This is a genomic window from Bacillus sp. S2(2019) (assembly GCF_005144805.1).
Lineage (GTDB): Bacteria > Bacillota > Bacilli > Bacillales > Bacillaceae > Bacillus > Bacillus altitudinis.
Genome location: NZ_SWFL01000003.1, coordinates 172,156 through 229,826, shown reverse-complemented (window position 1 = coordinate 229,826; position 57,671 = coordinate 172,156). Strand labels below are relative to the sequence as shown.

At 42.1% G+C, this 57,671-nt stretch carries 55 protein-coding genes, 1 riboswitch and 2 other annotated features (2 of these 58 only partly in view); of the genes, 7 read left to right on the top strand and 48 right to left on the bottom strand.

All coding sequences use genetic code 11. From position 1 onward, the window contains the following. From gerE to FBF75_RS11290, 3 genes are all read right to left on the bottom strand, one after another. Positions 1–100, bottom strand: partial view of a spore germination transcription factor GerE gene (gene gerE / locus FBF75_RS11300; RefSeq protein WP_003184172.1) — the beginning only. 125 nt of this gene lie to the left of the window's left edge; only the first 100 of its 225 coding nucleotides appear in the window; its start codon is at positions 98–100; the stop codon falls past the left edge of the window. A gap of 206 nt (positions 101–306) precedes the next feature. Continuing rightward, positions 307–1,623 (bottom strand): CitMHS family transporter, encoded by a 1,317-nt coding sequence (locus FBF75_RS11295; protein WP_025207747.1) that lies wholly within the window; start codon positions 1,621–1,623, stop codon positions 307–309. A gap of 155 nt (positions 1,624–1,778) precedes the next feature. After that, positions 1,779–2,639, bottom strand: coding sequence for a LysR family transcriptional regulator (locus tag FBF75_RS11290; protein WP_007501609.1), 861 nt, complete (start codon positions 2,637–2,639; stop codon positions 1,779–1,781). Between the two features lie 135 nt (positions 2,640–2,774). Here FBF75_RS11290 and FBF75_RS11285 point away from each other — a divergent pair, with 135 nt between their 5' ends. Then, complete coding sequence (locus FBF75_RS11285; protein WP_017358237.1) at positions 2,775–3,905, top strand: 2-methylaconitate cis-trans isomerase PrpF family protein; 1,131 nt, start codon at positions 2,775–2,777, stop codon at positions 3,903–3,905. A gap of 141 nt (positions 3,906–4,046) precedes the next feature. On the opposite strand, the gene FBF75_RS11280 is transcribed toward FBF75_RS11285, so the two are convergent. The 5 genes from FBF75_RS11280 to FBF75_RS11260 all read right to left on the bottom strand — a co-directional run bounded on the left by FBF75_RS11280 (position 4,047) and on the right by FBF75_RS11260 (position 8,588). Beyond that, a complete protein-coding gene (locus FBF75_RS11280) occupies positions 4,047–4,763 on the bottom strand; it encodes a biotin--[acetyl-CoA-carboxylase] ligase (protein WP_136944753.1) in 717 nt (238 codons plus the stop codon). A gap of 71 nt (positions 4,764–4,834) precedes the next feature. Continuing rightward, a complete protein-coding gene (locus FBF75_RS11275) occupies positions 4,835–5,293 on the bottom strand; it encodes an acyl-CoA thioesterase (protein ID WP_007501614.1) in 459 nt (152 codons plus the stop codon). Between the two features lie 122 nt (positions 5,294–5,415). After that, entirely contained in the window at positions 5,416–6,180 is a 765-nt protein-coding gene (gene sdhB, locus FBF75_RS11270) for a succinate dehydrogenase iron-sulfur subunit (RefSeq protein WP_008345969.1), read from the bottom strand. A 1-nt stretch (position 6,181) separates the two neighbouring features. Next, positions 6,182–7,942 carry a succinate dehydrogenase flavoprotein subunit gene (sdhA, locus tag FBF75_RS11265; protein WP_008345971.1) on the bottom strand — a complete coding sequence of 587 codons (1,761 nt, stop codon included), beginning with the start codon at positions 7,940–7,942 and terminating at the stop codon, positions 6,182–6,184. A gap of 37 nt (positions 7,943–7,979) precedes the next feature. Next, a complete protein-coding gene (locus FBF75_RS11260) occupies positions 7,980–8,588 on the bottom strand; it encodes a succinate dehydrogenase cytochrome b558 subunit (protein ID WP_007501622.1) in 609 nt (202 codons plus the stop codon). A 283-nt stretch (positions 8,589–8,871) separates the two neighbouring features. Between FBF75_RS11260 and FBF75_RS11255 the strand changes: the two genes are divergently transcribed. Beyond that, positions 8,872–9,315: a YslB family protein gene (locus FBF75_RS11255; RefSeq protein ID WP_008345974.1), complete on the top strand. Its 444-nt coding sequence runs from the start codon at positions 8,872–8,874 to the stop codon at positions 9,313–9,315. Between the two features lie 168 nt (positions 9,316–9,483). Here FBF75_RS11255 and FBF75_RS11250 read toward each other — a convergent pair whose 3' ends face one another. The 15 genes from FBF75_RS11250 to zapA all read right to left on the bottom strand — a co-directional run bounded on the left by FBF75_RS11250 (position 9,484) and on the right by zapA (position 26,360). Next, positions 9,484–10,719: an aspartate kinase gene (locus FBF75_RS11250; RefSeq protein WP_047945317.1), complete on the bottom strand. Its 1,236-nt coding sequence runs from the start codon at positions 10,717–10,719 to the stop codon at positions 9,484–9,486. 131 nt (positions 10,720–10,850) lie between these two features. After that, positions 10,851–11,028, bottom strand: a riboswitch (Lysine riboswitch). Positions 11,029–11,089: 61 nt separating this feature from the next. Beyond that, the gene (gene uvrC, locus FBF75_RS11245; RefSeq protein ID WP_007501627.1) at positions 11,090–12,862 is read right to left on the bottom strand and encodes an excinuclease ABC subunit UvrC; all 1,773 of its coding nucleotides are present in this window, start codon (positions 12,860–12,862) and stop codon (positions 11,090–11,092) included. A gap of 140 nt (positions 12,863–13,002) precedes the next feature. Then, complete coding sequence (gene trxA, locus FBF75_RS11240; RefSeq protein ID WP_007501629.1) at positions 13,003–13,317, bottom strand: thioredoxin; 315 nt, start codon at positions 13,315–13,317, stop codon at positions 13,003–13,005. 246 nt (positions 13,318–13,563) lie between these two features. Continuing rightward, a complete protein-coding gene (locus tag FBF75_RS11235) occupies positions 13,564–15,042 on the bottom strand; it encodes an alpha-N-arabinofuranosidase (RefSeq protein WP_035391190.1) in 1,479 nt (492 codons plus the stop codon). A gap of 75 nt (positions 15,043–15,117) precedes the next feature. Continuing rightward, on the bottom strand, positions 15,118–16,095 hold the full coding sequence (locus tag FBF75_RS11230) for an electron transfer flavoprotein subunit alpha/FixB family protein (protein ID WP_007501631.1): 978 nt from the start codon (positions 16,093–16,095) through the stop codon (positions 15,118–15,120). Between the two features lie 44 nt (positions 16,096–16,139). Next, the gene (locus FBF75_RS11225) at positions 16,140–16,913 is read right to left on the bottom strand and encodes an electron transfer flavoprotein subunit beta/FixA family protein (RefSeq protein WP_035391188.1); all 774 of its coding nucleotides are present in this window, start codon (positions 16,911–16,913) and stop codon (positions 16,140–16,142) included. A gap of 31 nt (positions 16,914–16,944) precedes the next feature. Beyond that, positions 16,945–17,724 (bottom strand): enoyl-CoA hydratase, encoded by a 780-nt coding sequence (locus FBF75_RS11220; protein ID WP_017358245.1) that lies wholly within the window; start codon positions 17,722–17,724, stop codon positions 16,945–16,947. 25 nt (positions 17,725–17,749) lie between these two features. Continuing rightward, complete coding sequence (locus tag FBF75_RS11215; protein WP_017367816.1) at positions 17,750–18,334, bottom strand: TetR/AcrR family transcriptional regulator; 585 nt, start codon at positions 18,332–18,334, stop codon at positions 17,750–17,752. Positions 18,335–18,508: 174 nt separating this feature from the next. Next, the gene (locus FBF75_RS11210; RefSeq protein WP_136944752.1) at positions 18,509–20,218 is read right to left on the bottom strand and encodes an AMP-binding protein; all 1,710 of its coding nucleotides are present in this window, start codon (positions 20,216–20,218) and stop codon (positions 18,509–18,511) included. Between the two features lie 100 nt (positions 20,219–20,318). Beyond that, complete coding sequence (locus FBF75_RS11205) at positions 20,319–20,774, bottom strand: Imm63 family immunity protein (RefSeq protein WP_136944751.1); 456 nt, start codon at positions 20,772–20,774, stop codon at positions 20,319–20,321. Positions 20,775–20,936: 162 nt separating this feature from the next. Next, a complete protein-coding gene (locus tag FBF75_RS11200) occupies positions 20,937–21,341 on the bottom strand; it encodes a DUF350 domain-containing protein (protein WP_007501637.1) in 405 nt (134 codons plus the stop codon). Between the two features lie 14 nt (positions 21,342–21,355). After that, positions 21,356–23,713 (bottom strand): endonuclease MutS2, encoded by a 2,358-nt coding sequence (locus FBF75_RS11195; protein WP_024718639.1) that lies wholly within the window; start codon positions 23,711–23,713, stop codon positions 21,356–21,358. Positions 23,714–23,734: 21 nt separating this feature from the next. Next, the gene (gene polX, locus FBF75_RS11190) at positions 23,735–25,447 is read right to left on the bottom strand and encodes a DNA polymerase/3'-5' exonuclease PolX (RefSeq protein ID WP_035391182.1); all 1,713 of its coding nucleotides are present in this window, start codon (positions 25,445–25,447) and stop codon (positions 23,735–23,737) included. Between the two features lie 114 nt (positions 25,448–25,561). Next, the gene (locus tag FBF75_RS11185; protein WP_025207758.1) at positions 25,562–26,095 is read right to left on the bottom strand and encodes a CvpA family protein; all 534 of its coding nucleotides are present in this window, start codon (positions 26,093–26,095) and stop codon (positions 25,562–25,564) included. Positions 26,096–26,102: 7 nt separating this feature from the next. Further along, positions 26,103–26,360, bottom strand: coding sequence for a cell division protein ZapA (zapA, locus tag FBF75_RS11180; RefSeq protein ID WP_008345998.1), 258 nt, complete (start codon positions 26,358–26,360; stop codon positions 26,103–26,105). A gap of 134 nt (positions 26,361–26,494) precedes the next feature. Here zapA and rnhC point away from each other — a divergent pair, with 134 nt between their 5' ends. Beyond that, positions 26,495–27,418, top strand: a complete 924-nt coding sequence (gene rnhC / locus FBF75_RS11175) for a ribonuclease HIII (RefSeq protein ID WP_035391180.1) — start codon at positions 26,495–26,497, stop codon at positions 27,416–27,418. A gap of 41 nt (positions 27,419–27,459) precedes the next feature. Here the strand turns inward: rnhC and pheT are convergent, their stop codons facing one another. From pheT to FBF75_RS11160, 3 genes are all read right to left on the bottom strand, one after another. Next, complete coding sequence (pheT, locus tag FBF75_RS11170; RefSeq protein ID WP_116307251.1) at positions 27,460–29,874, bottom strand: phenylalanine--tRNA ligase subunit beta; 2,415 nt, start codon at positions 29,872–29,874, stop codon at positions 27,460–27,462. Between the two features lie 15 nt (positions 29,875–29,889). After that, positions 29,890–30,924, bottom strand: coding sequence for a phenylalanine--tRNA ligase subunit alpha (gene pheS / locus FBF75_RS11165; RefSeq protein WP_008346004.1), 1,035 nt, complete (start codon positions 30,922–30,924; stop codon positions 29,890–29,892). Positions 30,925–31,299: 375 nt separating this feature from the next. Continuing rightward, complete coding sequence (locus FBF75_RS11160) at positions 31,300–32,043, bottom strand: TrmH family RNA methyltransferase (RefSeq protein ID WP_136944750.1); 744 nt, start codon at positions 32,041–32,043, stop codon at positions 31,300–31,302. A 113-nt stretch (positions 32,044–32,156) separates the two neighbouring features. On the opposite strand from FBF75_RS11160, the gene sspI reads away from it, so the two are divergent. Then, on the top strand, positions 32,157–32,378 hold the full coding sequence (gene sspI / locus FBF75_RS11155; RefSeq protein WP_008346010.1) for a small acid-soluble spore protein SspI: 222 nt from the start codon (positions 32,157–32,159) through the stop codon (positions 32,376–32,378). Between the two features lie 45 nt (positions 32,379–32,423). Here the strand turns inward: sspI and cstA are convergent, their stop codons facing one another. Both cstA and FBF75_RS11145 read right to left on the bottom strand, forming a co-directional pair. Beyond that, positions 32,424–34,220, bottom strand: coding sequence for a carbon starvation protein CstA (gene cstA / locus FBF75_RS11150; RefSeq protein ID WP_039168858.1), 1,797 nt, complete (start codon positions 34,218–34,220; stop codon positions 32,424–32,426). 350 nt (positions 34,221–34,570) lie between these two features. Continuing rightward, a complete protein-coding gene (locus FBF75_RS11145; RefSeq protein WP_048001861.1) occupies positions 34,571–35,659 on the bottom strand; it encodes a M42 family metallopeptidase in 1,089 nt (362 codons plus the stop codon). Positions 35,660–35,837: 178 nt separating this feature from the next. Between FBF75_RS11145 and FBF75_RS11140 the strand changes: the two genes are divergently transcribed. Further along, on the top strand, positions 35,838–36,242 hold the full coding sequence (locus FBF75_RS11140) for a hypothetical protein (protein WP_046527305.1): 405 nt from the start codon (positions 35,838–35,840) through the stop codon (positions 36,240–36,242). A 17-nt stretch (positions 36,243–36,259) separates the two neighbouring features. Here FBF75_RS11140 and FBF75_RS11135 read toward each other — a convergent pair whose 3' ends face one another. The 4 genes from FBF75_RS11135 to infC form a co-directional block, all read right to left on the bottom strand. Continuing rightward, on the bottom strand, positions 36,260–36,526 hold the full coding sequence (locus tag FBF75_RS11135) for a DUF1294 domain-containing protein (RefSeq protein WP_008346019.1): 267 nt from the start codon (positions 36,524–36,526) through the stop codon (positions 36,260–36,262). 63 nt (positions 36,527–36,589) lie between these two features. Further along, positions 36,590–36,949 (bottom strand): 50S ribosomal protein L20, encoded by a 360-nt coding sequence (rplT, locus tag FBF75_RS11130; RefSeq protein ID WP_007501659.1) that lies wholly within the window; start codon positions 36,947–36,949, stop codon positions 36,590–36,592. 31 nt (positions 36,950–36,980) lie between these two features. After that, a complete protein-coding gene (rpmI, locus tag FBF75_RS11125) occupies positions 36,981–37,181 on the bottom strand; it encodes a 50S ribosomal protein L35 (protein ID WP_003216324.1) in 201 nt (66 codons plus the stop codon). A 25-nt stretch (positions 37,182–37,206) separates the two neighbouring features. Next, positions 37,207–37,722, bottom strand: a complete 516-nt coding sequence (gene infC / locus FBF75_RS11120; protein WP_024718649.1) for a translation initiation factor IF-3 — start codon at positions 37,720–37,722, stop codon at positions 37,207–37,209. 71 nt (positions 37,723–37,793) lie between these two features. Next, positions 37,794–37,925 (bottom strand) — a sequence feature (ribosomal protein L20 leader region). A gap of 336 nt (positions 37,926–38,261) precedes the next feature. Between infC and FBF75_RS11115 the strand changes: the two genes are divergently transcribed. Beyond that, positions 38,262–38,837, top strand: a complete 576-nt coding sequence (locus FBF75_RS11115; protein ID WP_008346024.1) for a DUF4352 domain-containing protein — start codon at positions 38,262–38,264, stop codon at positions 38,835–38,837. 136 nt (positions 38,838–38,973) lie between these two features. Continuing rightward, complete coding sequence (locus FBF75_RS11110) at positions 38,974–39,753, top strand: HAD family hydrolase (RefSeq protein ID WP_035701960.1); 780 nt, start codon at positions 38,974–38,976, stop codon at positions 39,751–39,753. A gap of 55 nt (positions 39,754–39,808) precedes the next feature. On the opposite strand, the gene FBF75_RS11105 is transcribed toward FBF75_RS11110, so the two are convergent. From FBF75_RS11105 to FBF75_RS11025, 16 genes are all read right to left on the bottom strand, one after another. Then, entirely contained in the window at positions 39,809–40,729 is a 921-nt protein-coding gene (locus tag FBF75_RS11105; protein WP_053215831.1) for a methyl-accepting chemotaxis protein, read from the bottom strand. A 169-nt stretch (positions 40,730–40,898) separates the two neighbouring features. Continuing rightward, positions 40,899–42,839, bottom strand: coding sequence for a threonine--tRNA ligase (thrS, locus tag FBF75_RS11100; protein WP_007501674.1), 1,941 nt, complete (start codon positions 42,837–42,839; stop codon positions 40,899–40,901). Positions 42,840–42,884: 45 nt separating this feature from the next. After that, positions 42,885–43,132, bottom strand: a binding site (T-box leader). A 43-nt stretch (positions 43,133–43,175) separates the two neighbouring features. After that, on the bottom strand, positions 43,176–44,045 hold the full coding sequence (gene ytxC / locus FBF75_RS11090; RefSeq protein ID WP_008346029.1) for a putative sporulation protein YtxC: 870 nt from the start codon (positions 44,043–44,045) through the stop codon (positions 43,176–43,178). Positions 44,046–44,105: 60 nt separating this feature from the next. Beyond that, the gene (locus tag FBF75_RS11085; RefSeq protein ID WP_060832552.1) at positions 44,106–44,744 is read right to left on the bottom strand and encodes a TVP38/TMEM64 family protein; all 639 of its coding nucleotides are present in this window, start codon (positions 44,742–44,744) and stop codon (positions 44,106–44,108) included. 32 nt (positions 44,745–44,776) lie between these two features. Continuing rightward, positions 44,777–45,706, bottom strand: a complete 930-nt coding sequence (gene dnaI / locus FBF75_RS11080) for a primosomal protein DnaI (RefSeq protein WP_008346034.1) — start codon at positions 45,704–45,706, stop codon at positions 44,777–44,779. Between the two features lie 17 nt (positions 45,707–45,723). After that, positions 45,724–47,145, bottom strand: coding sequence for a replicative helicase loading/DNA remodeling protein DnaB (gene dnaB / locus FBF75_RS11075; RefSeq protein ID WP_136944749.1), 1,422 nt, complete (start codon positions 47,143–47,145; stop codon positions 45,724–45,726). A gap of 99 nt (positions 47,146–47,244) precedes the next feature. After that, positions 47,245–47,703 carry a transcriptional regulator NrdR gene (gene nrdR / locus FBF75_RS11070; protein WP_003216720.1) on the bottom strand — a complete coding sequence of 153 codons (459 nt, stop codon included), beginning with the start codon at positions 47,701–47,703 and terminating at the stop codon, positions 47,245–47,247. Between the two features lie 4 nt (positions 47,704–47,707). After that, positions 47,708–48,094, bottom strand: a complete 387-nt coding sequence (locus FBF75_RS11065; protein ID WP_008346039.1) for a hypothetical protein — start codon at positions 48,092–48,094, stop codon at positions 47,708–47,710. A 185-nt stretch (positions 48,095–48,279) separates the two neighbouring features. Beyond that, positions 48,280–48,660: an adenosylmethionine decarboxylase gene (speD, locus tag FBF75_RS11060; protein WP_003216492.1), complete on the bottom strand. Its 381-nt coding sequence runs from the start codon at positions 48,658–48,660 to the stop codon at positions 48,280–48,282. A 236-nt stretch (positions 48,661–48,896) separates the two neighbouring features. Then, positions 48,897–49,919, bottom strand: a complete 1,023-nt coding sequence (locus FBF75_RS11055) for a glyceraldehyde-3-phosphate dehydrogenase (protein WP_008346043.1) — start codon at positions 49,917–49,919, stop codon at positions 48,897–48,899. Positions 49,920–50,091: 172 nt separating this feature from the next. Further along, positions 50,092–50,697 carry a dephospho-CoA kinase gene (gene coaE, locus FBF75_RS11050; protein WP_136944748.1) on the bottom strand — a complete coding sequence of 202 codons (606 nt, stop codon included), beginning with the start codon at positions 50,695–50,697 and terminating at the stop codon, positions 50,092–50,094. Positions 50,698–50,710: 13 nt separating this feature from the next. Continuing rightward, positions 50,711–51,343: a sporulation membrane protein YtaF gene (gene ytaF, locus FBF75_RS11045; protein ID WP_136944747.1), complete on the bottom strand. Its 633-nt coding sequence runs from the start codon at positions 51,341–51,343 to the stop codon at positions 50,711–50,713. A gap of 174 nt (positions 51,344–51,517) precedes the next feature. Next, a complete protein-coding gene (mutM, locus tag FBF75_RS11040) occupies positions 51,518–52,351 on the bottom strand; it encodes a DNA-formamidopyrimidine glycosylase (RefSeq protein ID WP_136944746.1) in 834 nt (277 codons plus the stop codon). A gap of 25 nt (positions 52,352–52,376) precedes the next feature. After that, on the bottom strand, positions 52,377–55,016 hold the full coding sequence (gene polA, locus FBF75_RS11035; protein ID WP_136944745.1) for a DNA polymerase I: 2,640 nt from the start codon (positions 55,014–55,016) through the stop codon (positions 52,377–52,379). Positions 55,017–55,270: 254 nt separating this feature from the next. Next, positions 55,271–57,013, bottom strand: coding sequence for a two-component system histidine kinase PnpS (gene pnpS, locus FBF75_RS11030; protein WP_048001854.1), 1,743 nt, complete (start codon positions 57,011–57,013; stop codon positions 55,271–55,273). Then, positions 57,006–57,671, bottom strand: partial view of a response regulator transcription factor gene (locus tag FBF75_RS11025; protein ID WP_007501691.1) — the 3' portion only. It continues 63 nt past the right edge of the window; only the last 666 of its 729 coding nucleotides appear in the window; the start codon falls outside the window, past its right edge; the stop codon is at positions 57,006–57,008. The genes pnpS and FBF75_RS11025 overlap by 8 nt, the downstream gene beginning before the upstream one ends.

Genomic DNA, 57,671 nt, shown 5'->3' with positions numbered 1-57,671 from the left:
TTGCAATTTCTTTTGTTGTTTTATCTTGGACGAGCAATTCGAATACTTCTCTTTCTCTTTTGGTTAATAGCGGCTTGGATTGAAACTCTTTCTCCTTCAAGTATTGTAACCCTCCTTGCTAAGGTGAGAGCTCTAGTCTCTATAGAATGGGATTCTGTATAGTCGAGATATCATATGCCGGGTACTTGAGGTAGGTGACGTTAAAATCGAGAATTCCCACAGATGAGCGTCCAATTTGCTCCCCTTCAAACCGCACAAAAAAGGACGAGTCCCCTATAGAGACATCGTCCTTGATCAAACAAGCTTTTAAAATATCGAAATGGCTCCTGTTAAAAGAGCAATAAGTGTTGTAAACAGGGCTGTGAGTACGGTCCATAACAGTGCGTACTTTTGCAAATCACCGATATCTTTATTCAGCATACTCACAAGTAGTAATGTGGAAGCCACAAGCGGACTCAGTAAATGGACAGGCTGTCCGATAATAGAGGCGCGCGCAATTTCTACTGGATCAATTCCGTAAGCTGCGCCGGCTTCAGCTAAGATTGGCAGCACCCCGAAATAATACGCATCATTTGAAAGAACAAATGTAAATGGCATACTCGTCAACGCGACAATGAGTGGAAAAAATGAGCTGTATGAATCTGGAATCATGTAAATGACCAAGTGAGCAATGGACTCCACCATTTTTGTTCCCGAAAAAATGCCTGTGAAAATTCCTGCTGCAAACACAAGGGTAATGACCGTTAAGGCATTTCCTGCATGCGATAAAATCCGCTCACGCTGATCTTCAACTTTTGGATAGTTGATCATAAGCGCAATGACAAAGCCAATGAGAAAGAGTACAGGAATCGGTACGATATCCAATACAAGTGTCACCATGACAGCAATCGTCAGGAAGAAGTTGACCCAAATCAGGTTTGGTCTCTTCATATCTGCAACGCCATCTTCAATTGATGCCGCCAATTCAGGAGAGATCGAGACCTCTTCTTTATACTGAATCTCGGCAACCCCAATGCGCTTCCGTTCTTTTTTTCCAAGAACATACGCTGTAAAAAGGATAAAAAGACCGCCCCCTATCATCGTCGGGAGTAATGGAATGAAGAATTCCGCTGCATCTAAACCAAGTGCAGCAATCGCACGAGTGGCTGGACCGCCCCAAGGCGTCATTCCACTCATAATGCCTAATGATAATAATGAAATCGTCCCTAAAATCAGTGGGTTCATCCCAATTCTTAAGAAAAGTGGCAGCATAGCTGATACGGTAATCATGTACGTTGTCGTTCCATCACCATCTAATGCAACAAGCATAGACAAAATCGCTACCCCAAAAGCAATTTTCACCGGATCGCCTTTCACAAGACGTAAAATCAGTTTGATCAATGGGTCAAACAATCCAGCATCCAGCATGACACCGAAGAATAAGATGGCAAATAACAATAAAGCAGCAGATGGTGCAACGGTCTTGAGTCCATCAAGCATCATGTCCCCTAATCCGCTGTAAAATCCACCGATTAATGCAAAGATGATTGGCACAACGGTTAGAGCCACCACCGGATGCATACGTTTTGTCATAATAAGAAATGTAAAAGTCACGACCATCAAGATCCCTAAAATAGCTAGCACTTCATATCCCTCCATCCTCTTCTTTACACGATCCACAAGCGCCCCTTTTGCACTTGCGGCCCGAAATGTTAGCGCTTTCTATTTCAAGGATATAATAGCTTTTTTTATAATGAAAATATCGATTTTTTCGTCTATTCAATAAATTTTTTTTATAATTAGCCTTGCTGACTTCTTAAAAACTCAATGAATGCTTTCACAACAGACAAATGAAGGGAATCCGGCTGGTACATGAGCCATGTATCTCTTAAAACAGGCTGTCCATCTTTATACGAAAGACCTTTTACAAATAGCTCATCACTTGGTCTGAGGCAAATTTCCGGGACAATGGCATAACCTAAACCATGCTTCACCATCTCTTTTGATGTATCTTGCCTGTCTGTCTCCATTGTCACAAGCGGAGGCATCGTGAACGTCTCCTGCCACCATCTGTTAATCAATCGTTTTAATGAACTATCCGTGTGATAGTCAATGAGCGGCAGTTTCGGAAGGTCCTTTAGCTGTATTTCTGATTTTGAAATGATACAAAGGCGTTCTTTATCAAGCAAAAATCGCTCTCCATTCCAGTCGTAATCTCCTCTTAAAATCCCTAAATGTACACTTGATGTCCCTAATAAATCCATGACTTTTGTGCTCCATCCTGTGTTCACCATAAATTGAACATGTGGATACTGCTTAGAAAACTCTCTTAAAATTTCCGGCAGTTTATATTGAGCAAAGTTACTCGACACCCCTAACCTGATCGTTCCTTTGACCTTTTTTTGCATATTGAGCATGCCATCTTTCGTTTGCTGGAGCTGCTTGAGCATGTCATTTGCGTATTTAGCCAAGTATTCGCCCTCTGATGTAAATTCAATGCCTCGCTTTCTTTTAAAGAAAAGCTTCATGTCAAATTCCTCTTCAAGCTGTTTCAATCGATAACTTAAGGCAGGCTGCGATACAAATAATTTTTCTGCCGCTTTTGTGATGTTCTTCTCTTCATATAACACCTTTAAAAACCGCCAATCTTTCTCATCCATTGTGTGCCCTCCTTTTGACCTTATTATAAAAATATTTTATCAGTTTATCTTAAAATAATGTATTTAACTTATTTCTTATTATACTTTACCATTTTGATTAGATAAATAGTAACTAAACAATTGAGGGTGAGAGCAATGAGAAAAGTTCCAATCACAATCATGCGAGGCGGTACAAGCAAAGGGGTCTTCATTCAAGCCAATGATGCACCTTACGAACACGATGAGCTCGAAGCATTTCTATTAGACATTATGGGTAGCCCTGACCGGCTGCAAGTTGATGGAATCGGGGGCGGTAATTCTTTAACAAGTAAGGTGGCCATTATCGATAAAGCCACTCGTCCAGATGTGGATGTGAACTATACGTTTGCACAAGTCAGCATCAATGAAAGATTTGTCGACTTTAAAGGAAACTGTGGGAATATCTCATCAGCAGTTGGACCGTATGCCATCATTAAAGGACTTGTCCAAGCAGTTGAGCCTGTCACAACAGTACGTATTCTGAATACCAACACGAATAAAATCATTGTGGCAGAGGTAGAAGTCGAGAACGGAGAAGTAAAATTTGAAGGACAGGCAGAAATTCCAGGAGTGAAAGGAACAGGTTCTCCCATTTATTTATCCTTTGAGAAACCTGAAGGCGCTGTCACAGGTAAAACCTTTCCGACTGGAAACAAAATGGATACGATCCAGACAAAGTTTGGAGAGATTCCGATCTCAATCGTTGACATTGCAAATCCAATCGCCTTTGTCCGTGCCAAAGATATTCAATTAAAAGGAACTGAATTGCCTGAGGAGTTTACAGACGAATTGCTGGATGATTTAGAAGAGATTCGTTCCATCGCTGCTGAAATGTGCCATTTTGCACCAAAAGAACTAGCCACATTACAGTCTCCAGCTGTTCCAAAGCTTGCGATCATCAGCGAGCCTGCTGATTATGTAGATACAAATGGAATATTGAGAAGAGCAGCAGATATGGACATCATCGTTCGGATGCTATCGATGCAAAGACCGCACCAAGCACTTGCCATTACCGGATCTGTCTGTGTGTCAGCCAGCTGTTTCATGGATCAAACGCTTCCAGCTCAGCTGTTTCAAGGAAAAGATGATTCCCTCCGTATTGGTCATCCTGCTGGTATTATGCAAACTGAAATTGATATCTCACAAAGCAGAGTGAAAGTCATTCGAACCGCAAGAGAAATCCTAGATGGAGTGGTCTTTACAAAAAAAGACTATATGGTTCAACCTCAAATAAAAAGAGAAGCATAAATGAGACGTCATCTTGTCGACAAAGAGCTAAAATGAACTGATTTTAGCTCTTTGTCTTTTTTCAGTGTGAAGATCTTAAAGCAAATCCGTTTTAACACCGAATGCAACGGTTTTATACACACTCATCGAACGAGAAATTGTCTACTTGGGCGGTGCATCAATATCTCCTGCTGAATGGGCTTTTATATGTCCTTGATCATCTTTTAACTGAATATGACCATAACGGTTCACACCACAGCAAATTCCTTCCTGCCATGTTTGCTTTTCACGATCTAATGAAATACGAAGCGGTTGATTCAGCCGATATAATCGTTTGTTATAAAGGGCAGTGAGGGCTTCAAATCCTTCCATTTGCCAGCGTGCATGGTATTTTTCAAAGGCCGCTACCAGATCTTTCACTAGCTGGTCCGCTTTCACCTCAGTGAGTTCTGATAGACAAACGGTTTTATACGGAACGTGCTCCGGCTTTGTCTCTACATTGATGCCCACACCGATGTAAATGGCGCTGCGGTCTGCTTCAATTAATGTGCCAGATACTTTCGCTTCATTAATCAATAGATCATTTGGCCATTTGATTGCCAGTTGATCCTCTGCTCTCATGAGTGGTTTGAGTACATCATAAATGGCGAGTGCCGTCAGCGGGGCAATCGTTGATTGGGTGGAGATATCTACTGGCGGTTTTACTGTCATCGTGACAGCCACATTCCCTGTAGGCGTTTCCCACGGTCTGCCAAGCCTTCCTCTCCCTGCTGTCTGCTGCCGGGCATATACGGCAAATGAAGGGGCTTCTCCTTGCTGAATGAGCCTTTTCGCTTCATTATTTGTACTATCAATGGTGTCGTATTGAAAGATCTTCATGTGCTCTCCTTTGTTTCTTCTTCAATATGATTCTTTTATTATAACAAAATGAAACATGTGACCGTGATTCTTTAATGTCGCTGTGCCTGAAAAGTCTCTTTTTCCTCTTCTGTAAACGGTACAGGGGCACCGGTGTCTTTACTTATTTGCACCATCGTGACTGAGCCTGTAAAACACGGTTCTTGCTGTTCATTTTCTCCTAAATAATGAAGGATGAGAGAGCTTGATCCAACCTTTTCTGGCTTTACATACACACGCAGCCTCTCACCGATTTCCACTTGCTTGATGTAATCACATTGAAGGTTTGCCACGACCGTAATCGTCTCTCTCGCTCGCTTCATTCGTTTATCTACAATTCCCGTTTTTTGAAAGAAGGCAATCCGTGCCTCTTCAAAATACACAAACGGGGTGACATTGTTCATGTGACCAAACATATCCGTTTCTGAAAAACGGACGGTTGTTTCCACATAAAAACGAAACGATGCCCTCCACTCTTCAAACGGCTCTTCAATATATGACGGCAGCCTCATTTGATCCACTCCTTATTCGCAAACAAAATGCCTCTCCCGTATTGGAAGAGGCGTTTGTTATGTTTTGCATCCAGCCTCTTGTAAACACTCATCATGATTGGCAAGGAGGACTGAATGTGATGTTATTCTGCATGATCGCTTCCGAAGAAGTTACGGAAAGCTTGTAAAGTTGTATCTCGGTTAAGTGCTGCAATTGATGTTGTGAGCGGGATTCCTTTCGGACAAGCCTGCACACAGTTTTGAGAGTTCCCGCAGTTTGCAAGACCGCCATCACCCATAATTTCTTCTAAACGGTCAGACTTATTCATTGCACCTGTCGGATGTGCGTTAAATAGACGAACTTGTGAAAGCGGTGCAGGGCCCATAAAGGAAGACTTATCATTCACGTTTGGACAAGCTTCAAGGCAGACACCACATGTCATACACTTTGAAAGCTCATACGCCCATTGACGCTTTTTCTCAGGCATTCTTGGTCCAGGTCCAAGATCATATGTGCCATCGATCGGCACCCATGCTTTGACTTTTTTCAATGAATTGAACATACGGCTTCGATCAACCTGCAAGTCTCTCACAACCGGGAACGTTTTCATCGGCTGAAGACGGATCGGCTGCTCTAACTTGTCAATCAGTGCAGTACATGATTGGCGAGGCGTTCCATTAATGACCATGGAACAAGCGCCGCATACTTCTTCAAGACAGTTCATGTCCCAGTTGATCGCCGTTGTTTTTTCACCTTTTTTATTGACCGGATTACGTCTGATTTCCATGAGTGCAGAAATGACGTTCATATTCGGACGGTAAGGGATTTCGAATTCCTCATCATAAGGCTTGCCATCTGCTGTATCTTGACGTGTGATAATAAATTGAATCGTGTTTTTTTCACTCATCTTATTTCTCCACCTTTTTCTTCGAGTAATCTCGTTTACGAGGTGCAATTAACGATACATCGACGTCCTCATAGTGGAATGCAGGTTTTTGGTTCTTCCCTTTGAACGTAGCCATCGTTGTTTTTAGGAATTCTTCATCGTTTCTTTCTGGGAATTCCGGTTTATAGTGTGCGCCTCGGCTTTCATTCCGGTTGTAAGCCCCAATCGTAATGACGCGTGCCAGCTGAAGCATGTTGTCAAGCTGACGCGTGAAGGCAGCGCCTTGGTTGCTCCATGAAGCTGTATCGTTGATGTTAATATGCTTATAGCGCTCCATCAGTTCTTCAATCTTCTGATCTGTTTTTAAGAGCTTCTCGTTGTAACGAACCACTGTCACGTTGTCCGTCATCCATTCTCCAAGCTCTTTATGAAGCACATATGCATTTTCTGTGCCATCCATGCTAAGGATGTTGTCCCATTTCTCCTGCTCTTTCTTCACGGCACTGTCGAATGTTGCAGATGATAAATCTTCTGCAGACTTTTCAAGACCGCTAATGTATTTCACAGCATTTGGTCCAGCAACCATTCCGCCGTAAATCGCAGAAAGCAATGAGTTTGCACCAAGTCTGTTTCCGCCGTGCATAGAGTAATCACATTCTCCTGCAGCAAACAAGCCTTTGATATTCGTCATTTGATCATAATCAACCCATAATCCGCCCATTGAATAATGAACAGCCGGGAAAATTTTCATCGGAAGCTTACGCGGGTCATCACCCATGAATTTTTCATAGATTTCAATGATTCCACCAAGCTTAATATCAAGCTCTTTTGGATCTTTGTGAGAAAGATCTAGGTACACCATGTTCTCTCCGTTGATGCCAAGCTTTTGCTCCACACATACGTCGAAAATTTCACGCGTTGCAATGTCACGCGGTACAAGGTTCCCGTATGCTGGATACTTTTCTTCAAGGAAGTACCAAGGTTTTCCGTCTTTATATGTCCAAACACGTCCACCTTCACCACGAGCTGATTCACTCATGAGACGCAGCTTGTCATCTCCTGGGATCGCTGTTGGGTGAATTTGAATGAATTCTCCATTAGCATAATGAGCACCTTGCTGATAAACGATCGATGCAGCTGATCCGGTATTAATCATGGAGTTCGTTGATTTACCGAATACGATACCAGGGCCACCTGTTGCCATGATGACAGCATCTGAACGGAAGGATTCGATTTCCATTGTCGTCAAGTTCTGTGCGACAATGCCTCGGCATACTTCTTCGTCATCTAAGACAGCGCCAAGGAATTCCCAGCCTTCATATTTCGTCACAAGCCCCGCTACTTCATAGCGGCGAACCTGCTCATCTAGTGCGTATAATAACTGCTGACCTGTTGTCGCACCAGCAAATGCTGTACGGTGGTGCTGTGTTCCCCCGAAACGGCGGAAGTCCAGTAATCCTTCTGGTGTTCTGTTAAACATTACACCCATACGATCAAGTAAGTGGATAATGGACGGCGCTGCTTCACACATTGCCTTTACTGGCGGCTGGTTAGCTAAAAAGTCTCCGCCATATACCGTGTCATCAAAATGCTCATAAGGTGAATCTCCTTCACCTTTTGTATTGACCGCTCCGTTAATTCCGCCCTGTGCACAAACAGAATGCGAACGTTTTACAGGTACGATTGAAAATAGTTTAACAGCTGTTCCCGCTTCTGCTGCTTTGATAGTTGCCATGAGACCAGCTAAGCCGCCTCCGACAACGATGATGCTAGAATTACTCATTGTAGCCCCTCTCCCTCTTCTACTAATCTATTTCCTCTTAAACAAAAGCGAAAATTGCTCTTAGCCCTACATATGAAAGCGCTATAAATATACCTAATGTCACATATGTGGAGATTCTTTGTGAGCGTGGTGAAACTGTAATTCCCCAGCTGACAGCAAATGACCACAAGCCATTAGCAAAGTGGAAAATAGTAGATAAAACGCCGACAATATAGAAACCTAGCATAAATGGAGAGCTTAAAATATTCGCCATCATGTCATAGTTTACTTCAGCTCCAAGCTGCGCTTGAATGCGTGTTTCCCATACGTGCCAAGTGACAAAAATCAATGTGATGATACCTGTAATCCGTTGCAGTCTGAACAACCAGTTTCTTAAGTAACTGAAGCGAGACGTGTTGTTTTGTGCCGTAAAGGCTATGTACACCCCATAAACAGCATGATAGATCAGTGGTAAGAAAATCACGAACAGCTCAAGTGCATATCTGAATGGAAGCTGTTCCATAAAGTGTGCAGCTTTGTTAAACGCCTCTGGTCCATTCGTCGCAAAGTGGTTAATCACTAAGTGCTGTACTAAAAATAGACCGACCGGAATGACGCCAAGCAAAGAATGCAATCTCCGATAAAAAAATTCTTTGTTCCCCGACATTACTTTACCCCCTAGTAAAAAAAGTGCAATTGCTTGAAAATTGTCTTACCCCCGCTTCTTTCAATTGTAAGCACTTTATTCAAATTTATTGACAATTTCATTTTACTCCTATGTCAAAAAAGCGTCAAGAAACCGCGTACATAAATTAAAATTTTCCGAAATTTAAAAGTTTTAAATCAAAATTCGTTTTACTACAATAAGAATTTCTTAGACTTCAGGGAAAACTCTGTCATCATATGCCCACATAAGCTATAATAAATTGTTGAAAGAGGGGAGCCATACAATGAATAAATTCGAATCTAACTTAGAACAGCTAAAAGAAATTGAAGTCAATGGATTTGCCTACGAGCTGATACGCGAAGTTCTGCTGCCTGACATTCTTGGTCAGGATCATTCATCTATGATGTATTTTGCGGGTAAACTGCTTGCTCGTAAATTTCCTCAAGAGTCATGGGAAAAGATCCCCGAATTTTTCCATGATGCCGGATGGGGAACTCTCACGATGGTCCATTCTAAAAAACAGGAAATTGAGTTTGAGCTCGAAGGTCCACTTGTATCGAATCGACTCAGCTATCAAAAGGAGCCATGCTTTCAAATGGAAGCAGGTTTTATCGCTGAACAGATTCAGCTTCTCAATGAGCACGTGGCTGAATCCTATGAACAAGTAAAAAAGCGTGCTGATAAAGTCATTTTAACCGTTAAATGGGATTTAAGAGACCCTAGCTAACACTGTTTATGAAAGGCGACGACTTCGTGTCACGCCTTTTTTATATACCCTTCTATCATAGCACAGTTGGCGTACCGGTTTACGCATGTTTTTCTTTCTTCATATGCTGATGATTTCCAATATAAAAAAGAGGTGTATCTTTTTACGGAATACACCTCTTTTGAAGATTTATGAATGAGCAGCGGCGCTCACCTTTGATAATTCAAACGCATCATGAAGGGCTTCTACAGCTTTCACCATATCTTCACGATCAACGACTGTTGAGACTTTGATCTCAGACGTACTGACCATTTTCACTTGAATGTCTTTTTGAGCTAACACAGCGAACATTTCAGCCGCAACGCCTGGGTTTGAGACCATACCAGAGCCAACGATAGATACTTTGGCTAATTTGCTTTCTGTCTCAATCTGCTCATAACCAAGCGCACCTTTGTATTCTTCTAATACTTCAACTGTTTTAGACAAATCATCCGTTTTCACAGAGAAAGAGATGGAGGTCTGATTGGTGCTTGTGACAGACTGAATGATGATATCGACATTGATATTTTGCTTTGCAAGTGTCGTAAAAATCGTCGATAGCGTTGTTAAACCGCTTGAAAGGCCGCATACCGTCACGCGTGTCATCTGATCTTCAAATGCAATGCCTCTTACAACTAAATTTTGTTCCATAGATGATTCCTCCTCAATTAACGTACCCGATTCATTTTCGATACTAGAACGGACTTCTAGTGGGATTTGATAATTTTTCGCAAATTCGACCGCTCTCGGATGCAGCACACCTGCTCCTAAATTGGCTAACTCAAGCATTTCATCGTATGAAATTCCTGCAAGTTTTCGCGCAGACGGCACATAACGAGGATCTGTTGTAAACACACCTGGTACGTCCGTATAAATATCACATTTGTCCGCTTTGAGTGCCGCAGCTAGTGCCACTGCTGTCGTATCTGATCCACCACGTCCAAGTGTTGTAATATGTAGATCATCCGCAATTCCTTGGAAACCTGCTACAACGACGACTTTTCCCGCACTCAGTTCTTCTTGGATTCTTGCTTCATCGATGTCCACGATTCTTGCATTTCCGTGCACCTTCTCTGTTTTCATCCCAGCTTGCCAGCCTGTAAAGGAAATGGCATCATAACCTTTTGCTTGCAGTGCCATCGCTAATAATGAAATGGTCACCTGCTCACCAGTTGTCAGTAGCATATCCATTTCTCTTTTGCTTGGATCATCTGTGAGTTCTTTCGCTAGGTCTACTAGAACATCCGTTGATTTGCCCATCGCAGACACAACCACGACCACATCATTTCCTGCCTCGCGTTCAGCGATGACTCTCTCTGCGACATTGCGAATTTTTTCTGTCGATCCAACAGATGTTCCACCAAATTTTTGTACAATTAGTCCCATGTCTACCACCCTTTTTCAAAAGATCACGTGTGAGAGAAGAGGCTGCGGAGACTGCTCTCTGCACTGCAAATAAAAAAGCAATGAGAGAACAAATCTCCCATTGCTTTAAAATCATCATCAAACGATGCAAACAATGAGATAGCCCTCCAAGAAATACATTCTTGACAGCCCTACATTTCTTCAATGTACAGCCAGCGAATAAAATGAGTGGATTTTATTCACTTCGGCGACGCTCCCCTTTCAGCCCTCTTCCTAGATCCCCTCGATCTCTGAAGGCTTACTCTTGAAGTTCGCACCTCTATCTTCAACAAACAACACGTTCATTTATTAAATTAGTCACATCTTAACAGACTTTTGGAAAAAGTACAATCTATTTTTTTAATGCCTCCATTAAAAGTTCAGCCGTTTGTTTCGGAATACCAGCGTCCTGAAAATCCTGGATAGAGGCTTCTTTCATCTTTTTCACAGAGCCAAAATGTTTAAGTAACTGCTTTTTGCGCTTTTCCCCGATACCTGGGACATCGTCTAGAATAGACTGGAATGCATTCTTCCCGCGCAGCTGCCGGTGAAAACTAATCGCAAATCGGTGCACTTCATCTTGAATACGCTGCAATAAATAAAAGGCCTGACTATTTCGTTCGAGCGCAACAATTTCAAGCGTATCACCCATCATCAGATTCGATGTCCTGTGTTTTTCATCTTTCACTAGACCTGCCACAGGAACAGACAGATTTAATTCATTTTCGAGCACATCTATGGCTGCGTTGATTTGTCCTTTTCCTCCGTCGATTAAAATCAAGTCAGGAAGCGGCAGTTCATCCTTTAACACCCGGGTATACCGCCTTCTAATGACTTCACGCATGGAAGCATAATCATCGGGCCCCTCAACGGTTTTAATTTTGTATTTTCGGTATTCCTTTTTATACGGCTTCCCGTCTTGGAAGACAACCATAGCGGATACGGGGTCTGCTCCTTGGATATTGGAGTTATCAAATGCCTCAATCCGGTATGGCATATAAATATTAAGTGCATCACCAAGCTGCTTCACTGCACCAATTGTCCGTTCTTCATCGCGCTCTATGAGCGAGAACTTTTCTTTGAGAGCAATTTTGGCATTTTGGTGGGCAAGTAAAAGCAAATCCTTCTTCTTTCCTTTTTTCGGCTGATGAACATTCGTTTCAAGCAATTGCTCAATCATCTCTTGATCGACGCTGTCTGGCACCAAAATTTCCTTCGGCAAAAAGTGGTTGTTCTTTTCATAAAACTGCCCCATAAACGTGAGAAATTCCTCCTCAGGGTCTTGATACATCGGAAATAGGCTGACATCACGTTCGATTAATTTCCCCTGTCTGATGAAGAAGACTTGGACACACATCCAGCCCTTATCATAAGCATAGGCAAATACATCACGATCGGATAAGTCACTCATCGTCATCTTTTGCTTTTCCATCGTTGAGTCGATATAAGCGATTTGATCTCTCAGTTCTTTTGCCCGCTCAAATTCTAATTGTTCGGCCGCTTCTTGCATCTTCTCTGTTAATTCTTTCTTGATTTGCTGATGTCCTCCGTTTAGAAATCTTGTGATTTCATCAACGAGCTGCTTATTCGTTTCTTCAGAAATGTCATACACACACGGAGCAAGACATTGCCCAAGATGATAATAAAGACAGACTCGGTCAGGGAGTGTCGCACATTTTCTAAGTGGATATAAACGGTCGAGCAGCTTTTTCGTTTCTCTTGCTGCTTGTACGTTCGGATATGGACCGAAGTATTTCCCTTTATCCTTTTTCACATTGCGGGTGACAATCAGCTTAGGGTGACGTTCATTCGTAATTTTAATAAAAGGGTACGTTTTGTCATCCTTGAGCATGACATTGTATTTCGGGTCATATTTTTTGATTAAATTCAGCTCTAAAATAAGTGCCTCAATATTTGAAGAGGTGACAATGTATTCAAAGTCTTCAATTTCACTGACAAGCCGCTGCGTTTTGGCATCATGAGATCCTGTAAAATAAGAGCGGACCCTATTTTTTAATACCTTTGCCTTTCCCACATAAATGATCGTATTTTGTCTATCTTTCATTAAGTAACAGCCTGGTTGATCAGGTAAGACTGACAGCTTTTCTTTGATCAATTTGTTCATATTTTCATCCGTCCTTGTTTTCCGCTTTCACTCCTTCTAGTGTATCACGAACATTTGTTTTATACCACGATGAAAGAAAAGCGGCTCTCGACTATACGAGAACCGCTTTTTGAGATCATGCCACGCGGGCATAGATCGGTTTATAGATGTTTGTTTACAAGCTCAGCTAGTGCTTCTTTTGGTTTGAAACCAACAGACGTTTCGACGACTTCACCGTCTTTTAAAACAAGAAGTGTTGGGATACTCATAACGCCGTATTTACCAGCAGTTTCTTGGTTATCATCCACATCAATTTTTACAATTTTCATTTTATCGCCCATTTCTTGATCAAGTTCTTCAAGAACTGGAGCAATCATTTTACAAGGTCCGCACCAAGGTGCCCAAAAGTCTGCAAGAACAACACCTTCTGCAGTTTCTTGTGAAAATGTTGCGTCAGTAGCTTTTACGATTGCCATTATTCATTCCTCCAATGTAAATTATGCTTTTTAGTATAGCATCTACCAATGTGACTTGCGAATGAAATGCTTACGAATCATTTTTTATGAAATGAATTAAAAAACAAACCGTATAATCGCACCAATAACAACAATCGCACCAATGATCATCAGAATGGTTCTAAGCATATGACATGACTCCCTTTCCGCTTCATTTACAATGTATGATGCCCCAACATTCTTCTCATCAAACATTGAAATATGCGATCAAGCCAGATCGACGGTCAACATGACAACCGACATAGGCGGCAGATCAATAGTCAGCTCGCCGTGCTTAACAGCAAATTGCCGAAAGTCTGCAGGCTGAACGGAATGAGGATCATCGAACGTGTTGTGTGCATTCATCCGATCAGCAGTCAGCACACGGCCAGTGACTTTCGTTTTTGCATCGATTCCCTCTATCGCAAGAGATACGTCTGCTTTTTCATGGGGATTCACATGACATAAACTAATATGCATCTTGTCAGATGACCGCGAGGCTGACACACTGACTCGAGGGATTTTTTCACCCCGGCGTTCATACGAAGGCGCATTCAATTCTACTTCAAGCGCTTCTTCTTCTTGATGCACTTGAAACATGTGAAATACATGATAGGTAGGTGTCAGGAGCATCTTTTCGTCCTGCGTTAACACCATCGCTTGCAGCACATTGACGGTCTGGGCAATATTCGCCATATGAATCCGCTGGCAATGGCGATGAAAAATATGAAAATGCAAGGCACAGACTAGAGCATCTCTTAATGTGTTTTGCTGATACAAAAACCCTGGATTTGTCCCCGGTTCTGGATCATACCATGTCCCCCATTCATCAATAATCATCCCGATTCGCTTATCTGGGTCATAACGATCCATGATCTCTCCGTGATCTACAACAAGCCGCTCCATTTCAGACGCCTTCTTCAGCGTTGTAAACCACTCATCCTCATCAAAATCGGTCGCTGACCCTTTCTTCTCCCATGTTCCTGGGACCGTATAGTAATGCAAACTGAGCCCATCCATCCACGGCGCTGCACGCTCCATTAATACTTTTGTCCAATTCACATCATTTGAATTCGCACCGCATGCGATTTTGTAAATGCGCTGACCAGCAAATTCTCTCACATACGTTTGGTAGCGTTTATATAAGTCTGCATAATACTCTGGTGTCATATTTCCACCGCATCCCCAGCTTTCATTACCTACACCAACATACGTCAGCTCCCACGTTTCTTGTTTTCCATTTTGAATCCGCCAATCCGACATAGGTGTCCCTTTAGGAAATGTGATATATTCAATCCATTCTGCTAATTCTTGAACAGAACCGCTTCCAACGTTTCCACAAATATAAGGCTCACATTCAAGTAATTCACACAGTCTCATAAATTCATGTGTACCAAACGCATTTGATTCAACGGTGCCACCCCAATGAGTATTCACCATCGGCTTTCGTTCACTCAGATCCCCGACGCCGTTTGCCCAATGATACTCGTCTGCAAAACAGCCGCCCGGCCACCTCAGCACCGGGATATGTAAGGCTTGAAGTGCCTTTAGCACATCGGTACGAATCCCTTCAACATGATCAATCTCTGAATCTTCCCCTACCCAAATGCCGTCATAAATTCCTCTTCCTAAATGCTCTTGAAAGTGTCCATAGATGTGTTTAGAAATGGTTCCAATCACTTCATTGACTTTTACTGTCCCATTCACTTATAAACCGCTCCTTTGTTTCGTGATAACATACAAAAAAACCCAGAATACCTAGGCATTCTGAGTGTATGAGCGTTAAGAATGGATATTCATGTTTTTTAACTCTTCATTTAAAAGCGGAACGACTTCGAATAAGTCACCGACAATTCCGTAATCGGCAATTTTGAAGATTTCAGCTTCTGGGTCTTTATTGATCGCAACAATGACTTTACTGTTGGACATACCGGCTAAATGCTGAATAGCCCCTGAAATCCCGCAGGCAATGTAAAGGTCAGGTGTGACGACTTTACCGGTTTGACCAATTTGCAGGGCATAATCGCAGTAGTCAGCGTCACATGCACCACGCGAGGCACCGACTGCTGCGCCAAGCGTTTGGGCAAGTTCTTTCAGCGGTTCAAAGCCTTCTTTGCTCTTGACCCCCCTGCCTCCTGCGACAATAACCTTCGCTTCAGATAAATCTACACCTTCTGATGTTTTTTTAATGACTTCCTTCACGATCGTTCTTAGGTTTTGAATATCGACAGAAACTGGCGTCACTTCTCCGCTGCGTGACGCATCACGCTCCAGCGGTGCCACGTTGTTTGGACGGATAGTAGCCAAAAGCAGACGATCTGTTGAAATGACTTTTTCAAAAGCTTTTCCTGAATAAATCGGTCTAGTGAAAACAAGATGTTCACCGGTAACGCTTACATCTATTGCATCTGAAATTAAGCCAGTTTGCAGGCGTGCAGCTATTTTGGGTGACAAGTCTTTTCCGATCGATGTATGACCGAAGAGCACTGCATCAGGATTGACTTGATCTAATATTGCTTGAAGCGCCTGCGCAAAACCATCAGACGTATAATAAGAAAGATGCGGGTGCTCGACGATCATCACATGATCCGCTCCATAATAAAGCAGTTCATCCGCTTGATCTTTGACGTGATCCCCTATTAAAACGCCAATCACTTCACCGCCATCAGCCACCTCGTGAGCGGCAGCAATCGCTTCAAATGTCACATTTCTTAATTTACCGTCACGACTTTCTCCAAGTACAACAACTTTTTTACTCATCCTATAAGCTCCCCCTTGTTCTCGTGATATCGTAAAGTGGATGTTTAGATGACTTTTGCTTCATTTCTTAGCAGGTCTGTCAGTTCCTTGACCTGATCCTGAAGCTCACCGCTCAACACCTTGCCACCCTCTTTTTTCTCCGGTAAGAAACGTTCAATTGTTTTTATTTTATATGGCACATCGTCTTCATCTAGATCTAGATCGTCTAATTCCAGTTCTTCTAAAGGCTTTTTCTTTGCCTTCATGATGCCTGGTAACGATGGATAACGAGGCTCATTGAGACCTTGCTGCGCGGTGACCACTAGCGGGAGCTCGGCAGAAATCACTTCCACATCACCCTCTGCATCTCGCTCAATTGAAGCTGAGCCGCCGTCGATTTGAATACTTGTAATGGTTGTGACATATGGAAAACCGAGTAATTCAGCAAGACGCGGGGCCACCTGTCCAGACCCGCCGTCAATCGCTACATTCCCTGCTAAGATCAAGGAAGCTTCTTTATCCTTGAAATAGTGATATAGAATCGTAGAAGCGGAAAACTGATCCCACTCCTCCAAATCATCTTCAACATTTAATAAAACGGCTTGATCGCAGCCCATTGCAAGTGCTGTTCTAAGCTGCTTCTCCGCATCTTCATTGCCAACTGTCACGACCGTTACTTCTCCCCCGTGCTCATCCCGAAGCTGAATCGCTTCTTCAATTGCGTACTCATCATAAGGATTAATAATGAACTCTGCCCCATCTTCTTGAATAGCACCAGACTGAATAGAGATTTTCTCTTCCGTGTCAAACGTACGCTTCATTAAAACAAAAATATTCATTCATTTCTCCCCCTTGTGTCGTACTAATCCCTTATTCCCCTTTAAAATTCGGTTTACGCTTTTCAATAAAAGCTTGGATGCCTTCTTTGGCATCATTCGACTGGAACACCTCAGCAAACTTTTTGGCTTCCAGCTTCATTCCGCCATCATATGAGTACACTTTTGTCGCATTCAATAACTCAAGCACATACTCAAGCGTTTTAGGGCTTTTCGCTGCAAATTTCGCTGCCAATGTTTTGGCTGTTTCCAGCGCTTCTTCCTCTGTTTCCGCAAGTTTTGAAACAAGTCCGCAGGCAAATGCTTCTTCTCCTGTAATTGGCTCAGCTGTTCCCATCATTTCAAGTGCTTTAGCTGATCCAACGTAGCGAGGCAGGCGCTGCGTTCCGCCGAATCCTGGGATAATACCGAGATTTAATTCCGGCAGTCCCAGCTTTGCATCTTTTGTTGCGATTCGAATATCACACGACATCGCCAGCTCAAGCCCGCCGCCTAATGCTGCCCCGTGAATGGAAGCAATCACCGGTTTTGGACATTGTTCAATTCGTTCAAACACTTGCTGTCCTCTGTCTGCAAGGCTGGCATAATCAGACTCTTCCTGCAAGGTCGTAAATTCTTTAATATCAGCACCTGCTGAGAAAAATCTACCTTCTCCATGAATGACAATAGCTCTCACTTCACTGTTTTGTTCAAGCTGATCAAACATGTCATTGAGTTCAGTGAGAAGCTGAGAGGATAAGGCATTTGCAGGTGGGTGTTGAATCGTGATGAGTGCTGTCTGTTCGTCTTGGTGTAAGCTAAGTATTTTTTCCATGTCAATCATCCTTTTTCAATTGTCTTTAAGATTGATGTATTCCGTTTAAGAGAAGATCATGTACACTTTCTGCGAGTGCAGGCAGGTCATACTTTTGATCATTCATGACCCATGTTGTAGCGGTTTCATCAATCGTCCCAAATACCATTTGTCTCGCTAAGCGGACATCTAGATTTTGTCTAAATTCTCCGGTCTTCTTTCCTTCGGTTAAAATGGAGTCGAGCATATTTAAATACCCTTTCAGCACCTCATTGATTTTTTGGCGCAGTTCAAGGTTTGACTGCCTGAGTTCAAGCTGTGTCACAAGGGCCAAATGATGGTCTTGCGATAGCAGGCGAAAGTGTTCTCGAATGAGGAGAAGAAGCTTTTCTTTGGCAGACGGTTTCTTTTGAATATCGTTTTCCATCCGTTCGATGAATTGTCCCATTTTTTCTTTGAACAATGAGATCAAAATGTCCTCTTTGTTTTTGAAATAGAGATAAATGGTTCCGTCTGCTACCCCTGCTTGTTTGGCAATCTTTGAAACTTGTGATTGATGGTAGCCGTTCTCTGCAATCACCACAACGGCTGCATCAATAATTTGCATGTACTTCGGTCTTTTCTGCTTCAATGTGCTTCGTCCCTTTCTAAATTGAATGAGCATTCATTCATAACTTTATGTTAAAAAGAAACGAGTGATTTGTCAAGTGATGTTCTTCTTTCTTTTCAACCTTTAGCATACCAGAGCAGACACGTACAATTCAAATCATCCGGCCGCTTGACCGGATGATGCTGGTTCATTCTCTCATCGATCGACTGGTTCTTCTGTTGAAGATGATTGCTTTCTTTTTTCTTCTTCAATTAACACTCTGCGCAAGATTTTCCCTACAGCCGTTTTAGGCAGTGATTCCTTAAATTCGTAGACACGCGGCACTTTAAATGAGGCAATTCTTGTTCTAACAAAACGATCCAGTTCATCCTCTGTTACATAGGCATCCTTCTTCGGGACAACAAAGGCTTTTACTGTTTCCCCTCTATACGGATCTGGAATACCCGCCACAACAACTTCTTGTACAAGCTCATGCTCATAAAGGGCTTCTTCAACCTCTCTTGGGTAAATATTATAGCCACTCGCTATGATGACATCTTTTTTCCGGTCTACGATATAGAAAAAACCATCCTCATCCATATACCCAATGTCTCCTGTAAAAAACCAGCCGTCTCTTAACACTGCCGCTGTCTCATCCGGCTGATTCCAGTACCCTTTCATGATTTGAGGACCTTTGACGATAATCTCTCCGTGCTCATATGGCGCTTTGAGTCCACCCGTTTCTTCACAATAAATACCGGCATCCGTATTCGGCCAAGGGCACCCGATACTTCCTATTTTGTTCGCTCCCCATAAGAAATTGGCATGAGTGACAGGAGAAGTTTCAGAAAGTCCATACCCCTCCACCAGCCTTCCTCCTGTTAGTTTTTCAAAACTCTGTTTGACTTCAACAGGAAGAGCGGCCGATCCGCTTAAGCATGCGGTGATGGATGATAGGTCATACTTCTCAATATTCGGATGATGAAGCAGGGCAATATACATCGTTGGTGCTCCTGGGAACAGCGTCGGTTTCTGTTTTTCAATGGTCTTCAAGGTATCCGCTGCATCAAAACGCGGAAGAAGAATCATTTGATGACCTTCTTTGACTGCAAGGTTTAGCACGGTCGTCATGCCGTATACATGAAAGAACGGAATGATTCCAAGAATCCGCTCTTTTCCACGGTTCGTTTTATACATCCAGGATGCACACATTTCTGTATTGGCTACTATATTTTCGTGTGTGAGCATGACCCCTTTTGGTAAACCGGTCGTTCCGCCTGTATATTGCAAAACTGCGACATCCTCTTTCGGTTGAAAGGATATTTGCGGAATCTGTTCTCCTGACGACTCTTTCATGATCTGTGAGAAATGATGAATGGAATCACTCTTCTCCACTTGGATGACCATGTTGTTTTTCCTTCGCTGGACAATCGGAAACAATATGTTTTTTGGAAATGGCAAGTAATCTTGTAGTTTTGTGATGATCAAATGCTCCATACTTGTCAGCGCTTTCATTTTATAGGCCTTTGGATACAGTAGATCGAGAGTGATCAGCACCTTAGAGCCGCTGTCCTCCATTTGATATTCCAGTTCTTTCTCCGTATAAAGCGGATTGGTTTGAACGACAATGCCGCCTGCTATTAAAACCGCATAATAAGAAATCACCGATTGCGGGCAGTTTGGCAGCATAATCGCTACTCTGTCGCCTTTTTTGACACCGATGTCAATCAAGTGACTGGCTAATTTCAGTGCATCTTCTTGTAACTGCTGGTAGGTGATGTTTTTTCCTAAAAAATGAATGGCTGTATGCTCAGGTGCTGCCTCTGCGGAGCTGAATAAGTAAGATTGCAACGTTTCATTTGGGATGGTGAGTTCGTGGGGAATTTGATTCGGGTAATGCAGAAGCCAACGTTTATCTGACTGCATAAAAACCCTCCTTCCTGAACTTTCGTACTATTTTATTATAGCAAACTTTTCCTTATGGCTGTTTGCTTTTTTCAAATCGAGCTCGTTCCATGACACATCTTCATTTTTTCGCCGGTGTTTCTATAGAGGCTCTTTTCCCTTCATGATGCCACTTTTCGTATAATCCACCGATCTCACGAAATGACTCATGGACTCTCTCCACGATCTGTTTATGGATACTAGGGTCATTAGGTAAATGTGTGTGGATGTTGTCCACTTGATATTGTCTCATCATGTCTAGATACACAGTTAGAAAGATGGTGTCTTCTAAAATCCAATAAATGACTTCATACGCCTCTTTTGTTCTTTTATGAAGCACTTTAATCCCTCGTTCATATTGAATAAGAAAATAGCCGGCTGGATCAATTTCAATATAGGGGCTCAAATCATCAAAAAAACCAGTCGTTTGAAAAGGACGTGCAATATACGGTTCATATATGTCTTGGGGAAGAGATGTCTTTTTGAGACAACTGTCAATGCGCTTTATGAGTTCGTCTTTTTGCAAGATTTGATTCATTCTGATTCGCCGCCTTTGATGAGTGAAAAGCTGTCAAGGTTTTCCCTGACAGCTTTCTAGAATGTATTCTTCATTTTACAGGAACATGTAAACGGCACCAATAACCGCAAAAGTGCAGGCAACTACAATTAATACTTTGGCTAGTTTTTCCATGTCGTCTCCTTAAATGCCGGCTGCTACTACATAAGACAGCCCAACAGAAATAATGAGTGAAATAAACCCGACCGCTCTATTATCATTCTCAATCTCTTTGTCTACTTTAAATCGTGGTGTTAAAAATTCAAAAATGAAATAGCTGACGAGCAGCATCACAAAGCCGTATACGCCCCATCCGACCATTTGAAGAAGCGAGTTGTGCTGGGCGATGGAATGCTGAAAGACATTGGCAATCCCAAAAATCTTCCCGCCGGTTGCCATAGCAACAGCTAAGTTCCCCCGCTGAATCTCTTCCCAGTTTTTATAGGAGGTCACGAGTTCAAATATGGTCAGAAATAAGACAAGACATAGGACGGCCACGCTGTAATAGGCGGCAATTTCCACAAGTTCATTTTCCCAAAAGGCTTTCATGCGTTTTCTCCTTTTTACTTTAATTCGACGATGGTGACGCCTGATCCTCCCTCGCCTTGTTCTCCAAAACGAGCATTTTTTACACTACGGTGCTGTTTTAATAATTCCTGGACCCCTTTTCTCAAGGCGCCAGTGCCTTTACCGTGAATGATCGACACACGCGGATAGCCAGCTAAGACGGCATCATCTAAGTATTTCTCGACTCTGCTTAAGGCATTCTCATAACGCTCTCCTCTTAAATCAAGCTCAAGTGATACATGATAGTCTTTTCCTTTGACCGCCGTGATGGCTTTCTCTTGTTTAAATTCCGGTGCTGATTTGATAAATTCCATATCTTTTTCTTTTACTTTCATTTTTAGAATGCCCATTTGGACACTCCATTCTTTGTTACCCGTTTGTTCGATGAGCGTTCCTTTTTGGCCAAACGTCAGCACTTTGACTTCATCGCCTGGCTTTAGCTGTCTTGCTGCTTTTTTCACTGGCTCTGGTTTTTTCTTACGGTCAAACTCAGGGACAGCTTCTTCAAGACGCTTTCTCGCATCAATGAGTTCATGTTCTTTGAACGAACGATGCTCACTTTTAATGGACCGAAGCTCTTGAATAATCTCTTCTGCTTCTTTTGTTGCTTGTTCAATCTTTTCTGCCGCTTTTTGTTCAGCTTCTTCCAGCAGTTTGTCCTTTTGTTCATTCCATTCAAGGATTTGTTTTTGCAATTCTTTATGGAGCTTCTCTGCTTCTTTTCTATAGAATTCCGTCTCATGCAGTTCTTCTTCTGCTTGTTTTTTGCTGTCTTCTAATGAAGCAATCATCTGATCGACTTCATTATGTTCCGCATGCATATCTGCTTTTGCACGGTCAATTAAATGATGAGGCAGTCCTAGACGCTTGGAAATTTCAAATGCATTACTTCGTCCCGGCACCCCGATGAGCAAGCGATATGTAGGAGATAAGGTTTCAATATCAAACTCTACACTCGCATTTGTGACGCCTTCTCGGTTATATCCGTATGCCTTCAGCTCAGGATAGTGAGTCGTTGCGATGACGCGCGCATTTGTTTGATGAACTTCATCTAAGATGCTCATCGCAAGTGCTGCACCTTCAGCAGGATCTGTCCCCGCACCTAATTCATCAAATAACACAAGTGAATTAGACGTCAAATGCTTTAAGATATCCACAATATTGACCATATGAGATGAGAATGTACTCAAGCTCTGTTCAATAGACTGCTCGTCTCCAATATCAGCAAAGACTTGATCGAATACAGCCACTTCTGATCCTTCTTCGACTGGAATATGAAGACCTGCCTGCGTCATCAGCGTAAGAAGTCCAAGTGTTTTTAAAGTGACGGTCTTACCGCCTGTATTTGGACCCGTGATGACGATCGTAGAAAAATCTTTGCCCAGCTCAATATCATTTGCCACAACCTGATCTCGGGGCAATAGGGGATGTCTTGCCCGTTTTAAATAAATCTCCCCTTGGTTATTCACAGTAGGTTTTGTGGCTTTTTCTGCTTTTGCATATTTGGCTTTGGCGAAAATAAAATCTAATGTCTGAAGTTCATTCACATTATGAAGCAATTCATCAATGTGCTCTGACACACTCGCTGTTAGCATTTGCAAAATCTTTTCAATCTCTTGCTTTTCTTTTAGGCGAGTTTGCTGCAAGGTGTTATTTAAATCTACGACCACCTGCGGCTCAATAAAAAGAGTTGCGCCTGAAGAAGATTGATCATGAACTATCCCTCCATAATTCGAGCGGTACTCTTGTTTTACGGGAATGACAAACCGATCATTACGAATGGTCACAATGGTGTCTGACAGCATTTTTGAGGCAGATTGTGAACGAATCATTGATTCTAATTTATCTCGCACTTTTGATTCTAGTGATCGTAACTGCGTTCGTATGGTGCGGAGGGCTGGCGTTGCGTGATCAAGCACTTCTCCATTGTCACCAATACAGCTTTCGATTTCTTTTCTCACGTCTGGCAGTAAAATCAGCGATTCTGCATATGTATGAAGACGGGGTATCTCTACTCCGTCCTCATACATAGAGGCGAGAAAGTGCTTCATGTTTTTTGTGGTATATAACAGCGCCGCAATTTCCATCAGCTCAGAAGGGCTTAATATACTGCCTATTTCTGCTCGTTTGACGCCTCGTCTAATATCCGTTAACCCGCCAAATGGCGCAGATCCTTTTAAACGAATCACATCTTGCGCTTCTGCTACCTCTTCTAGCAGATGCTGAATGCTCTCGATATCTGTGAGTGGTATTAAGTCCTGCGCTTTTTCTTTCCCTAAAGTCGAAGCAGTATAGGACATGACTTTTTCTTTTACTTTATGAAATTCTAATGATGCTAACACTTTTTGTTGCAGCATGGTCCAGCCTCCTAACGACTACCTGTCACGCGTTAAAAACTTTTTCATCTCATTGAGTGAAAATGTATTCACGACATTTGCTTTTGGTGTCCAGCCCTTTCTTGCAGCTGTGACACCGACGTCCATATGATCGAGCATGGCGATGTTGTGTGCATCTGTGTTGATCATGATGTTCACACCCGCTTCGTTTGCTTTCATTAAATGCTCTGTTTTTAAATCCAGTCTTGACGGGTTGCTGTTGAGTTCCAGTGCAGTGCCCGTTTTTTTCGCAAGCTCTATGAGCTGATCAATATTTAAAGCATAGCCGTCTCGTCTACCGATCAAACGGCCAGTTGGATGGGCAATTAAATCCACATGCTGATTATTCAAGGCATTTTCTAGGCGCTCCATAATGACTTCCTCCGGCTGAGAGAAGCTAGAATGAATAGACGCAATGACAAAATCCATGTCTGCTAGAAAGTCATCATCATAATCTAACGATCCATCCGGCAGAATATCCATTTCGACCCCTTTGAAAATGTGAAAATGTTCGAATTCTTGATTCAGCTTGTCAATTTCTTTTGCTTGCAAACGCAAACGTTCTTTTGTTAAACCGTTTGCTACTTTTAAATATTGTGAGTGGTCTGTGATCGCCATGTATTCATAGCCTTTTGCGATACATGCCTCTGCCATTTCGCGAATAGAAAAGGCGCCATCACTCCATGTCGAGTGCATATGAAGATCGCCTTTGATATCTTTTCGTTCTACAAATTGCATACTTTCTTTATACGAATCAATCTCTGCTCCGGTTTCACGAATTTCTGGCGGAATGAGCGGAAGTTGGAAATGTGCATAAAAAGCGCTTTCGTCTTCAAATGTTTTCACATCCCCAGTTTCGATCGTTTCAACCCCATATTCACTAATACGCTCACCGCGCTCCTTCGCAAGCTGTCGCATACGAATGTTATGATCTTTTGAGCCAGTGAAATGGTGCAGCGTTGTTGCAAATTGGTCTGTTGTCACAAGCCGGAAATCTACACTGATTTCAAAATCAAGTGCAAGCATGACAGATACCTTCGTATCACCGCTCGCAATGACATCTTTGACATCATCAAGAGCAACAAGTTGTTCTCTCACTTGTTCAGGGTTATCAGTCGCAATGATGTAATCTAAATCTTTAACCGTTTCACGCGCACGTCTTAAACTGCCCGCTCTTGAAAAACGGATGATTCCCTCCATCTGTTCCAGCGCATCATCAATTCGTTCTGCCACATCTAATGCAAAGCCAATTGGCAGTCGTTCTGGCTGCTTTCCCGCCTCCTCAAGAGCGGCAAGAATCTTTTCTTCTGTTTTTTTGCCAAACCCAGCAAGCGTTTGTACTTTTTCCGCTTCACATGCTTCTTTTAACGACTGTGCATCGTGAACACCAAGCTCTTGGTAGAGCTTAGCAATCTTCTTCCCGCCGAGTCCTTGCAATTTTAAGAGCGGGACAAGTCCTTCAGGCACTTCTTTTTTTAATTGTTCGAGTGTTTCAGACTGTCCTTTTTCGATATACTCTGTGATCACAGCAAAGGTTCCTTTTCCAATGCCGGGTAATGCTAATAGGTCATCTATTTGAGAAAGACTGCGGTCATCTTGTTCCAGTGCCGCAGCTGCTTTACGAAAGGCAGAAATTTTAAAAGGATTATCTCCTTTTAGCTCCATATAAACTGCAATTGTTTCAAGAAGTTTGATAATATCTTTTTTATTCATCTCTCATCCTCCAGCCGCTTTGGCATCTTCCTATATAAATATACAAACTTTCCCTTCATCCGACAACTTTCTGTCATGGAATGAGAAAAAACTTCTCCAAGAAAGGAGAAGTTCTTAAACTCCATACGTCGACCAGAGGTCTTTGACAAGACCGGACAGGTAAGGGGTGCTATTTACGATCACATCTGCTAACATTGATTTGCTCATCATCGTTTGAAGCGCATCGACTGGAAGTAATGCGGCCACAAACAATAGAATAAACACAAATAGATAGGTTTCAAGAAATCCTAAAACAGCGCCAAGCAGTTTGTTGACCTGTTTAATCACAGGGATACTTGCAATGGTTGTGAGCAATCCGCCGATGATAGCGAGCAGGATTTTGGTCAAGATAAACAGAATGATAAACGCAATGGTATTATAATAAGCTGTTTCTAGATTCCCACTAAAGAAAGCAAGCTGCGCTTGACCGCCGCTAAAATTAGGTGCTGGAATCCACGTAAGCTGTGGTGCAAGTGACTGATAAAACAGAGAAGCCACTAAAATAGAAACAACAAAGCTAATCAATTTAATAAATTGAAGAATAAACCCGCGTTTTAGACCGACAAGCGTTCCCATAAGAAGCAAAAACAAAATGATGATATCGATCACGGTAATTTCATTCCTTTTCTTTTAGATGAAGCTCTAGTTTTTCGTATTGCTCTTTTAATTTCAAGTAGTCGTGGACGACATTGACTGCTGTCAGTACAGCTAATTTGTTTATATCAAGGTATGGATTTTTTTCATTGATTTCTCTCATTTTATCATCAACAATTGAAGCAACATGTCGCATATGCATCTTCGTTTCTTGACCGATGATCGTATAGGACTGTCCGTAAATCTCAACTGTTGTTTTCGTTTTACCGCCGTCAGACAACGTTTCTCCTCCATTCCACGAGAATCCTAGTCTCTATCATAACATGTTTAGACATTGAATGGAAAGACGAGCCCTTCCCTGTTATGGTACACTTTAGAAATCAATGATATCAAGGTAAAAAGGAGTTATCCACTGTGCCCCAATCCGTCTTAAAAGCAACATCAGAAGACATGAAAAAAATGAAGAGCGTGTACGCTCAGCATTTAACTGACACTTTGCCGCCAGGCGCTCTATTTCAAGCAAAGGTTCCCGGCTGTACGATTACAGCTTACAAATCTGGAAAAGTGCTGTTCCAAGGACAAAAGGCAGAAGCTGAAGCGAGTCAGTTCAACCATTTACAAGCAGCTGAAACAAAAAGCAAAAAAACACCATCCATCACACAGTACAGCCCACCACCCGGCATCGCTTCCATGTCGGTTATTGGCTCAGATGAGGTCGGTACTGGCGATTATTTTGGACCCATTACGGTCTGTGCGGCTTATGTTGATTCCAGTCAGCTTGCTCTCATGAAAGAGCTCGGGGTGAAAGACTCAAAAGGACTAAAAGATCCGCAGATTATCAACATTGCCAAAGACTTGATCAAAACCATCCCGTTCAGCCTTCTCGTGCTTCGGAATGAAAAATACAATGCGATGCAAGAAAAGGGCATGAGCCAAGGGAAAATGAAGGCACTGCTTCATAACCAAGTCATCACCTCCGTGCTAGAAAAACTGGATGGCAAGAAACCAGAAGCCATTCTCATTGACCAATTTGCCGAACCAGGCATTTATTTCAGGCACCTTGCGGGGAAAAAGATCATTCGGGAGCGTACATATTTTAGTACGAAAGCAGAAGGCATCCACTTATCGGTTGCTGCAGCTTCTATTATTGCAAGGTATGCTTTTTTAATTGAAATGGATAAATTATCAAAAGCAGCGGGCTTTGACATTCCAAAAGGAGCCGGTCCGCATGTTGACAAAGCGGCAGCAAAGCTGATGAAACAGCACGGCGAAGAGGCTTTACGCCAATTTACAAAACTTCATTTTGCCAACACCCAAAAAGCGAAAAAATGGTTATAATCAAAAAAGAGCTATCGCCCATAAAGCGATAGCTCTTTTGATTATCCGCGCAAGACGGCTTGATACGTATCTTCTAATGCTTTCAATACGTTTGTATGAACAGCCGTGACTTCTTCCTCGGTCAACGTTTGTTCTGGGTTTAAATACTGCAGAGAGAATGCAACAGATTTCTTACCTTCTTCCATATGCTCACCCTCATACACATCAAAGACGGAAAGATCTGTGAGCAATTGGCCGCCAGCTTCATAAATGACTTGCTCCAGCTGTCCGCTTGAAATATGCTGATCGACGACAAGTGCGATGTCTCTTGTCACTGCTGGGAATCTCGGAATTGCCGTATATTTCATATCCTCTGTTTCAGACGTCATCACATCTGTTAAATCAAATTCAAATACATACGTTTCTTTTAAATCTAATTCCTTTTCCACTACTGGATGAAGTGCAGCTACAAAGCCAATCACTTTTCCATTTAAATGAACATCGGCTGTACGTCCTGGGTGAAGGCCCTCACGCTCTGCTTGAACATACGTGATCTCTTCTGATACACCAAGCTTTTCAAACAGCCCTTCTGCAATACCCTTCGCAACATAAAAATCGACAGCTTTTTTCTCGCCCTGCCAAAGATTTTTATGCCAAAGACCTGTTAACGCACCTGCCACATGCTCTTTCTCTACTGGTTTTGCGCCTTCCGTTTCCGCTAAGAAAACAGAACCTGTTTCGTAAAAGGCAAAAGAATCAGCTTGTCTTGCTAAGTTATATGCGACAGAATCAAGTAAGTTTGGCAGAAGGCTTTGTCTCAGCACACTTCGTTCCTCACTCATCGGCAAGGAAAGTCTTGTTTGATAAGCTGGATTTAAAGCAAAGGCTGTGGACTTATGCTGATTCGTTAATGAATACGTAATCGCTTGAGAAAGCCCTGCGCCCTCTAAGAAACGTCTCACCTTTCTGCGCTTCACTTGGTATGGCGTAAGACCACCAACGGTACCAGCTGTCGCAGGGAGTGTAGATGGAATATTGTCGTAGCCGTATAATCTCGCGACTTCTTCAATGAGGTCTTCTTCAATCGTAATATCCATTCTGCGGGAAGGAACCGTTACGACAAGCACATCATTTGATTCGCCCACTGTAAAGCCTAGTTTGTTGAAAATCTGAATCATATCTTCTTTTGAAATGCTCATGCCAAGCACCTTGTTCACACGCTCAGTTGATACGTGGATGACATTCATACTTGTTTCAAGGTGATTTTCCTCAACTGTACCGCTTAGCACTTCGCCGCCTGCATAGGTGCTGATCAATTGCGCTGCTCTTTCGGCTGCTGATTTCGTCCGCTGGGGATCGAGCCCTTTTTCAAATCGTGTGCTTGATTCACTGCGAAGCCCTAAGTCTTTAGATGCTTGACGGACGGTTTGACCGTTGAAATATGCCGCTTCTAAAAGAATCGTTGCCGTCTCATCACGCACCTCTGATTCAAAACCGCCCATGACACCTGCAACAGCATGCGCTTTTGTGCCATTTGTAATGACAAGATGCTTCGAAGACAATGTACGTTCTTGTTCATCCAGAGTTTGAATCATTTCATTTTCAGCCGCTTTTCGTACGACCACCTGCTTTGAACCAAAGCGGTCATAATCAAAGGCGTGTAGAGGTTGACCGTATTCAAGTAAGACAAAATTCGTAATATCCACGACGTTGTTAATTGGGCGGATACCTGCATTCATCAATCTTGTTTGCATCCAAAGTGGTGCTGGCCCAATCTTTACATTTTTAATGATCTTCGCTGCATAAAGTGGATTCGCTTCTTGATCCTCAATTTTAACAGAAATATAGTCTGCTGCTTTTTCAGAAGAAGTGTCATGCGCTGTATCAGGAAGCTTGATGTCTCTCCCTAAAATGGCGGCAACCTCATAAGCGACACCTAGCATATTAAGGGCATCGGCACGGTTTGGTGTTAAGCCAAGCTCAAGTACCGCGTCATCTAATTGAAGCGCTTGAAGGGCATCATCTCCTGGTTTCACGTCATTCGGGAAAACAAAGATGCCTTCTGCATATTCTTTTGGTACGAGCTTGCTCTCTACGCCTAATTCTTGCAGAGAACAAATCATGCCATGAGACTCTTCACCGCGCAGTTTTGCTTTTTTAATTTTAAAGTTTCCAGGAAGGACTGCACCAACCGTTGCGACAGCCACATGCTGTCCTTTATCCACATTTGGAGCCCCGCATATAATTTGCACCGGTGCGTCTTCGCCGATATCAACAAGACATTTGTTTAATTTATCCGCATTCGGATGCTGTTCACGTTCAATGACGTGTCCAACGACAACGCCTTTGATGCCTTCGCCTTTATACTCAACGGCTTCCACTTCAATTCCGCTTCTTGTGATTTTCTCTGCTAATTCATCCGGCTTGATGCCTTCTAAATCGACATAGTCCTCTAACCATTTATATGAAACAAACATGTTGATTTCCTCCTCTTAGTCCTGCTTAAATTGCTTCGTGAATCTAATATCATTTGTGTAGAAATGACGAATGTCATCTATGCCGTATTTCAGCATCGCAATACGTTCAACACCCATTCCAAAAGCAAAGCCTTGGTAAGTATCTGGATCAAATCCGCTCATTTTTAATACATTCGGGTGAACCATTCCTGCACCTAAAATTTCAATCCAGCCTGTTCCTTTACATACGGAACAGCCTTTCCCGCCGCATTTAAAGCATGACACATCAACTTCAACGGAAGGTTCTGTGAATGGGAAAAAGCTTGGGCGCAGTCTAATTTCACGATCTTCCCCAAACATTTTTCTTGCGACTGTCTCAAGCGTTCCTTTGAGGTCACTCATGCTAATATTGTGATCTACCACAAGTCCTTCAATCTGCATGAATTGATGCGAGTGAGTGGCATCATCGCTGTCACGTCTATATACCTTACCAGGACAGATGATCTTCACAGGACCTTGGCCTTTATATTTCTCAAGTGTACGTGCTTGAACGGGTGATGTTTGTGTTCTCATGAGTGTGTCTTCAGTAATATAGAAGCTGTCCTGCATATCACGTGCAGGGTGTTCTTTTGGAAGATTGAGCGCTTCAAAGTTATAGTAATCTGTTTCCACCTCTGGGCCCTCTTCAACGGTATAGCCCATGCCGATAAATAAATCTTCAATATCTTCTACGACAATCGTTAATGGATGTCTTGCCCCGATTTTGATCGGACTTGCTGGCAATGTGACATCAATGGTTTGAGAAGCCAGTTTCTTTTTCACTTCTTCTGCTTCTAGCTGCTCATTTTTTTCAGCAATGGCACCAGCAATCTGCTCTCTCACTTCATTTGCAAGTGCGCCCATTTTTGGTCTTTCTTCAGCGGAAAGCTTGCCCATTCCGCGCAGCACTTCTGTAATCGGACCTTTTTTCCCTAAATATTGAACACGAATGTCATTGACTTCTTTGAGCGAGCTGGCTGCTTCTACCTTCGCTATCGCTTCTGTTTCAAGCTGTTTTAACGTTTCTTGCATGAGTGTCATCCTCCTTTTAATATACAAAACCGTCTGAATAAACGGGTGTTTGATTGTTTGAAGACAATAAAAAAACCCGCCCCTCCAAAAAAGAAGGGACGAGTTGTGGTCGCGGTACCACCCTTGTTAAGCACAAATATATGTGCGAATAAGCTTCATTGACATAACGGAATCAAACGAATCCGGTCCACCTTTACGCAAAACCTGCGGTCCCGGTGACAACTCCAGAGGTGAATTCCTGTTTCAGCATTCCTTAAATGCACTTTCAGTCTACGATGCATTCTCCCTAATAGGACGCTCCGTGAAACAATCTTCCTCTATCATGGTTTTTAAATATTAGTTTCATTATAGTGAAAAATAGGACGTGATGCAACACTATCCGCGCAAATGATAGACAAGAACCGCTGCTGCCACAGCCACATTTAATGATTCCGCTTGTCCGTACATCGGTACATATAAATTTTGATCTGTGATTTGAAGAATCTCTGGATCAATACCTGCTCCCTCGTTGCCTACAATTAACGCAAATGGACCTTCTGGTGCTATGTGTTTATACTCTTTCGCATTTTTTAAAGCAGTGCCATATACAGGTATACCTTGCGCCTTTAATGCTGGAATTGTCTGTTGTAGCGTTTGTTTTAAGATAGGCAGGTGAAAATGAGACCCTTGTGCTGAACGGAGCGTTTTTCCGTTAAACGCATCAACGGTTCCATCCCCTAGAATCACAGCATCAAGCCCCGCTGCATCTGCTGTCCGAATGAGTGTGCCTAAATTCCCCGGATCCTGCACTGCATCTAACAGAAGCATTCGTTCATACTTTTTCTCCTCAAATACAGGAATTGTACAAACCGCTGCGATTTGCTGAGGTGTTTCCGTTTCCGTCATCGCAGTAAAAGCCTCTTCACTTAATTCATACAGCTCAATGTCAGGCTCGATGTCAGCAGGGAGCATGTCAGGCGTTGCGACCATTAACTCTTTTACAACCCCGCTTTTCAATGCTTCTTCTACTAAGTGTTTTCCTTCAACAAGGAACAGCCCTGTTTTCGTTCGTTCTTTTTTTGTATGGAGCTTTTTCCATTGTTTAATGTGTGCGTTTTTAGCTGATTCTATATATTTCAAGCGACTTTAACTCCTTTAAATATCATGAATTTATTATATCTCAAGCACACTACATAATAAACCTGTCTTTGAGACAGAATAGGGCTATCACCATCAAAAAAGGAGTGTGGGCAATGGATTTTAATTTAAGAGGCGCAGTCATTCAAAACATCACTGGCCATAATCAAGAGCAGCTTGAGCATACGATTTTAGATGCGATTCAAAGTGGCGAGGAAAAAATGCTGCCAGGTCTTGGCGTTTTGTTTGAGGTGTTATGGCAAGAGGCATCAGAAGATGAAAAAAATGAAATTCTTGAAACATTGGAGCAGGGCTTAAAGCCTGAGCATCAGCAATAACAAGAAGCCGGTTTGCTTATCTATGAGCAAGCCGGCTTTGTTCATTTAGCCAGTGATTGGTGTCTCCATTCGAAGAGCTGGATCGCGCCAAATCTCGATCCATTTTTTAATAGCGAACACGATAATGACAAAACCTAAAATCAGCATAATCATCGAAAGCACGGCGTTCAGTACACTGTAGCCAGATGCTTCAGGATTGAGATAGACATTCGCAACCATCCAATAACCCGCATAATTCACCGTCACATATAAGTAAGCAAGTGGAATTAAACAAGTCAACATATACCGTCTTTTATCCGCAATTTTTAACACAACCGTCGCCCCAATGATTAATCCGACCGAGGCCATTAGCTGGTTTGACACGCCAAAGAGTGCCCAAATGGACCCAATGTCTCCAGAGTAAAGCAAGTATCCCCACATAAAACAAGCAAGTGCACTTGCAAAGACTGACCCTGGTACCCAGTCATTTCGTTTCAGCGGTTTATATGCTTCTCCAAAGAAGTCTTGGATCAAATATCGCGCGACACGGGTTCCTGCGTCAATCGCCGTTAAAATAAAGACGGCTTCAAACATAATCACGAATTGGAAGAAATAAGAGGCCAAATGACTAAAGAACGGAATACCCGTAAAGATGTACGCCATCCCTACAGCTAATGTAACAGCTCCACCTGTTCTTCCTTCTAAGTCAAGACCGATTTCTTTGCTTAGTTGAGGAAGATTCTCGACACTCATACCAAGCGTACGGAACACTTCAGGTGTACTATTAATTGCAAAATAATCTCCCGGATGAAGCGCAGTAGCGGCAATTAACGCCATGATTCCCACTAAACATTCTACGAGCATCGCGCCAAACGCCACCGGCTTCATATCACTCCAACGATCTAGCATTTTTGGCGTTGTGCCAGAGCCAACAAATGCATGAAAACCAGAAATCGCACCACAAGCAATGGTAATCGAAATAAAAGGCCATACAGGTCCAGCTAAGACAGGCCCTCCTCCATTTACAAACTCCGTAAACGCCGGAAATTGGATGGTTGGATTAACCACAAAGATTCCCGCAATCAGCGCGATGAAAACACCAATTTTCATAAAACTGCTTAAATAGTCTCTTGGTGCCAAAAGCAACCAAACCGGCAGGGCCGCAGCAAAGAACGCATAGATTGGCAGGGCAAGAGCAAGCGTTTTTGTATCAAGTGTTAACAAATCTCCAAGTGCTGTTCCTTGAATATTCGGTCCAAGGAATACCCCCAACATCAGTAATATGAATCCCGCAGATGTCGCCAGCTTTAAATTGCCTGTCTTTTTATAATAAAGGCCAACTCCCATCGCTATTGGAATGGTAATACCAACTGCAAAGGTTCCCCAAGGATTTCGTTCTAAAGCATGAAGCACAACCATGGACAGTCCTGCCATTGTAATTGTAATAATAAATAACATGGCGAGCCCTGTGCAAAATCCTGCAACAGGACCAAGCTCCTCTTTCGCTACCTCGGATAGTGATTTCCCCTTTTTTCGCATCGAAGCAAACAAGACCACAAGATCATGAACAGCTCCGCCAATCACCGCTCCAATTAAGAGCCAAAGGAGACCAGGTAAATACCCAAATTGTGCGGCTAAAATCGGACCAACTAATGGACCAGCAGCGGCAATTGCAGCAAAGTGATGCCCAAATGTGACCCATTTGTTTGTTGGCACATAATCTTTCCCATCCTCGAGTGCATGAGCCGGTGTAGGATGATCATCTGTGACCTTTAGTACCTTCACCATCATAAACGTGCCATAGAGGCGATAGGCAATCGCTAAAATACACATCGATCCTATCACAATTGAAACCGCATTCATTTAACCATCCCCTTTGTATAAACAATTTGTTACAAATATAACATAAATTGAGTGATTTTTCTTTCTTTTAAAACCTAGTTGACAAATAGGAATAATTGATTTAATCTAAAATAAGCTTCACCTACTTCCATAAACTCTCTTTTGACAGAGCCTCAATTGGCTCTGTCCTTTTTATTGATTTCATCTTACATAAATACAAGATAGATCACATGTGCCTTCCTCACTAGAAAAATATCACTTCATTTACTGAAAACAGTTCTTTTGACACAACTTACATTCCAACGTTCATTTCCTGGGAAATTCAACGCAATTAAAAAACCTTTCCCCCATACTGAGGAAAGGTTTTATCATTAAGAACCGTACGTAATTTGTTCGACCGTTTTTTGATCAAGTCTTTTGATGACTTCTGTTAAAAGCTTCACCGCATTTTCATAATCATCTCGATGAATCATGGCTGCATGGGTATGAATATATCTGCTTGGAATCCCGATGGATAGTGATGGAACGCCATGACCTGTTAAGTGAATACCTCCAGCATCTGTTCCTCCACCTGGCATGGAATCATATTGATAAGGAATGTTTAGTTCATCCGCAGTTTGGACAACAAAATCGCGAAGTCCTTTATGAGAAACCATCGAAGCATCAAATACAACAATCGTTGGTCCTTTGCCAAGTTTGCTTGTTGCTTCTTTTTCAGTAATACCTGGTGTATCACCTGCTACTCCAACATCAATAGCAAATCCAATATCAGGCTGGATGGTAGCTGCAGCTGTTTTAGCTCCGCGCAAGCCAACTTCCTCTTGGACAGTTGCTACACTGTATGCAATATTTTCATGCTGAGTATCCTTTAAATTCTTCATGACATCAATCGCTACTGCACAGCCGATACGGTTGTCCCAGGCTTTTGCAAGAAGCATTTTTTCGTCATTCATTACCGTAAACTCAAAGTAAGGTACGATTTGATCTCCAGGGAGGACGCCCCATTCCATTGCCTGTTCTTTGCTCGAAGCCCCAATATCAATGAACATATCTGTGATTTCGATTGATTTCTTTCGTGCTTCTGGTGATAAGACATGTGGCGGTTTAGAACCAATCACACCTGTAATGTCTCCTTTTTTCGTCACAATGGTGACACGCTGCGCCAACATAACTTGTGACCACCAGCCACCGACCGTTTGAAACCGAATATAGCCTTTGTCATCGATTTTTGTCACCATGAATCCTACTTCATCTAAGTGACCAGCAAGCATCACTTTAGGCCCATTTGCATTTCCTTCCTTCTTAGCAATTAAGCTGCCAAGGCGGTCTGTAGAGACTTCATCCGAATATGTTTCTATGTATGACTGCATGACTTTTTTTACATCACGTTCATTTCCTGGAATCCCTTTTGCATCCGTTAGGTCTTTCAGCATAGTTAATGTTTGATCTAGTTTTGTCATTCTGTGTATCCTCCTTTTTCTTCATGGTGCATTCTTATTATACAAAACCTCTTTCGTTCAATACGATCTTTTTATGAATATTTTTTCGTTAATCGAAATATTTTTTAAAAAAAGTTGAAACCTTTTGTCTTTCTCATTCGTAGTACATCAGATAACGGTATTGGAGGTGCATCCTGTCATGTTTGTCATCCTCATTAGACTTGCTCTTGTTGCATTGCTTGTCTATATTTTCTACATGGCGGTAAAATTCTTCTCAAACCCGAGAAGAAAGCTGAAACAAGCACAATTAAAAGAAGGCTTTTATTTTATGGACGAACAGCAAAATGCCCGTAAAAATTTTAATTTCGTCTATAAAGGTGTCTTGTTTGAAGGGGAGAAGCATGTTCCTTCTAAGGATCATCCTCTGTTTGTCCACTCCATTTACGTTTGGACGGAGTCACCTGAGAAGCTAAATGAATTCACATTAGAAGACTTTGAAAAACTTGAGGACAACATCATTGAACGGTATCCTCAAACAAAAATTGATTGGGATCAGCCCATCAAAAAAATCAAACAAAAAAAGGGAGCAGATACGCCGACTTAACGGCGTCTGCTCCCTTTTCAGATGAGATTGAGATAGACCAATATCACCAATTGGACAACAATTAAAGCAGGCATACCCATTTGAAAGGCAGGATGCTTCGTTTTATGACGGAAATACTGCATGCCAAGAAATGACCCAGCAGCACCAAAAAGTACTGCGGCACTCCATAAGTGCGCTTCTGATATTCTCCATTTGTGTGCTTTCGCTCGGCGTTTATCCTCTCCCATGAGACAAAACCCATAGACATTGACCAAGATGAGCAGCACGATCAGAGCGATATTCATTGATTTCACCTCACATGATGAGAAAAAAAGATCACTCCTTGGCGGAATGATCTTTTATATGACTTACTTGTCTAGTTGTGCTTTTGCAGCATCAGCAAGCTGGTTGAATGCGTTTAGGTCATTCACAGCAAGATCAGCAAGCATTTTGCGGTTTACTTCGATACCAGAAAGCTTTAAGCCATGCATTAAACGGCTGTAAGAAAGACCGTTCATACGAGCTGCAGCATTGATACGAGTGATCCATAGTTTACGGAAGTCACGTTTTTTCTGACGACGGTCACGGAAAGCGTAGTTTCCAGATTTCATCACCTGTTGGTTTGCTACTTTATATAATCTATGTTTTGAACCGAAATAACCTTTTGCTAATTTAAGAACCTTTTTACGACGCTGACGCGACACAGTTCCGCCTTTTACTCTTGGCATTGTAATTCCCTCCTATGTTTCCTATTCCAGATTACTTGATGTTTGCAAGTTGTTGTTTGATACGTTTGAAATCTCCAGCACTTACGATTGCGCTCTTACGCAATTTACGTTTTTGCTTTGTAGATTTGTTAGCGAACAAGTGACTTGTGTACGCATGAGAACGTTTAAGTTTACCAGAACCTGTTTTTTTGAAACGTTTAGCAGATCCGCGGTGAGTTTTCATTTTTGGCATTGGATGTTTCCTCCCTCTGTTACTTTTACTTTTCGACTTTTGGTGCAAGCATGAGGAACATGCTGCGTCCGTCCATCTTAGGTTTTGTTTCTACTGTTGCTACTTCAGCGCAAGCTTCAGAGAAACGGTCTAACACGCGCTGTCCGATTTCTTTATGCGTAATCGCACGGCCTTTAAAGCGGATAGAAGCTTTCACTTTATCTCCCTTTTCAAGGAATTTGATTGCATTACGGAGCTTCGTGTTAAAATCATGTTCATCGATTGTCGGGCTCAACCGAACTTCTTTTAAGCTAATGATTTTTTGATTCTTACGTGCCTCTTTTTCCTTCTTCTGTTGTTCGAATCGGAACTTACCATAGTCCATGATTCGGCAAACAGGTGGTTTTGCATTTGCAGCAACTAACACAAGGTCAAGATTGGCTTTCGTAGCAATTTCCAGAGCTTCCTGGCGGGTTTTAATCCCAAGCTGATCGCCATTTTGTCCGATCAAACGAACTTCACGCGCACGAATACCTTCATTAACTAATTGATCTTTGCTAATAGTGAGCCACCTCCATGAGATTTTGAATTGAGTTCACAATTCATTTTGACCATTTCGTTGTATGTTTTACAGGCAAACAAAAAGTGTGGGCATATAAAACACCCACACTGCGAACATTTGCATGAAAAAATAAATGTACGGTCAACCTGTCAACTACAAACATGTGTCAATCAGGTGAGAAGCGGGTGCTTCTGCTTGTGATATCTATTCAATTCGTTAACTATTCTACACAATTTTCATTTGTCCGTCAAGTAACCGAACTCTTGAAACAACTTTTTCATTTTAGCATGACGAAACGATTTGGGCAAGCCTTATTTAAAAAGAAATAAAGTCTCTTCAAATCCTTCAATTTTTCATTATCACACCGATATAAATCAAGTTGTATACATAAATAAACAAAAATATAAATCATATTCCATATAAAAAAGGATTATATATCTATTTTTTCAAAAAAATGATTGATTTTATAATTCTTTAGACTTATCATTGGAGAAGTATTCAAATTCATTTAATAAAATAAGGAAAAGTAGGGGATTTATTTGAAAAAGTTTTTTAAGATTGGGTGTCTTAGTATCATTATTCTCATTTTGATTATTATCTTTGTATCTTGTATGGCTGGGGGCGGCAGCAAAAAAGATAATACATCAAATACTGGTTCTAAAAATGCAGTAACGAGTAGCGAAAAGAAAAATGATAAAGAAAAAACGCATAAAATTGGAGATAAAGTAGCAGTCGAAGACTTTACTTATCAAGTAAACAGCGTAACAGAAGCGAAATCTTTACAAAAACAGTATATGAGCGATGTAACGACAGACGGCAAATTTGTGATTGTTGAAGTAACGGTCAAAAATACAGGTAAAAAAGGTAGAATGGTAGATACTGAGATGTTCAGGTTAATTGGCAAAGACGGCACAGAATACAAATCACTTGCAACAAATAATATGTATGTAAATGATACCGATTCAAGTTTCTTCTTAAAACAAATAAATCCTAAATTATCTAAAAAAGGTAAAATTGCTTTTGAAGTTCCAAACGAAAAGAAATTCTCGCTTCAAGTCTCATCAGGACTAGGATGGACTGGCGGTAAGTATAAGACCATTGATTTATCAAAATAATGTAAGAGTGCACATTTTTGTGCACTTTTTTTATTACTAAATAATCTATTTAAACTCTAAAACTTCTATTGTAAAATGAACATGAGCCTGTCACATGCAATTGAGGGTAACTACATACATAACAAGGGAGAAGATCATGAAAGCCGTATTTTTCGATTTAGATGATACTTTGCTTTGGGATGAAAAAAGCATTCATACCACTTTTCAGGAAACATGCAGGGAAGCGGAAAAGAAATATGGACTTGATCCAGAGTCGTTTGAACAGATTGTGCGTGAAGAAGCAAGAAAGCTATACTCTTCTTATGAAACATATGATTATACTGTCATGATTGGCATTAATCCTTTTGAAGGACTGTGGTCTAATTTTAGTGAGCCGATTAGCGAAGGCTTTCAAAAGCTAAACGCCCTTGCACCAGAGTATCGCAAAAACGCTTGGACGAACGGCTTAAAAGAGGCAGGAATTGACGATGAAGTATTTGGTCAATACTTAGCAGATTTCTTTGCAGCAGAGCGCAGAAAACGCCCGTATGTCTATGAAGAAACGTATCCTGTTTTAGAGCGCCTGAAGGGCAGCTATGAATTACTTCTTTTAACAAATGGAGATCCTAGTCTGCAAAAAGAAAAACTTGCAGGTGTCCCGGAACTTGCCCCTTACTTTAATGAAATTGTGATTTCAGGAGATTACGGGAAAGGAAAGCCTGATCCTGGCATCTTTGAGCACTGCCTTCAGCTGTTAAATCTCACAAAAGATGATGTCATCATGGTAGGAGATAATCCAAAAACAGATATTCTCGGCGCTTCTCGCGTAGGCATTCAAACCGTTTGGATCAATCGTCATGGCAAGAAAAATGAAACAGATGTGACACCAGATTATGAAATTAAAGACTTACACGAATTGTTTGATATTTTAAAATAAACCATAGGAAAAACACCCTTCTCCTGATCGAGATCGGGTGTTTTTTCGTTTTCGGCTATACAATTGCTGCTAAACTTTGTGCTTGACGATCTAAGCCGCGTGCTGCTTCTCCTACATTCATGAATTCCTCGCTTGCTTGCTTGACAAGATCCCGGTTTGTAAACACGCTTGTCTTTGCACGGCTTGTTCCGTTGCTGACCTTTTCAACTTCTAAATGGATCGCCTTCACATAACGATCCACCTTTACGATCGCTTCCTTTGAATCTGTCGCAAGCTTACGGATTTCTGCCGCGACGACACTAAAGCCATTTCCATAGGAACCCGCATGCGCAGCTTCTATGGCCGCGTTCAATGCGAGCAGCTGTGTTTGGGATGCGATACTGTTAATCGTTGTAGCAATTGAGCTGATCGACTCCACCTGCTCTGTTAACCCTTCTAGCAAACTCATGTTTTGATCCGTTTCATTCGCAATATGTTCAAAAGAAGCATTTACACTTTGACTATGCTGGATGCCGATTTCCGCTCGCTCCATTAATTTTGCAGACATATCTTTTAGGTCTTCTACTACCTGCTTCATTGTGTTTTCTCTCTCCGTAATATCTGTTGCCACTTTCACGACAGCCACTACGTTCCCCTCTTCATTGAGCACTGGTGTATACGTCGCTTCAAGCCATAAGGTGTCACCGTACTTCGTGATCCGCTGCACCTTTTCCTGAAACACTTGACCATTCTTCAAACGCTTCCAAAACATTTGATAACTTGCGTCTTCTGCAATATGCGGAGGACAAAACTGTCTATGCTTTAAACCAATCATTTCTTCCTTTGAATATTTCATGGCTTTTGCAAAAATATCATTGACCCATAGGACCTTACCTGTGACATCAAATTCAATCATCGCCAGTGAGTGTTCTAACGCTCGAAGAACGGCTGATTGCTCTAATACTTGTGTTGATAAAGTGTTTGTTGTTTGAATCATCGCTTTCATTCCCCCAATTTGCCTCTCTAATAGTACATACTTACCCATACTTTAGTACTATCTAAACGTATCATTTGCGCAAATGGATCACTAGTGGAGAATTTTTTTCCATAAGAAAAAAGCCAGCAACCTCAATAGATGAGATCACTGACTGTTTCGTGCGCCTTCATTATTTTTTTGCTTCTGCGACTGCATGTTTCACAAAAGCTTCGAGGTCCATTGTTTCTGAATCTTGTTCCCCGTATTTTCTTACATTAACTGCGCCATTTTCTGCTTCTTGATCACCGACAACCAGCATGTACGGAATCTTTTGCATTTGCGCTTCTCTAATTTTGTATCCGATTTTTTCATCACGACTGTCTAGTTCTACACGCAGTCCTTCAAGCTGCAAACGTTCTTGCACTTTTTTTGCGTAATCTAGATGGACAGATGGTGAAACCGGGATGACTTGGAATTGTACAGGTGCCAGCCATGTTGGAAGAGCTCCTTTGTATTCTTCAATTAAGAAGGCAACGAAGCGTTCCATTGTGGACACAACTCCTCTATGAATGACAACTGGACGATGGTGTTTTCCATCTTCTCCGATATATGTGAGATCGAAACGCTCTGGAAGTAAGAAGTCTAGCTGTACAGTAGACAAAGTCTCTTCTTTTCCAAGAGCTGTCTTTACTTGGACATCAAGCTTCGGACCATAAAATGCCGCTTCGCCTTCTGCTTCATAGTAGTCATGTCCAAGCTCGTCCATTGCATCTTTCAGCATAGACTGTGCTTTATTCCACATCGCATCATCGTCGAAATACTTCTCAGTATCTTCTGGATCACGGTAAGATAAGCGGAATGTGTAGTCATTCAAGCCAAAGTCTTGATACACTTCTTCAATTAAACGAACTGTGCGGATGAACTCATCTTTGATTTGATCTGGACGAACAAAGATATGAGCATCGTTTAATGTCATCCCGCGAACACGTTGAAGGCCGGATAAAGCGCCTGACATTTCATAGCGGTGCATTGTTCCAAGCTCTGCAATCCGAATTGGCAGTTCACGATAGCTATGAGGTTCATTTTTATAAATCATCATATGGTGCGGACAGTTCATTGGACGGAGGACAAGATCTTCGTTGTCCATTTCCATGACTGGGAACATATCTTCTTGATAATGCGCCCAGTGGCCTGATGTTTTATACAATTCCACACTCGCAAGAACGGGTGTATACACATGCTCATAACCAAGGCGTACTTCTTTATCAACAATATAACGCTCAATGACGCGGCGAATTGTTGCCCCTTTTGGCAGCCAGAGCGGAAGACCTTGGCCCACCTTTTGAGAGTTCGCAAACAGTTTCAATTCCTTGCCTAGTTTACGGTGATCACGCTCTTTTGCTTCTTCAAGCAGACGTAAATGCTCGTTTAATTCTTCTTTGCTGAAGAAAGCTGTTCCGTAAATACGCTGAAGCATTTGGTTGTTACTGTCGCCTCTCCAGTAAGCACCTGCCAGGCTTAACAGCTTGAATTCTTTGATTTTCCCTGTAGACGGCAAGTGAATACCGCGGCATAGATCGAAGAATTCACCTTGCTCATAAATTGTGACGGCTTCGCCTTCTGGGATTGCTTCTAACAGCTCTAGCTTCAATTCATCGCCAATTGCTTCAAAGCGTGCTTTCGCTTCTTCTCTTGAAACTTCAATGCGCTCAATCGGCAAATTGCTGTTAATGATTTTTTTCATTTCTTTTTCAATCTTTGGTAAATCTTCAGGTGTAATCGCTACATCGATGTCGACATCATAGTAAAAGCCATTTTCGATGACAGGGCCTACGCCAAACTGGACGTGATGCTCTTTTCCATAAATGCGTTTGATTGCCTGTGCTAGTAAATGCGCTGTGCTGTGTCGCATAATATCGAGCGCTTCTTCACTCTTATCTGTGATGATCTCGATTGTTCCACTTTCTAACAGCGGCGTACGCAGATCTATTTCTTTGCCGTTCAATTTACCGGCAAGCGCTTTTTTCTTTAGGCCTGGGCTAATTGATGCCGCGATGTCTTCTGTTGTAGCTGTTTTGTCAAACTCCTTGACTGCTCCATCTGGAAATGTAAGTTGAATTTGTTCTGACATCTCTAGTCACTCCTTTTTTTGGCAATATAAAAACCCCGCCCCCTGGAAAGGGACGAGGTTGAATAAACGGAATCGTGGTTCCACCCTTTTTCCCGTATTTGCAGCTTGCTTTGTCAAAAGCAAATACGGCTTGTGGTTCAATAACGGGAATTCCCGTCAGCTATTACTAAACAGTTCACAGCTGATGTTCAAAGGTGGTAAAGCAAATGGCCCTCTGCTAGGAAGCTTTCAGCCACGGCTTCCCTCTCTTTAAGCGGGTGTTCATTTGTTCATGTCCTTATCAATACGGTCTCTGTATGAAGTTACACCGTATTATAAAACGTTTTTTCGTGAAAATCAAGAAAGCTTTTCACTTTTCTTTTCCAAATGACTAGGAACAAATTGAACATGCTGTTCCTGAAACGAATGAGGAGGGAATACCTCAACTCTTTCTTGAAAAATATTTTGAATGGTTTGCACCATCGAGTGACCCGTATCATCTGTAAATAGGTCAATCTTTTGTGGCGCAATGGATACAAGCGGTGCAATCAACTGCGAATCAATATACATTGGATGCTCTCTTACAAACTGTCTGTCTATGTATTGTTTTTGATCACGCTCAGAAGCGTACCGAAATTCCCAAATCATCAGGCGGTCCTGATGCACAACATGTACTTTTTCAAGCTTAGGTTCTCTTGACATCACATAGTCTCGAAGGGATTGAATAAAGTTTTGATATTCTTGTTCCATTTTATATTCTTCGATGGATACTTCAACATAGTTCTTCAGCCTTCTGTCATACGCTGAGAGCCTAAATGTCATAAATGAACCAATGGAAAAAACACCTTTCTGTAAAGAAATCGTCTCAAGCTCTTTTTTTAACAGATCCTCCCTCGGCGGGTCTTGATGAATTCCAGGGATATCATCTAGATCCCCTTTCATGATGCTATGGGCGATTGAAAGAATTTGGTGCTGCTCTTCTGGATCTTTAAATAAGTATGTGTTTTCAAGGATGCTGCGCATGCGTTCATTTTCTTTGCATTCCAAAAAAAAGTGAATCAGTAATGTCCGCACAATGTGCTCAATGGCTTCTCCTGATTTTTTCGCTTCTATGAGAAGCCGGTCTTTCCCTTGTTGAATCGAAATGTGATGCCGACTGTCCAAGTGTTCAGCAAGATGTAAAAAAGCGGCGGTATCATATTCATCTTCAAAGATTATTTCAAGCATGTTTGTCCCCCCTAACGACATCTGTTACATATATATGGGGGGAACATAAAAAATAGACGCCTAAAATAAATCAGGCATCTTTCTTTTTAAAATCAGTGGCACTGAGATAAAGATCACATAAATCAAACAAACAATCGCTAAGGCGGCATAATTTCCGCTTACAAAGCTTGATCCAAGGACATTTAATGCCACAGTACCAGGTATTAACCCTAAAAAAGTCGCTGCCGCAAATGCACGATAATTCGCACGTGAAGCTGCTGCGGCATAACTGACAAAATCAAAGTGAATGGGTGCAATGCGTAATAAGAGGATATAAAGAAAACCATGCTCTTGAATACGGGACGTCACCGCTTTTAGCTTCCGATTGCTTGATTCGGTTTCCTGCTTGTTTGAACGGAAGGTTGAGGCAAGCAGGAAAGATCCTGTTGCACCTGCTGTCGCACCAGCTAAGGCATAAATGGTCCCAAGGACACTGCCGAATGCCAAACCTGCTGCTAGCGAAAAGACGGTGAGAGGGACAAGCACAAATGGACGAAAAAGTGATAAGAAAAGAAAGACAAAGGGAGCCAGCATCCCAAATTGAAGAATCCAATTCTTCACATCTTTCGGCGACAGTTGAAGATGCTGTTTGTTGAGCCACCATAACACAGCAGCTAGAACCCCAATCACGAGGAAAAGCAGCCATTTTCTTTTATTCATTTCATCCGCTCCCCTTCACGTGACCTATCTTTTTATAAATGACGGCGATTTTCCCCTTCAAGCAGAACTGGTTCAGCTAGGTAGAGAATACGTTCCATTAATCGAGCTGCCTTCACCTCTTCTTTTTCCCCGCGCTGTGAGTATGTAAAGTGATGCTTTAACTCATTCGGTGAGAAATTAGAAGAGAAAAAAGTCGGCAGCTGCTCTGCCATGCGGTATTGCAAGATTGTTCCTAAAAGTTCATCTCGTACCCAGCTTGTCATCGACTCTGCTCCAATATCATCAAGCATTAAAATTGGTGTTGATTTGACCATATTCAGCTTCTCTTCGAGTGTATGATCGGCTAACGAATTTTTTAACTCTCTCACAAATTCAGGCACGTATACAAGGAGAGATGGATACTCTTTTACCGCTAACTGCTGCGCAATTGCTGCCAGAATAAATGTTTTTCCGACCCCAAACTTTCCATGTAAATAGAGGCCTTTTCCCTTACCAGTTTCATCATAACTTTGCAGGAATTGACCTACTTTTTGAATGACTTCTTGTCTTCCAACCACATTTAAATCAGCAAACGTCGCTTGAAGAACATTCTGTGGAATGTACATGCTTTTCATGAGTTCTTGCTGTTTTTTCTGTCTATCAAGCCGCAGTTTGACAGGACAAGGGGAATATTCAATATCAATGCTCTGACCTTTGATCACAAGCTTCGGGTGATACCCGTCTAAAATGACATTTACATTCTCTTCCTCTAAGCAGTAAGAACAGCCCTTTGATTGTTGTACATATTCAAAGAGTCTGTTCAAGCTGCGATTGATCATGTCTTCTTGGATGTCCTCTTGATGCTCCTTTAAAAAAGCTTTTACATCTTCATCAGCTAGGACACTTTCTTTAATCTGATTGTATCTCACGCGAAAATCTACCCGCCCTTTTAGCTGATCAAATGAACGACCGATCGGTTTCATCTCCATCTCACCTCACATTAATGTGCATTGTACTTTTTCATATTATTAAACTGATCTAACAATTTTTCTTTTTCTCGTTCGAGGTCCTCTGTAGACAAGTTATCTGTCTGTTCCTTTGGCTGTTCTTTCGTTTCAGCTTCCTTCATCCAGTCAGGCAGTTTCTCCTCGCGGATCACTTTTCCTGCCCCATATGATTGACGCTTATTTTTTTGCTGCGCCCATTCTGTCATTTGCCTATTCTCTTCTTTGGCAATTTTCATAGCAGCTGCCACTGTTTTGATTTTCTTTCGCACCCAGTGGGCGGCGATTTTCTGCATATATGTTTTGGACAGTTTCATATCGGTTTTTAGCAGTGTATAGTAGATCAGGACATTCATGACCCCAGGCTCTAGCTGCTGCTCAAGCATAATATCTTCAACAATTCTTAAGTCTGCATACGTCGGCTCAATGCCATCTGCCATATCTTTTAGAAGCTCTCTAGGCGAAATATGATCAAGCTTTTCAATCAATTTCGCATCAGGTGCATCTGCACTTGAATTCTGCGTGACATTGTGACGTAAATGTCTTGGCTGTTTTTGATCAATCAGCTTCGGCTGTTCGCCTCTGTATTCAATTTGATACCAGTCTCTCGCTGCTTTTCGCAGATCCTCAGTTGATATCATCTGATCTGAGCCACAGGCACCTGCGACAATATTTTGCATTTGCAGCGGGGTGATGCCATAGACGACAGCTAACTTCTTAATTGTCTCTTTCACTTGCTTTGTCAAAGCTTTTCTTGGAATCATCATGTCCGACATGCCTGCTAACAGGAGATCAAAATCAAAAGATTCATCTGAAAGCGGTGCAGGCTGACTTGAGCCAACTGTCACATATTCGTAGCCCTCGTCAAGCGATGACGCCTGATTAATTTCCTCTGTCATCTTGCGCTCTCCTGGCTGCAAGACGTGAAACACTTCTTCAAACGATCGGGAGATGTTCTTTGCATCAGCAGGAACTCCTGGATAAGAAAAATAATCACGAAGCTGCATATATTTTGCTTTCTCTACCCGATGATACAAAAGGACATTCAGCATACCGTCTTGGAAAAATTCATCCGGTCTCAGCGGCGGCACGAGCTCATATGTAAACAGTCTGCCTTCTTCCGTTTCCTGTTCATATGTGCGGAGTAATCCGATCGCTTCAAGCTTTAAGCGCTCCTCAAAAATATCATTTAAATTCGTTTGCAGCATCACCATCAGCTGACGGTGAGGTGCGGGTTTCCCCCACATTCGATTTTGTTCCAGCTCTCCCCACAGCGTCATGTATAAACTGAAAGCGGACATGCCAATAAGCGGCTGATATAAAAGAGTAATAAGCTGTCTATCGATGTCACCGAGCAATGAAGCGCTTTTGACGACATACGGATCGACGGCTAGCACTTCCTTCCAATGCTCTGTCATATGCTGATCCTCCCTTAATACGGTTGTCTTCATTGTACACTCTTTTTGCGTTTTACGCTTTACGCAGGAAAAAGAGCATGAAGAATCTTCAGCTCTTTTTTAGCGTTCTTTCTTTAATAAATCTTTTAATTCATCAATAAATACATTGATATCTTTAAATTGACGGTATACCGACGCAAACCTGACGTAAGACACTTCATCAATTTTCGCCAGCTCGTCCATCACCATTTCCCCTACAAGCTCGCTTTTCACCTCTGACATGCCTTGGTTACGCAATTCCTTCTCGATGTTAAAGCAGACATCCTCGAGCTGTTTTAAAGCGACAGGACGTTTTTCACACGCTTTGATGAGGCCTCTCAGCATCTTTTCCCGGCTGAATTCTTCTCGAATTCCTTCTTTTTTCACCACAATCAATGGCAATTCTTCTAATTTTTCAAACGTCGTGAAGCGATATTGACAGCTTTCACACTCTCTTCTGCGACGGATGGACTTCCCTTCATCTACTGGTCTTGAATCAAGCACCCTTGTGCCAAGGTGCTGACATGTGGGACATTTCATTTCATCAGCTCCGATCTCTTCTTGGAAGTTGTTTGTCTAGTTCTTTATAAAGGGACAAAACAGCCTTTTGACTGTAGCCAAAGTCTGTTGGCAGCGCTGTTTCTGTTGTCACATTAAAATCGACAGCTGTTTCAAAAGGACGAATTGAAATGACAGTCGCCACGAGAAAAGCTTTTTTCGGCGTTCGTATGTTTGCGCTGATTTCACCTCGTTCTGCTGAAACAGATGTCACTTGATAGGAATCGTTTCTTGAAAGAACAGCTTCTACCGCTTGAAAAGCTTGAGTTTGTGTCGATTTGTAGTAATGGCTTTTCAGCTCTGACACTGGATGATGGTCAGATGTTTCTGTATGATTTGAAATGAATCGTTTGAGCTTTTGTCCTAAAGTCATACACGTATCCCCTTTGTCATAAACCCTCTTCTTTATTTTATAAAAAAAACCTTTGTTTTCCTAGAACAAAAGTATAGACAGGTTGGATCATGCTGGATGCCCGTGTATGGAACAAATATAAAAAGGAGCATAACACAAAGGCATTTAATGCTTTTGGCCAGCTCCCATTGCAATCTTTTTTATGTTTACAGTGCTTTGGCTTGCGCCTGTTTCACTTGTACAGGTCCCATGCCTCGAGGAATTTCGATGTTTTCTCTTGTTTCAGCACCTAGTTCATCTCCGATATGATCTGCTGCAATATTCGGATCTAGATCGCCGCAAGTATAAACATCTATGCTCGCATAACCATGTTCAGGAAAGCTGTGAATTGTCAGATGAGATTCAGAAATAATGACAACTCCACTTACTCCTTGAGGTGCAAATTTGTGAAAAGCAACCTCTCTTACTTCAGCTCCTGATTTCAAAGCTGCATTTACAAACGTTTTTTCAATAAAATCCATGTCGTTCAGTTTATCACAGTCGCATCCCCATAACTCGGAGATAACGTGACGTCCGATTGTTTCCATCATGGACCCCCCTTTAAACAAGAATGAAAGAGTGAAGTTCTAAGCAGCCGGACCGGACATATACCACGGGGGAAAGTTAGTCCAAAGAGGTCCTAACCCTTTAAGTATACCCGAATGAGTCTGCGAACAAGAAGTTCACGAAAAATAGTATACTTTGTTTAGACCCATTTTGCAAGCTGTGTTTTTAGTGGGATTTTCTCTCATTTCTTGAAAAGGGACGTTCAGTCTTCTTCATTTCAAACAGCTGAAAGCTCTTTCATCTGGGAACCAACAAACTTTACAAGATCAACCACTCTGCAAGAATAGCCCCATTCATTGTCATACCATGCAAGAACTTTTACTTTTCTGCCTTCCATCACCATCGTTGTAAGTCCATCAACGACAGCAGAATAAGGGTTTGTGTTAAAGTCTGTGGAGACAAGTGGTTCATCGGTGTAATCTAATATGCCAGCAAGAGATGTTTTTGAAGCCGTTGCAAAGGCAGCATTGACCTCTTCTGCTGTGACATCTTTTTTCAAGTCGACCACAAGATCAACCATCGACACATTTGAAACCGGTACGCGAAGTGCAAGTCCATGTAATTTCCCTTTCATATGCGGCAGCACTAAAGAAAGCGCTTTAGCGGCACCCGTCGTCGTTGGAATGATGGACTGAGCACATGCTCTTGCCCGGCGCAAATCCTTGTGGGGATTGTCGATATTTTTTTGATCATTTGTATAAGCATGAACCGTTGTCATTAAGCCGTTGTCGATGCCAAATTCATCATCTAACAGCTTGACAACTGGTGCTAAGCAGTTTGTTGTACAAGATGCGTTTGAAATAACGACGTGCTTTTCAGGATCAAGATCATCCTCATTGACACCCATCACAATTGTAACGTCTTCATTTTTACCTGGAGCTGTAAGTACGACTTTTTTCGCTCCGGCATCTATATGGCCCATCGCTTGATCTTTTGAATTAAATTTCCCTGTTGCTTCGATCACGATATCAATCCCAAGCTCTCCCCATGGAAGCTGCTTTGGGTCTCTATTATTGAGCAAAAGCACTCTTTTGCCATTGACAATCAACGCGTCATCTTCTGCTGTCACATCGCATTCGTAACGTCCATGATTTGTGTCATATTTAATTAAATGTGCTAGCGTTTCGGCAGGATAGCTTGCGTTCACCGCTACAATTTGAATTTGATCATCAAGCATTGCTTTTCTGAAGACCATGCGTCCAATTCTGCCAAACCCATTGATCGCTGCTTTTACCTTCATGAACAGGTCACTCCTCTATTATGTGTTATACTCAATAAATTTATTTATGAAATTAGTATATCACATTAGAATGTAATTGCCAGTATATAAACGTATATTTTCAAAAAAGGGCTGTTCTTTGCAATGAAATTGACGAAAAAAGCATAAAAAAAGAAGAGTACTGTATGTACTCTTACTTATCTGTATGTTCCCATTCGTTTAATATGTTCTCTAATTGCTTTCTAATAAAAGCGAGATCTTTTGTGTTTTCTATCACACGGTCTGCTTTTTGGCATTTCTCCTCAAGAGGCTGCTGGGAGTGAATGCGCTTCAGCGCTTCTTCCTCACTCAGGTCGTTTCGATTCATGAGCCGCGACAGCTGCAAATCAGGCGTCGTGTACACAACAATGATACGGTCGACTAGCCCTTCCAGCTTGCTCTCGAATAGGAGCGGAATATCAAGCACAACAAATGTTTCTTGGTTGCTCACCCCTTCATCACGCTGCTTGAGCATTTCCTTTCTGACTTCAGGATGAACGATGGCATTGAGCTTTTTTCTTTTCTCTTCATCAGAAAAAATGATCGCTCCAAGCTGCTGCCGGTTCAGTTCACCATTTGGCAGAAGAACCTCTTCACCAAAAGTTTGAACGATTTGATGAAGGGCAGCCGATCCTTTAGAAACCGCTTCTTTTGCAATGATATCAGCATCCACCACCCGAATGCTTTTCTCTTTTATCATCTGCGAGACTGTGCTTTTTCCGCTAGCAATCCCGCCTGTTAATCCAATGACGAGCGTCAATTCGTTTCCTCCTTTACAGCTTCCACACCCCAATTAAAATGAGCAACAGCCCTGGTAAGCATGCGAGTTTATCGATCCAGCGCCAATTGGCCAAATAATGACCTGCACGCAGTCCGACGCATACAAAAAGAGAACTCATCACAGCGACCGTGATGCTCATGACAATTGGAGAAAAACCAAGAATCGCTGCACCAATCCCTGCACCAAATGCATCGATGGATAAAGCAATTCCAAGAAGCACCGCTTCCATTCCATTAATGGTGCCAGAGCGGTCAATATCTGCACTTGTAGGCTTTCGCAAAATATGAATGACAAGCCCAAGAGACTGCACTTCTACATTGAGAAGTGTTTTTTCATGAAGGATCAAATCACGCTCTTTCGCTGGTTTATAAAATTGATACAGAACCCAAAGTCCGATGGCAATTAAGATGCCTCCACCCAGTTTATCTGTCACTGAGACAGGGAGGAATGTCGTGAGCAGGCTGCCAATCAGCATGGAAATGAGCAACACAATTCCTGAACAGCAAGCAATAATAACGATGGCTTTAAATGGAATCCTCATCTTGCGAAGACCATACGTAAAACCTACAGAAAAGCTGTCAATGCTGACGGCAATAGCTAAAAACAGAAGCGAAAACGAAATCATACCTGTACTCTTCCTTTCTGTTCATGCAACGATGATCAAGAGTCTCTAGGCGTCCTTAGACTCTTCTTCACTATATGAAGAGCAGGTGGGCTGTGTGTCAGTCTACACCTTGCTGAAAAAAGAATGTTTTTTATCGTATGCATGGCAAAAAGGAAGCATGCTGACGGCTTACCTTTATGAAGGGCGTTTTTGGCAGGTCACACAAAAATGAGTGCCGCGCCCTCCCACCACTGTTTTCTCTATGATACTGCCGCACGTCTGGCAAGGTTCTCCCCGCCGGTCATATACAAGAAGCTGTAATTGAAAAGTCCCAATATCACCTTGTGAATTGATGTAGGACCGAATGGTGCTACCTCCTGCATCAACAGCCACTTGAAGCGTGTCAATAATATGTTTGTGGAGCACCTTGCAAGATGCAAGACTTAGCTGATTCGCTTTTATTTCGGGATGAATGCCTGATTTAAACAGCACTTCATCTACATAAATGTTACCGAGGCCAACCACGATTTTTTGATCAAGTAAAGCCGTTTTGACCACGCGGGAGGTTTTCTTTAATTGCTCCCATAAATAGTCTGGTGTAAATGAGTCTGAAAAAGGTTCATATCCCAGCTGTGATAGCGGAAGTTCTTTTTCTTCTTCGCCTGGCTGAAATAGATGCATCGTCCCAAATTTACGGACATCATGGTACCGAAGCTCGGTACCATCTGTGAACGTAAAGACGACGTGTACATGTTTATCATAAGGCTCACCAGTTTCATGTACACGGTATTTCCCTTCCATTCTTAAATGGGAGACCATCACATAGTGGTCTAAATGAAAGAGTAGAAACTTTCCTCTTCTTTCAATGGCTTGAATGGTTTCTCCTACCATCCTTCTAGCGAACTCTTCCGGTTCCCCAGGACGTTTGATGATATTTGGCCATTTAATATCGACCGTTTCAATCGTTTTTCCTTTGACTAACCGCTGAAGAGTGCGCCGGACGGTCTCAACCTCTGGTAATTCCGGCATGCTCCTCGCTCCTTTTTCTCTCTCTTTATTTTGCGTCGTACCAAGATGGACCTGAAGCGAAATCGACTTTTAGCGGCACATCGAGCTGAAGTGCGTTTTCCATGACTTCAGGGACGATTTTTTCTAGTATGGCGATTTCTTCTTTTGGCGCTTCAAAAATCAGTTCATCGTGCACTTGCAATAACAGATTTGTCTGCAGGTTCTCTTCTTTTAACTTTCGTGCCATATCAATCATCGCTTTTTTGATGATATCGGCGGCACTTCCTTGGATCGGTGTATTCATTGCCGTTCTTTCCGCAAAGCTTTTCACATTAAAATTACGGCTTGTGATATCTGGAATATATCGTCTACGTTTAAGAAGCGTGGTCACATACCCTTTTTGTTTTGCTTCCTGCACGATGTCTTCCATATAAGTTTTCACGCCTTTAAAGCTTGTTAAATAACGTTCAATGAAGGCCGCTGCTTCTTTTCTTGTAATCCCAAGGTTTTGAGACAGTCCATAATCACTAATTCCATACACGATTCCGAAGTTGACAGCTTTGGCCTGTCTTCTCATAGAGGAAGTCACTTCTTCTTCTGACACATGGAACACATCCATTGCTGTTTTCGTGTGAATATCCATATCTTGCGTAAAGGCTTCAATCAAGTTCTCATCTTGAGAAATGTGCGCGAGTACACGCAGCTCAATTTGAGAATAATCAGCCGCAAACATGAGCCAGCCTTCTTTTGACGGGACGAACGCTTGACGAATCTTTCGGCCTTCTTCTAAACGAATCGGGATGTTTTGAAGGTTTGGATCTGTTGAGCTTAGTCTTCCTGTTTGTGTAAGTGCCTGATTAAATCTTGTGTGCACTTTATGCGTATCTTTGCGCGTCACTTTCATTAAGCCTTCCACATAAGTGGATTGCAGCTTTCCTATTTGACGGTAATGCAGAATGGACCGAATAATTTCGTGCTTGTCTTCAAGCTTTTCAAGGACATCCGCAGACGTAGAGTAGCCTGTTTTGGTCTTTTTGATAATGGGTAGTCCTAATTTTTCAAATAAAATCACACCAAGTTGCTTCGGTGAATTGATGTTAAATGTTTCTCCTGCTAACCGATGAATGGTTTCTTCATATTCCTTCAGCTTCTTCGTGAGTTCTTCACCCATTTTCTGAAGACGTTCAACATCCACTTTTACCCCAAGAGATTCCATTTCACCTAAGATGAGGGCAAGTGGCAGCTCTAAATCTTCATACAGCTCATGCTGATCATTTTTTTCTAACGCTTCAAGGGTCAAATCATGCAGCGCAGAGATCGCTGCTGCTTTTCTTCCAAGATGGTCTTTTAGCTCTTCTTCAGGTGGAATCGCCTGTTTCGCTCCTTTTCCGTAAATTTTTTCATCGGAAAGGGCAATGTTCAGGCCATATTCCTTCGCCACACTTGCAACGTCCTCATAAGATTTCTGCGGATTGACCACATAGGAAGCGAGCAGGACATCGTTATCGACACCTTTAAGATCGACATCATGCCATCTGAGGGCAACAACCGCTCTTTTGGAATCAAAGACCCATTTCTTCTTCGTTTCATCCTGTACCCATTGTTTAAATGCTTCAGATTGCAGAGCATCTTCTTTTGTCATAAAAAATGCACCGTTCTCATTATGGATCGCAAACCCTATCAAATCGGCTTCGTGATAATTGTCTCCTAGCTGTTCTACCACAAGTGCAGCGTGATCTGTCAGCATGTCCTCCGTGACATCTGTCATTTTCTTCACGTCTAGTTCGTCTATTTCTACCGGTTCATCTGATTCTGGCGCTTCTCCTAAACGCTCTAGCAGCGTTTGAAAGCCCAGTTCTTTATAAAGCGAGATGACCTGCTCCATGTGAGGACCTTCATAGGCGAGCTCTTTGCTTGACACATCTATTGGTGCTTCTACGAGAATCGTCGCCAGCTTTTTACTCATCACCGCTTGTTCTTTATATTCTTCAAGCTTTTCTTTTAGCTTTTTCCCGCTGACTTCGTCAATATGATCAAGCAGATTTTCAAGGCTTTCAAACTGCTTTAGTAATTTAATCGCTGTTTTTTCACCGACACCAGGCACGCCTGGGATATTGTCTGATGAGTCTCCCATCAGCCCTTTCATGTCGATGATTTGATCTGGTCTGAGGCCGTATTTCTCTTCAATATGGGCCGGTGTGTAATATTCTACTTCTGTGATACCTTTTTTCGTAATGGCTACTGTTGTATGGTCTGTTGAAAGCTGCGTTAAGTCTTTATCTCCTGAGAAGATTTTGACCTCAAAGCCGTCCTTTTCTGCCTCTACAGCCAGTGTGCCGATAATGTCATCTGCCTCGTATTGCGGAAGCTCGTACCTTTTCACTTGATAAGCATCTAATAGCTCACGGATGAACGGCATTTGTTCTGATAGTTCTGGCGGAGTTTTTTGTCTTCCGCCTTTATATTCCTTAAAGGTCTCGTGACGGAAGGTGGTTTTACCCGCATCAAATGCTACGAGCATATGAGTCGGCTTCTCGTCTTCCAGCATCTTCATTAAGATCATCGCAAAGCCATAAATGGCATTTGTATGTACGCCTTTATCATTGGATAATAGCGGCAAAGCAAAAAAAGCTCGATAAGCGAGACTGTTTCCATCCACAAGTACTAATTTCTTTTGATCTGTCATCTTTTAATCCTCCATCGACTGAGCCGGCTCAGCCGTCTCTTTCGCACATTGTATGTTCATTTTATCAAAGTTTATTTTGAAAAGAAAATAGACGAGCCTGCATAAAAAAGGGACGAAAACAACAAGTGTTTTCGTCCTTCCAAAATTGGCTCCTTGGATGAAGGGGTTCCTATTCATCCTACCAATGATTGATTAACAAAACATGAATTCATTGTAAAGATCATGTAAATTTTAACGTCACTTTCCATTCTTCTCTATTTTGACTTTAAACTCACGGTAAACGTCGTCCCTTTGCCTTGTTTGCTATGAACAGAAATCGTTCCTTCATGTGCTTCGACAAGGTGTTTGACAATGGCAAGACCAAGCCCTGTACCGCCTGAGTTTCTACTTCGATCTTTATCAATTCGATAAAATCTCTCGAATATTCTTGGAATCTCACTCTTTTTCATACCGATCCCTGTATCTGCTACATCAAATTCATAGCTGTCTTTCCTCTGTCTTGCTGTGATCGTGACACTTCCTCCCTCTGGTGTATAGGTGAGAGCATTATTGATCAGATTGAGGAAAATTTGTTTTAATCTCAGCGGATCTGCCATGACATAGACCGGCTCTTTCGGGACACGCACTTGTAGGTCAATGCCTTTTTCAGCAGCCTTTTGTTTTAGCAGCACTTCAATCTCTTGAATGATTTCTGTCGCATTGGCTTCTTGAATATTCAGCTTAAAATGCTGTTGTTCAATTTTCGAGAGATCAAGTAAGTCTTGGATGAGTGTTTCTAAACGAATACTCTCTTTTAGGATGATGGACAAAAATTGTGTGAGCGCTTCTTTATCGTCAATGGCACCATCCAGAAGTGTTTCAGAAAAGCCTTTGATGGACGTGATCGGTGTCTTTAATTCATGTGACACGTTAGCGACAAAGTCTTTTCGCATCTGTTCTAGTTGCTTTGTTTCTGTCACATCATGAAAGACAAGAACAATCCCTTTCCATTCATCGTCTGTACTTAAGATCGGGACACCATCGACTTGGAAATAACGGCGCTCGATGTCAACAGCGAGACGTAAAAACTTTCGGACCTTGGTTTCTGTCATGAAAATTTCGTCTATTAACTCAATAATCTCTTCATGGGTAAAGGCTTCATGATACAGCTTGTGCATGTAAATATGTTTTTGCACTTTGAATTGCTTGCGGAATGTTCGATTGACTAAGTGAATATAGCCCATTTTATCAATCAAAATAATCCCCGCTCCAATGTTTTCAATGACTGTTTGCAGACGATCTCGCTGCATTTCGCCAGCGCTTGTCATGTCTTGAAGACTTTCTGCCAGACGCTTCATTGATGTATTGAGTTCACTTGTTTCAATGATCAGCTCTTCATAGTTATTTGTATCATAGTTCCCTCGTTCAAGCTGTTTGGCCACCTTTGTGGCATAATCAATCGGCTTTACATACTTCATCGACATGCGATAGCCAAAGAAGACGATGATAATGATGGCCGAACCAAGACAAAAGGCTAATGCAAGCCAGAGCTGGCCGTCAATCTCATTCAAAGGCTGGAATGAAGCATGAAGAAATAAATATCCCGCCGGTTCGTTTTGTTTCATCATTGGAACTGCATAATGAAACAGCGCATCTTTCTCATCCTCAATGAACATTCCTTTTGTTTGGAGCTGCTCATTTTCCAGCGTGTTTAAAATGACGGCTCTTTGTTCTGCTTGACCCGTTGTATGTATGATATTCCCCTTCACGTCCACAATCGACGCATTCATATCGAGATGCTGCTTTGCTTGATTGAGAATCTTCTTGTTTTGCTCCGCGTTCAAATCTTCAACATTCATTGAAGAAAGGAGAAAACTCGATTCCTTTTCCATTCGTTCGGTTAATTTTGTTTCATAAAAAATATGAAACATATGATCCAAGAAAAGACCAAGCGCAACAAACACAATAAACAGGAGAAAAATGAGCCCAGAAAAAAGGCGGGTTCTCACTTTACTCATTTGGCTTTGGCTCCTCCAATTTGTAGCCTAAGCCTCGAATGGTTTTAATATATGTTGGTTTTTTTGTGTTCTTTTCAATTTTGTCCCGCAAGTGGCTGATATGCACATCCACAATACGAGTATCACCTGCAAAGTCATAATTCCAAACCGCACTTAACAATAGATCACGCGTCAAGACACGGCCTTTATGCTTAGCCAAATAAAGAAGCAGTTCAAATTCCTTTGGCGTGAGCTCTAGACGTTCTTCTTGGAAATAGACTTCGTAATGTTCAGGTAAAATGCGCAGGTCTCCAATTTTGATTTGGTCTGCAATGATCTCTTCCTTCTCTTCTTGCACGGGAGCCGGCTGAGATTGCTGTGCTCTTCTCAAAATGGCTTTTACCCGAGCACCCACTTCTCTAGGACTGAAAGGTTTTGTCATGTAATCATCGGCTCCAAGTTCAAGACCGAGCACCTTATCAAATTCATCGTCCTTTGCTGTCAGCATTAAAATAGGGAACATCATTTTTTGAATTCTCAGTTGTTTGCACACTTCAATGCCATCCATTTTCGGAAGCATTAAATCAAGCACAATCAGATCAGGCTGTTCACTTGCTGCTTTTTCAAGCGCTTCTTCTCCGTCTCTTGCTGTGACGACATCGTAGCCCGCCCTTTCAAG

Bases quoted from the DNA above. Each gene is read 5' to 3' on its own strand.
- cstA (WP_039168858.1), bottom strand. From the start codon at position 34,220: ATGAATGCGGTTTCAATTGTGATAGGATCGATGTGTATTTTAGCGATT.
- FBF75_RS11280 (WP_136944753.1), bottom strand. From the start codon at position 4,763: ATGAAGATCTTTCAATACGACACCATTGATAGTACAAATAATGAAGCG.
- ytaF (WP_136944747.1), bottom strand. From the start codon at position 51,343: ATGATTTCGTTTTCGCTTCTGTTTTTAGCTATTGCCGTCAGCATTGAC.
- FBF75_RS11065 (WP_008346039.1), bottom strand. From the start codon at position 48,094: ATGACTTTAGGACAAAAGCTCAAACGATTCATTTCAAATCATACAGAA.
- rplT (WP_007501659.1), bottom strand. From the start codon at position 36,949: ATGCCAAGAGTAAAAGGCGGAACTGTGTCGCGTCAGCGTCGTAAAAAG.
- pheS (WP_008346004.1), bottom strand. From the start codon at position 30,924: ATGCAAGAAACGTTAAAACAGCTTGAAACAGAAGCGATAGCGAAGGTA.
- FBF75_RS11135 (WP_008346019.1), bottom strand. From the start codon at position 36,526: ATGAATATCGCTCTGATCGTGCTGCTCATCTTGGTCAATGTCTATGGG.
- FBF75_RS11275 (WP_007501614.1), bottom strand. From the start codon at position 5,293: ATGAGGCTGCCGTCATATATTGAAGAGCCGTTTGAAGAGTGGAGGGCA.
- thrS (WP_007501674.1), bottom strand. From the start codon at position 42,839: ATGTCAGAACAAATTCAACTTACATTTCCAGATGGAGCAGTCAAGGAG.
- FBF75_RS11230 (WP_007501631.1), bottom strand. From the start codon at position 16,095: ATGAGTAAAAAAGTTGTTGTACTTGGAGAAAGTCGTGACGGTAAATTA.
- sspI (WP_008346010.1), top strand. From the start codon at position 32,157: ATGGATTTTAATTTAAGAGGCGCAGTCATTCAAAACATCACTGGCCAT.
- FBF75_RS11200 (WP_007501637.1), bottom strand. From the start codon at position 21,341: ATGAAAGCCTTTTGGGAAAATGAACTTGTGGAAATTGCCGCCTATTAC.
- dnaB (WP_136944749.1), bottom strand. From the start codon at position 47,145: ATGACAGAGCATTGGAAGGAAGTGCTAGCCGTCGATCCGTATGTCGTC.
- uvrC (WP_007501627.1), bottom strand. From the start codon at position 12,862: ATGAACAAATTGATCAAAGAAAAGCTGTCAGTCTTACCTGATCAACCA.
- FBF75_RS11085 (WP_060832552.1), bottom strand. From the start codon at position 44,744: ATGAATAAAAGAAAATGGCTGCTTTTCCTCGTGATTGGGGTTCTAGCT.
- polA (WP_136944745.1), bottom strand. From the start codon at position 55,016: ATGACAGATCAAAAGAAATTAGTACTTGTGGATGGAAACAGTCTCGCT.
- ytxC (WP_008346029.1), bottom strand. From the start codon at position 44,045: ATGCTTGAAATAATCTTTGAAGATGAATATGATACCGCCGCTTTTTTA.
- FBF75_RS11105 (WP_053215831.1), bottom strand. From the start codon at position 40,729: ATGATTCAAACAACAAACACTTTATCAACACAAGTATTAGAGCAATCA.
- FBF75_RS11140 (WP_046527305.1), top strand. From the start codon at position 35,838: ATGTTTGTCATCCTCATTAGACTTGCTCTTGTTGCATTGCTTGTCTAT.
- rpmI (WP_003216324.1), bottom strand. From the start codon at position 37,181: ATGCCAAAAATGAAAACTCACCGCGGATCTGCTAAACGTTTCAAAAAA.
- pheT (WP_116307251.1), bottom strand. From the start codon at position 29,874: ATGTTTGTTTCATATAAATGGTTAGAGGACTATGTCGATTTAGAAGGC.
- FBF75_RS11260 (WP_007501622.1), bottom strand. From the start codon at position 8,588: ATGTCGGGGAACAAAGAATTTTTTTATCGGAGATTGCATTCTTTGCTT.
- sdhB (WP_008345969.1), bottom strand. From the start codon at position 6,180: ATGAGTGAAAAAAACACGATTCAATTTATTATCACACGTCAAGATACA.
- mutM (WP_136944746.1), bottom strand. From the start codon at position 52,351: ATGCCGGAATTACCAGAGGTTGAGACCGTCCGGCGCACTCTTCAGCGG.
- FBF75_RS11205 (WP_136944751.1), bottom strand. From the start codon at position 20,774: ATGAATCAAATCTTGCAAAAAGACGAACTCATAAAGCGCATTGACAGT.
- nrdR (WP_003216720.1), bottom strand. From the start codon at position 47,703: ATGAAATGTCCCACATGTCAGCACCTTGGCACAAGGGTGCTTGATTCA.
- FBF75_RS11110 (WP_035701960.1), top strand. From the start codon at position 38,974: ATGAAAGCCGTATTTTTCGATTTAGATGATACTTTGCTTTGGGATGAA.
- pnpS (WP_048001854.1), bottom strand. From the start codon at position 57,013: ATGAGTAAAGTGAGAACCCGCCTTTTTTCTGGGCTCATTTTTCTCCTG.
- sdhA (WP_008345971.1), bottom strand. From the start codon at position 7,942: ATGAGTAATTCTAGCATCATCGTTGTCGGAGGCGGCTTAGCTGGTCTC.
- FBF75_RS11210 (WP_136944752.1), bottom strand. From the start codon at position 20,218: ATGCAGTCAGATAAACGTTGGCTTCTGCATTACCCGAATCAAATTCCC.
- FBF75_RS11225 (WP_035391188.1), bottom strand. From the start codon at position 16,913: ATGAATATTTTTGTTTTAATGAAGCGTACGTTTGACACGGAAGAGAAA.
- FBF75_RS11255 (WP_008345974.1), top strand. From the start codon at position 8,872: ATGAATAAATTCGAATCTAACTTAGAACAGCTAAAAGAAATTGAAGTC.
- trxA (WP_007501629.1), bottom strand. From the start codon at position 13,317: ATGGCAATCGTAAAAGCTACTGACGCAACATTTTCACAAGAAACTGCA.
- FBF75_RS11290 (WP_007501609.1), bottom strand. From the start codon at position 2,639: ATGGATGAGAAAGATTGGCGGTTTTTAAAGGTGTTATATGAAGAGAAG.
- FBF75_RS11285 (WP_017358237.1), top strand. From the start codon at position 2,775: ATGAGAAAAGTTCCAATCACAATCATGCGAGGCGGTACAAGCAAAGGG.
- FBF75_RS11220 (WP_017358245.1), bottom strand. From the start codon at position 17,724: ATGGAAAAAATACTTAGCTTACACCAAGACGAACAGACAGCACTCATC.
- FBF75_RS11145 (WP_048001861.1), bottom strand. From the start codon at position 35,659: ATGACAAAACTAGATCAAACATTAACTATGCTGAAAGACCTAACGGAT.
- FBF75_RS11055 (WP_008346043.1), bottom strand. From the start codon at position 49,919: ATGAAGGTAAAAGCAGCGATCAATGGGTTTGGCAGAATTGGACGCATG.
- speD (WP_003216492.1), bottom strand. From the start codon at position 48,660: ATGGAAACAATCGGACGTCACGTTATCTCCGAGTTATGGGGATGCGAC.
- polX (WP_035391182.1), bottom strand. From the start codon at position 25,447: ATGAATAAAAAAGATATTATCAAACTTCTTGAAACAATTGCAGTTTAT.
- dnaI (WP_008346034.1), bottom strand. From the start codon at position 45,706: ATGAAACCGATCGGTCGTTCATTTGATCAGCTAAAAGGGCGGGTAGAT.
- FBF75_RS11250 (WP_047945317.1), bottom strand. From the start codon at position 10,719: ATGGGACTAATTGTACAAAAATTTGGTGGAACATCTGTTGGATCGACA.